Raw genomic sequence first — 56,310 nt, 5'->3', positions numbered from 1 at the left:
GCCGCATGGTGGATGGTTCGCTTCGCACCAAACTCAATTCGATCAAGCACGCGATGAAAGAGGCAGGCTGATGGACATCCGCGCCGCGGAAATTTCCGCGATCCTCAAGGACCAGATCAAGAATTTCGGCCAGGAAGCTGAAGTCTCCGAAGTCGGACAGGTGCTGTCCGTCGGCGACGGTATCGCCCGCGTCTACGGTCTGGACAACGTCCAGGCCGGTGAAATGGTCGAGTTCGAGAACGGCACCCGCGGCATGGCGCTGAACCTCGAAACCGACAACGTCGGCGTGGTTATTTTCGGTGCCGACCGCGAGATCAAGGAAGGCCAGACCGTCAAGCGCACCCGCGCCATCGTGGACGCGCCGGTCGGCAAGGGCCTGCTCGGCCGCGTGGTCGACGCGCTCGGCAACCCGATCGACGGCAAGGGTCCGATCCAGGCCGAGAAGCGCATGCGCGTCGACGTCAAGGCGCCCGGCATCATTCCGCGCAAGTCGGTGAGCGAGCCGATGGCGACCGGCCTCAAGGCGATCGACGCCCTGATCCCGATCGGCCGCGGCCAGCGCGAGCTGATCATCGGCGACCGCCAGACCGGCAAGACCGCGATCGCGCTCGACACCATCCTGAACCAGAAGCCGCTCAATGCGCAGCCCGACGAGAACATCAAGCTGTACTGCGTCTACGTCGCGGTCGGCCAGAAGCGTTCGACCGTCGCCCAGTTCGTGAAGGTGCTGGAGGAGCAGGGCGCGCTCGAATATTCGATCGTCGTCGCCGCCACCGCCTCGGATCCGGCGCCGATGCAGTACATCGCGCCCTTCACCGGCTGCACCATGGGCGAGTACTTCCGCGACAACGGCATGCACGCGGTCATCATCTATGACGACCTCTCCAAGCAGGCCGTCGCCTACCGCCAGATGTCGCTGCTGCTGCGCCGTCCGCCGGGCCGCGAAGCCTATCCCGGCGACGTGTTCTATCTGCACTCCCGCCTGCTCGAGCGCGCGGCGAAGCTGAACAAGGACCAGGGCTCGGGCTCGCTGACGGCGCTGCCGGTCATCGAAACCCAGGCCAACGACGTGTCGGCCTACATCCCGACCAACGTCATCTCGATCACGGACGGCCAGATCTTCCTTGAAACCGACCTGTTCTTCCAGGGCATCCGTCCTGCCGTGAACGTCGGTCTGTCGGTGTCGCGCGTCGGCTCGTCGGCGCAGACCAAGGCCACCAAGAAGGTCGCCGGCAAGATCAAGGGCGAGCTCGCGCAGTACCGCGAAATGGCGGCGTTCGCGCAGTTCGGCTCCGACCTCGACGCCTCGACCCAGCGCCTGCTCAACCGCGGCTCGCGCCTGACCGAGCTGCTGAAGCAGCCGCAGTTCTCGCCGCTGAAGATGGAAGAGCAGGTCTGCGTGATCTGGGCCGGCACCAACGGCTATCTCGATCCGCTCCCGCTCAACAAGGTGCGCGCCTTCGAGGACGGCCTGCTCTCGCTGCTGCGCGGCAAGCACGTCGACATCCTCAACGCGATCCGCGACAGCCGCGATCTCGCCGACGACACTGCTGCGAAGCTGAAGTCGGTGGTCGAAGGTTTCGCGAAGACCTTCGCGTAATCGAGAGCGTCATGGCCGGGCTTGTCCCGGCCATCCACGTGCTGACGCGTGGAGACGAAGACGTGGATGCCCGGGACGAGCCCGGGCACGACGACACTGGGATAGGCTAGTGGCTTGGCCCTAAGGGTCGAACCGCCGGGGTGAACGAAGAATGGCGTCACTGAAAGACATGCGCGTCCGCATCGCCTCCACCAAGGCGACGCAAAAGATCACCAAGGCCATGCAGATGGTCGCAGCCTCGAAGCTGCGCCGTGCGCAGACCGCCGCGGAAGCGGCGCGTCCCTATGCCGACAAGATGAGCGCGGTGATCTCCAACATCGCCAGCGCCGCCGCGGCCTCGCCCGGCGCGCCGGTTCTGCTGGCCGGCACCGGCAGGGATCAGGTGCATCTGCTGCTGGTCTGCACCGGCGAGCGCGGCCTGTCCGGCGCCTTCAATTCCTCGATCGTGCGCCTCGCCCGCGAGCGCGCCCTGGCGCTGATGGCGCAGGGCAAGGACGTGAAATTCTTCTGCGTCGGCCGCAAGGGCTACGAGCAGCTGCGCCGCCAGTTCGACAAGCAGATCGTCGAGCATCTCGATCTGCGCAGCGTCCGCCAGCTCGGCTTCGTCAATGCCGAGGATATCGCCAAGAAGGTGCTGGCCCGTTTCGACGCCGGCGAGTTCGACGTCTGCACGCTGTTCTATTCGCGCTTCAAGTCGGTGATCTCGCAGATCCCGACCGCCCAGCAGGTCATCCCGCTGGTCGTCGAGGAGAGCGCTGCCGCGAGCACCACCTCCTACGAATATGAGCCGGAAGAGGACGAGATCCTCACCCGCCTTCTGCCGCGCAACCTCGCCGTCCAGATCTTCCGCGCGCTGCTCGAGAACAACGCTTCGTTCTACGGCGCGCAGATGAGCGCGATGGACAACGCGACGCGCAACGCCGGTGAAATGATCCGCAAGCAGACGCTGGTCTACAACCGCACGCGTCAGGCGCAGATCACCAAGGAACTGATCGAAATCATCTCGGGCGCCGAGGCCGTCTGATCAAGGCGCATCGGTACCCATCATACGCAACATCCCGGTCAAGTTGACCGTGGTCTACCGAGCATGATCCGGAAAAGTGGAAACCGGTTTTCCGCGAAGATCATGCTCAAAAGTGAAACTAGCTCATGATCCGATCATGAGCTGAATTCGGATCGAAGGAGACATTCAATGGCAGCCCAGGTCGGTCGCGTCACCCAGGTCATCGGCGCCGTCGTCGACGTGCAGTTCGAAGGCCACCTCCCGGCCATTCTCAACTCGCTCGAAACCAAGAACGGCGGCAACCGCCTGGTGCTCGAAGTCGCCCAGCATCTCGGTGAATCCACGGTGCGCACGATCGCGATGGACACCACCGAAGGTCTGGTCCGCGGCCAGGAAGTGAGCGACACCGGCGCGCCGATCCGCGTTCCCGTCGGTGAAGGTACGCTCGGCCGCATCATCAACGTCATCGGCGAGCCGATCGACGAAGCCGGCCCGGTCAAGTCGGAAGGCCTGCGCGCCATCCACCAGGAGGCGCCGAGCTACACCGACCAGTCGACCGAAGCCGAAATTCTCGTCACCGGCATCAAGGTCGTCGACCTGCTCGCTCCCTACGCCAAGGGCGGCAAGATCGGCCTGTTCGGCGGCGCCGGCGTCGGCAAGACCGTGCTGATTCAGGAACTGATCAACAACGTCGCGAAGGCGCACGGCGGTTACTCCGTGTTCGCCGGTGTCGGCGAGCGCACCCGCGAGGGCAACGACCTCTATCACGAGTTCATCGAGTCCAAGGTCAACGCCGATCCGAAGAACCCGGATCCGAGCGTGAAGTCGAAGTGCGCGCTGGTGTTCGGCCAGATGAACGAGCCGCCGGGCGCCCGCGCCCGCGTCGCGCTCACCGGTCTGACCATCGCGGAAGACTTCCGCGACAAAGGCCAGGACGTGCTGTTCTTCGTCGACAACATCTTCCGCTTCACCCAGGCTGGCTCGGAAGTGTCGGCGCTGCTCGGCCGTATTCCGAGCGCCGTGGGTTATCAGCCGACGCTCGCCACCGACATGGGCGCACTGCAGGAGCGCATCACCACCACGCAGAAGGGCTCGATCACCTCGGTGCAGGCCATCTACGTTCCGGCCGACGACTTGACCGACCCGGCGCCTGCGACCTCGTTCGCGCATCTTGACGCGACCACCACGCTGTCGCGCTCGATCGCAGAAAAGGGCATCTACCCGGCGGTGGACCCGCTCGACTCGACCTCGCGCATGCTCTCCCCGCTGGTCGTCGGCGAGGAGCACTACGCGGTCGCCCGTCAGGTCCAGCAGGTGCTGCAGCGCTACAAGGCGCTCCAGGACATCATCGCCATTCTCGGCATGGACGAGCTCTCGGAAGAGGACAAGCTGACGGTGGCCCGCGCCCGCAAGGTCGAGCGCTTCATGTCGCAGCCGTTCCACGTCGCCGAAATCTTCACGGGATCGCCGGGCAAGTTCGTCGAGCTCGCTGACACCATCAAGGGCTTCAAGGGCCTGGTCGAAGGCAAGTACGATCACCTGCCCGAAGCCGCCTTCTACATGGTCGGGACCATTGAAGAAGCCGTCGAGAAGGGCAAGAAGCTGGCCGCTGAAGCGGCTTAAGAGGCGAATGGCGAATAGGGAGTAGCGAATAATACGCTGCTCCTGCTCGCCACTCGCTATTCGCCACTCGCTATTCGCAGGTTCTCCATGGCCACCTTTCACTTCGATCTCGTCTCTCCGGAAAAGCTCGCCTTCTCGGGCGAGGTCGATCAAGTCGACATCCCCGGCGTCGAGGGTGATTTCGGCGTGCTGGCCGGACATGCGCCGGTCGTGGCCGCGATCCGCCCCGGCATTCTCACCATCACCACCGGCGGCAGGCACGAGAAGGTCATCGTGCTCGGCGGCCTCGCCGAAGTCTCCGAAAAGGGCCTGACCGTGCTCGCCGACGTCGCGACGTCGCTGGCCGAGCTCGACCGTGCCCAGTTCGCCGAGACGATCGCGGAGATGGAAGAGAATCTGAAGGAGCACGAAGCCGGCGAGCTCGATCACGCCATCGAGCGGCTCGACCACTTCAAGAGCATCCAGCAGCAGCTCAGCTCCACGGCTATGCACTAAGCCCCGGGGCACCGCTCCGGGGCTCAAGCCTGGAATTCCTGAAAAGGTTCAGCGCTCGTCACGACCGTGCCGGGCGCTGAAACTTTATTGCACGATCGATGAAGCTGCCGTGTATTTTATCTCGAAGTGTCAAACACTTCGCTACTGTGCATGGGGTTGTTTTCGCGGTTTTCAGTTTCCGAACACCGCAAACTCTCGCGCTACTGCGCGGTACACATCGCGGCGGAACGGCACCACGAGATCGACGACGCGGTCGAGGTGCTCCCAGCGCCAGGCGTCGAACTCGGCGGGCTGGCCGTTGCGCGGTGTCAGCGGATCGATTTCGTCGTCGCGGCCGGTGAAGCGCAGCGCGAACCATTTCTGGCGCTGGCCTCGGAACTTCGCGAGCCGGTGCGTCGGCGGCCCGTCGTAAGGCGGGAATTCGTAGGTGAACCAGTCCGTCTCGCCGAGAAAGTCGGCGCTGACGACATTGGTCTCCTCCCAGAGCTCGCGCATCGCCGCATCGCGCAGATCCTCGCCCTCGTCGACGCCGCCCTGCGGCATCTGCCAATCGAGCCCCGGCAGGATGATCTCCGGCCCGTCGCCCTTGAAGCGGTGGCCGATCAGCACACGGCCGTCGGCATTGAACAGGGCAATGCCCACGTTGGGGCGGTAGGGCTTTTCATTGGTCATCTTTGTCATTCCGGGGCGCGCGGAGCGCGAGCTCCGATGCGCAATTGCGCATCTGAGAATCCATAACCACAGGCAGTCGACGGTTGGAAGCTCGTGGTGATATTCGGCCCACCACTCCCGCCTGGGGGGTTATGGATCCCCGCCTTCGCGGGGATGACGAGCGAGGGTGGAGCGACAGTGGATCATTCATCCGCCAGCGCAGAAAATTCCTTCACCACGCGCTCATAGACCGGGCGCTTGAAGGGGATGATCAACCCAGGGAGATTCTTCATCGATTCCCAGCGCCAGCTCACGAATTCCGCCTTGTGGCCGCCACCGCCGGGCTTCTCGACGTTGATCTCGCTGTCCTTGCCGGTGAAGCGTACCGCGTACCATTTCTGGCGCTGCCCGCGGTAGCGGCCCTTCCAGGCACGCCCCGCAACCGTGCGTGGAATGTCGTAAGTGAGCCAGTCCGGGACCTCCCCGAGCCGCTCGACCGAGCGCACGCTGGTCTCCTCGTAGAGCTCGCGCTTGGCGGCTTCCCAGGTGTCCTCGCCGGGGTCGACGCCGCCTTGCGGCATCTGCCAGACATGGGTGTCGTCGACATGCTCGATGCCGCCGGCGCGGCGGCCGATGAACACCAGTCCCTTTGGATTGATCAGCATCACACCGACGCAGGTCCGGTAGGGCAGATCCTCGTAACGCGCCATTCCGCCAGACCTCTCGCATGCCTCAGGTCCGGCTTGATGCGGCCCCGCGGGAGCCGTGCCGTACCAATTCGTTGATTTAGCTGGATTTTGATTTCAGCATCGCGGTTGTCAATGGCACCAAAAGGATACCTCGGTCGCCCAATGTCTTGGTCCAGGCGCCGATGCGTTCGATCGAGACGGGCAGGGCCGAGGCCGTGCCGACAGCGATGCCGCGTTCGCGTGCGGTCGATTCGAGCTTGTTGAGGGCGCGGTCGATCTCGGTCGGCGTCGGCACCACGTCGATGGCGATGTCGCCCTTGCCGAACGGCATGGCCTGGTTCGCCGCGGCCTGGGGCGCGATGCTGCGCGGCGAGGAGCCGTCGTCGAAGAAGCCGAGGCCGCGCTTGGCCGCCTCGCGGATGATCGGCTGCATCGCCGGCTCGGTCGCGATGAATCGCGCGCCCATGAAATTGGTGAGGCCGGCATAGCCCTGCATCCGGCTCAGGTGCCAATAGAGACGGTCCATGTTCTGGTCGGGGCTGAGCGAGGTCAGCAGCGTCTGCGGTCCCGGATCGTTGTCGGGGAAGTCATAGGGCTCCATCGGGATCTGGAGGAAGATCTCGTGGCGCTGCGCACGGGCCCGCTCGGCGAGCTTGCCGGGGTCGGCGCCATAGGGCGTGAAGGCCAGCGTCACTGCCGGCGGCAGCTTCATGATCGCGTCGGTGGTCTTGGCGGCGCCGACGCCGAGGCCGCCGATCACGATCGCCACCACGGGCATCTTGGCAGCCTTGGCGCGGTCGGCGTCCGCCGCATAGACGTTGAACGGCTTCAGCCCGTCAGCGACCACCGGGATCATGCCGTAGCGCGATTTCTCCAAGAGCTTCGGATTGATCCCGGCCATGACGGACGGCGCGGCGGATGCCGCCTCGCCCTTGTCGGCGGCATCGCCGCCACCGATCACCACGTCGTGGCGGGCGCCGGTCGAGCCGTCGATCATGGTGATGGTCTTCTGCTCGCCGGGGGCGGCCTGCTTCGGCGTCTCCTTGGTCTCGTGCTTGCCCTCTGGCTTGCTCTCTGAGCCGTGGCCGGAGGCCGCCGGCTTCTCGTCCGTGGCATCGGGAGCGCGGATCGCCAGCCGGGTCATCGGCTCGCCGCCGAGCGGATCCTTGTTGAAGATGGCGAAGCCGGCAAAGGTGAGGAGGAACAGGCCAAGCAGGACGGCAAGCAGCTGCATGGCCGTGAACGGCAGCCGCAGCCGCCGTTTCCGGCGCGGCTTGTCCTGTCCGAGCGGGGCGCTCAGATCATCGGCCGTTTCAGTCATGCAAGGTCCCGAATCACTCCAGCCGACGATACCACGCCGTGGTCAAGCGGCGGCAGGCCGGGATAGGCCGGGGACGTCGGGAGCTCCACGCAAAAAGGGCGGCTCCAGGAGCCGCCCTTTTCGTCAGATCTCAGAATGCGGGGACTTAGTTCGCCGCCTTGGGCTTGTCGGTCGTGGCCTTGCTGTCGCCGCCCGGCGTGGGTGCGGCGGAGGCGCTGTTCTTGATGCCGTGGAGCAGGTCGCCGGCGAGCTTGAGCGCCTTGTCGTCCTTGGCATCCGGCGGGACGTAGGACTGCGAACCGGTCTTCTCGTCGCCGTCGTTCTTCAGATGGCCACGCAGCGAAGCCTCGCCCTTGGTGTCGGTGCGTGACTTCAGCTCGTCCGGCACGTCCTGCAGCACCTCGATGTCGGGTACGATGCCCTTGGCCTGGATCGACTTGCCCGACGGCGTGTAGTAGCGGGCGGTGGTCAGCCGCAGCGCGCCGTTGCCGCTTCCGAGCGGAATGATGGTCTGCACCGAACCCTTGCCGAACGAGCGCGTGCCGACGATCGTCGCTCGCTTGTGGTCCTGCAGCGCGCCGGCGACGATTTCCGACGCCGAGGCCGAGCCGCCATTGACCAGCACGATGACCGGCTTGCCCTTGGTCAGGTCGCCCGCATGCGCGGTGCGGCGCTGGGTCTCCTCGGCGTTGCGGCCGCGGGTCGACACGATCTCGCCCTTCTCCAGGAACGAGTCGGAGACGGTGACCGCTTCCTCGAGCAGGCCGCCCGGATTGTTGCGGAGGTCGATGATGAAGCCCTTGAGCTTGTCGCCGATCTGGTTCGAGAGGCTGGAGACCTCGCGCTTCAGGCCTTCGGTGGTCTGCTCGTTGAAGGTGGTGATGCGGATATAGGCGATGTCGTCCTGCTCGACGCGCGCGCGCACGGAGCGGACGCGGATGTTGTCGCGCACCAGGGTGACGTCGATGGGATTGTCCTGGCCCTTGCGGATGATCTTGAGCTTGATCTTGGTGTTGACCGGGCCGCGCATCTTCTCGACCGCCTGGTTCAGGGTCAGGCCCTGCACCGCCTCGTCGTCGAGATTGGTGATGATGTCGTTGGCCATGACGCCTGCGCGCGAGGCCGGCGTGTCGTCGATCGGCGAGACCACCTTGATCAGGCCGTCCTCCATCGTGACCTCGATGCCGAGGCCGCCGAACTCACCGCGGGTCTGCACCTGCATGTCGCGGAAGCTCTTGGCGTCCATGTAGCTCGAATGCGGATCGAGGCCGGTGAGCATGCCGCTGATCGCGGATTCGATCAGCTTGGTGTCATCGGGCTTCTCGACATAGTCGGAGCGCACGCGCTCGAAGACGTCGCCGAACAGATTGAGCTGGCGATAGGTGTCCGCGGTGGCGGCTCGCGCGCTGGAGCCCATGAACACCGCGCGGGGCTGGGTCACGAACAGCGTCAGCGCTGCACCGGTGGCGGCGCTGAGGAGGATTACTGAAGTCTTGCGCATCATCCGCGAACCTTCTCGCCTTCATTTGCGGCCCACCATGGGCCTGGATCGATTGGAGTGCCGTCTTTACGGAACTCGACATACAGCACAGGTTGACTCGCGTTCGTGGCGAGAATGGAGGCGACTTGAGATGTCGACCCCATGGTCGCGACCGGCTCCCCCGTGAGCACAAACTGTCCGATGTTGACCGAAATGCGCTCCATCCCGGCGATCAGGACATGATACCCGCCCCCGGCGTTGAGGATCAAGAGTTGTCCATAGCTGCGGAACGGGCCGGCATAGACCACCCAGCCGTCACACGGCGTCGTGACCTGGGAGCCGGGCTTGGTGGCCAGCGAAATACCCTTCTGGACCCCGCCAACCCCGTCGGAACCGCCAAAATCCCTGATCTTGTTACCGTTAACAGGGAGAGGCAAAAGGCCCTTGGCCGAGGCGAAGGCCATCGCCGGGGTGGTGCGGGACTTGTCCTTGAAAGCGCCCGGGCCCGACTTGGCGCTGGCGGCCGCCTTCGCCTCGGCCTGCCTTGCGGCCTCCGCGGCCTTCTCGGCAGCCTTGGCGGCGCTTTGCAGGTCCTGCTCCATCTTGGCGATCAGCCCCTGGAGATCGCCGACCTGCTTTGAAAGCGCGATGGCGCGCGAACTCTCGGTGTCCAAGTCCTTCTCGCGTGCCGCCTGCTGGCGTTGCCGCTCGTCGACCAAAGCGGCGAGCCGGGTCTGATCGTTGCGGACCCTGTCGCGGTCGGAGGCGAGCTGGTCGCGCTCGGTGGCGATTGTCTTGCGCAAGGCCACGAGCTCGCCGAGCTCGGCCGCGATCTTCTCGGCGCGGCCGCGCAATTCCGGCACGACGGCGCCGAGCAGCATCGCCGTGCGCAGTGATTGCAGCGCATCTTCGGGCCGCACCAGCAGCGCCGGAGGCGTGCGCCGGCCGGCGCGCTGCAAGGCCGCGAGCACTTCGACGATGTCGGCACGGCGTGAATCGAGCGAAGCACGCATCTGCTGCTCGCGGCCGTTCAGCGCGCGCAGCCGCGCTTCGGCCTCGTCGATCTTGGTCTCCACAGTGCGCACATTGGCGGCGGTCTCGATCAGCTGCTGGTTGAGCTTGGTGCGGTCCTGGCCGAGCGCGGTGATCTCGGCCTTGAGCTTGGCCTGCGCTTCTTCCGCGCTCTTCTGCCTGGCGCGCGCGGCTTCCAGCTCCTGCTCGCGCTGCTTGATCGCGTCGGGCGAGATCGCTGCGGTCTGCGGCGCCGGTGTTGCGGTCTGGGCTTGCGCCAGGCTTGCGCCGGCGACGTTGGCGATCAGCAGCAGGTTGAGAATCGGCGCTCGCATCGCTTCTCGGCAAAAGTGCTCGTTGTGGCGCGCATCACGCGCGGTGATAGGGATGGCCGGCCAGAATGGTGGCGGCCCGATAAAGCTGTTCCAGAAGCATGACGCGGACCATTTGGTGCGGCCAGGTCGCAGAGCCGAACGCGATCGCGAGTTTGGCCTTACGGCGCAATTCGGGCGAAAGTCCGTCCGCGCCTCCGATCACGAAAATAGTATGTCCGGCGCCTTCGTCGCGCCAGCGTCCGAGATGCCGTGCGAATACGGTGGACTCGAGATTCTGGCCGCGTTCGTCCAGCGCCACCAGGACGGATCTTTCCGGGATATGCGCCGAGATCGCCGCGGCCTCTTCGGCCATCCGTGTCGCGGTATCGCGCGCGCGGCTCTCGGGAATTTCGTGGATGCTGAGCTCGCGGAATCCAAGCTTGCGGCCGGCCTCGTCGAACCGCTCGAAATAGCGGTCCGCAAGCTCCCGTTCGGGGCCCTGCTTCAGCCGGCCCACCGCAATGACGGCAACACGCATGATATCTTCAGGGTCGCGTTTTCAAGACCGCGCGCCATAAGCGCGCGCACACGATGCTAGCATGCGCGCCAGCCGATTCGAAATCGGCTCGATGAGCCTAGATCGCCTTCGCCGCCCCCGGGCCCTGCGTGTACAATCTCTCGAGATTGTAGAACTCGCGGACCTCGGGTCTGAACACGTGCACGATCACGTCGCCGGAATCGATCAGCACCCAGTCGCAATTGGGCAAGCCCTCGACATGGATGTTCTTGATGCCGTTTTCCTTGAGGCTCTTGGTGACGTTTTCCGCGATCGCGCCGACGTGCCGGTTCACCCGGCCGGTGGTAACGATCATGTAGTCGGAGTACGCCGATTTGCCGCGAAGGTCGATGGTGACCGTCTCTTCCGCCTTCATGTCCTCGAGGCGGGAGAGGATCAGGCTCAGCGTCTTGTCGGCGTCGGGTTGCGCCTTCAAGGCCGCAGCTTTGGTCGATGTTTTACGCGTAGGCTTGGCAACCTTGGGTAAAACAGGCTTGGACAATACAGATGTGGTCAGGGACCATTCCTTTCACTGTATCGCGAACGCCGAATCCGGCGCTCACTGGTTACACTACATCATGTGGGGTTAAGGGTTTCAATATGCCAGAGAGCCTCCAGCCCGCACACTTCGTCTCACTTCGTACCTTTCCAGCTCCCGTCCGGGTTCCGCAGGCCCGTCGAGGAGAGGTTCAGCTTCAATCCGGTCAGGAACACCCAGGCGGGCGCCGGCCGATCCGCAAGTTCTGCTGCCTTCGTCTCGGGCAGACGGTAGCGCGATAACGCCTTGGCGGCCGGCGAGGCGAGGGCACGAAAACTCTGCGGCGGGCGATCGATGACCGCGATCGGCACCTGGCCGGCGATGCGCCGCCAGTCCTGCCAGCGGTGGAATTGAGCGAGATTGTCGGCGCCCATGATCCAGACAAAGCGCAGGCCGCGAAGGCGGCGGCGCAACGTGTTGATCGTGTCGATAGTGTAGCGCGTGCGAATGACGGATTCGAGACAGCTCACCTCGATCCTGGGATCGTTGGCGACGTCGCGCGCGGCCTGCATGCGCTCGCCGAGCTCGTGCAGCGGGCCGTTCTCCTTCAGCGGATTGCCGGGCGTGACCAGCCACCAGACGCGATCGAGCTGCAATCGCTTCAGCGCGAATTGACTGATCGCGCGATGGGCCTGATGCGGCGGATTGAAGGAGCCGCCGAGCAGGCCGACACGCATGCCCGGTGTCGAGGGCGGGATCGCTTGCGCCACGAAACGCGGCACGACGAAATTGTTGCTCAATTGCCCGCGCCTCGCGACGTTACCTACGGCCGCGTCTGCCCGGTGCCGTGGACGCGATATTTGAAGCTCGTCAACTGCTCGGCGCCGACAGGGCCGCGGGCGTGGAACCGGCCGGTGGCAATTCCGATCTCGGCGCCGAAACCGAACTCGCCGCCGTCGGCGAACTGCGTCGAGGCGTTGTGCAGCACGATCGCGGAATCGACCTCGCTCAGGAATTTTTTCGCGGCAGCCTCGTCCGCGCTCACGATCGCGTCGGTGTGATGCGAGCCGTGGTTCTGGATGTGTGCGATCGCGCCGTCGACGCCGTCGACCACCTTCGCCGCGATGATCGCGTCGAGATATTCGGTGTCCCAATCGTCTGCGCCGGCAGGCTTGACCCGTGCATCGATCTTCTGCACGGCGTCGTCGCCGCGCACCTCGCAGCCGGCATCGAGCAGCATCTCGACCAGCGGCTTCAGATTTTTGCCGGCAGCGGCGCGATCGACCAGCAGCGTCTCGGCTGCGCCGCAGACGCCGGTGCGTCGCATCTTGGCATTGAGCACGATCGACTTCGCCATCGCGAGGTCGGCGCTGCCATCGACATAGACGTGGTTGACGCCTTCGAGATGCGCGAACACCGGCACGCGCGCCTCCTGCTCGACGCGCGCGACGAGGCTCTTGCCCCCGCGCGGCACGATCACGTCGATCGCACCGTTCAGGCCTGACAGCATCATGCCGACCGCGGCGCGGTCGCGCGTCGGCACCAGCGTGATCGCAGCTTCGGGAAGGCCCGCTTCGCGCAGGCCCTGCACCAGGCACTCATGAATGGCACGGCAGGAGCGAAAACTGTCGGAGCCGCCGCGCAAGATCACGGCATTGCCGGACTTCAGGCACAGCACGCCGGCGTCCGCCGCAACGTTCGGACGGCTCTCGAAGATCACGCCGACGACGCCGAGCGGCACGCGCACGCGCTCGATGGTCATGCCGTTCGGCCGCTGCCAGCTCTCAGTGACGACGCCGACGGGATCGGGAATGTTGCGCACGGTTGCGATACCGTCGGCCATCGCCTCGATACGCGCCTGCGTCAGCGCGAGACGATCGATGAAAGCACCGGTGGCCTCGCCGCTGGCGCGGGCCTCGGCGACGTCCTCGGCATTGGCGGCGAGAATGGCGGCCGCATGGTTGCGGATCGCCCTCTCCATCGCCTCCAGCGCGCGGTTCTTCTGCTCCGCCGGCGCCAGCGCCAGAACCCGCGCCGCAGCACGGGTGCGGCTGGCGAGATCGTTCATCAGCGCCTGAAGATCGGCGCCGCTATCGACGGCTTTCAGGGGGGCGGCCATGGCTGGTTCAACCTTCTGCTAAGGGCGTGTCCTAGCACGGAAATCGCGGGTTTGGCGAGGCTGGGAATTGGCATGACAGGGCGGCGAAGACGGGAGCGGGCGCGCTGAAATTCGCGCGACGTCGCCGGGAGAAAGCCCCTCTCTCAGTGTCGACCCAGCCGATGAAGCAGGTCGTCTGGTCCCGGCACCTCGCCGTGATCCCTGATCCAGGCCTCCGACATGTTCCTGATCTCGCCCGGGGTCAGGCCAAACTGTCGGCGAAAGGCGCGGACGAACGTGGAGTCGCTGCTGAACTGCAGATCGACGGCGAGATCAATCAGGCGCTTGTCCCGCGATGCCGGTGAGATCAGCAGCATCAAGCCGCGATTGAGCCTTTGCTCCTGCACGTAATGCGCAAGTCCTCCGTCCGCTTCGAACAGGCGATAAAGACTGGCACGGGAGATCTGAAAGCGGCGGCAAAGGTCCTGGACCGCGAGCGCGTCGGTATCGAGATTGGCTGCGATATGGCGCTTGATCATCGCGAGATACAGATGGCGCTCGGCCCGCTCGATGGCGCCGTCGACTTCGACGACGCTGCCGGCTGCGCCGGCGATGATATCGGCCATTGCCTCGATCGTGGCGGCGGGGCCGCCGGCCTCCGGCACGGTCGGCTGCCAAAGCGCGGCAAACTGGCTTGCCAGAAGACGCGCGTGGTGATGGCTGGCTGGCAAAGATGACGCCGTCGCCGAATCCGGATGCGCCAGCCGCGGCGCCAGCACCGGGCGCGACAGGATGAGTGCCATCAGGTGGGCGCGGTCGTCGCCCGCCCCCGTCAGCACGGTGTGGTTCGGTTGCGCCATGTCGATCAGGCAGATGTCGCCGGGCCGCAGCGTCACCTCGCGGCGGCCCGAGGCGAAGCGCATCTCCCCCCGCAGGCAAAGGGTGACTTGATAATGATCGAGGCCGCCACGTGCGACGTGCGCGGGTGTCCTGTCGTATTCCAGCGCGCTCGCGAAGGATTCGACCAGCAAGGCATTTCCACACGCCATTGTCGCGGTGGAGACATGGAAATCATCATCGGCGGTCAAGGGGATCACGTCGCAGATGCCCGCTGTTGCCGCACGCAACTGTGCGAGGGCATGAGCCCCGCGCCCGCCCTCGTCGGCCGACATATTCTCGCTCACTGGTGCCTCGCGGACATCGTGGGTTCGACAAAGACGAGGCCGCACACAGCGTAGACTGTTGGGAGCGCCAATATCGGCCACCGCTATGTAGCGATCCGAGAATCGCACCGCAAGCGACACATCTTTTACGAGCGTGTAGCGGTAGACACAATCAATAATTGTGGTGGCGTCCCCGCCAGACGATTCTGTGCCCTGCCTGCATCAGCATCCGATGAAATCGTCGTCTGAGACGCTCGGCACATCGCCCCCGCGGGCGACCTGTTACCGCTTGCCCCGCGCCCTACGACGTCGCGCGTGCCCAGCTTCGAGGCAATCGCGGCATGCTTTCGCCCGAGGTTTGCGACATTGAAGTCTCCCGGATTGCCGCTGCGCGTCGCGCTGCTCGCCACTATGCTCGGCCTCTCCTGGCACGCAAATGCAGCCACGCTGTTCGTGACGACCACGGCCGATGCCGGCGCCGGAAGCCTGCGGGCGGCGCTCACCAGCGCGGGCAATGGCGATACCATTGTTTTCCAGACTGGCGGCACCATCACGCTCGCGAGTGAACTGCCTGTCATCACCAAGAACCTGACCATCGACGGCAACGGCAATAACCCTGTCATCAGCGGCGCCGGGACCTATCGTCCGTTCTTCATCGGCGACGCCGGTACGACCGGTTCGACCTATTCGGTCACGATCGCGAACCTCTCCATCGCCAACGCGGCGGCGCAGGGCGGTAGCGGCATCGACGGCGGCGGCGGCGGTGCCGGTCTCGGCGGCGCGGTGTTCGTCTCGAGCAACGGAGCGCTGACGCTCAGCAATGTGAGCCTGAGCAACAACCATGCGAGCGGGGGCGCGGGCGGCGCCTTTACCAACAACCTGAGCGGCGGTGGTGGCGGCATGGGCGGAAATGGCGGAAGCAGCCCAAGCTCCGCAGGCAATGGCGGCGGCGGGCTGGCTGTCGGCAGCAACAGCGTGAGCGGTCTTGGGACCAGCGGTGGCGGCGCCAACGGTGGTACCGGCACAATGAACGCCGGCACCGGCGGTAGCGGAGGGTTCGGTGGCGGCGGCGGCGGGAGCAACGCGACTCTTACGTCTGGTGATTCGCAGGGCGGCAGCGGAGGGTTCGGCGGCGGGGGCGGCGGCGGCTTTACCATCACGGGTCAAGGCACCGGCGGCGCAGGCGGGTACGGCGGCGGCGGCGGCGGGGCATACAGCGGGGTTAGCGCCGTCGGGGGTGATGGCGGTTTCGGTGGCGGCGGCGCCGCCGTATACTCTGCTACGCGCACAGCCGGAACCGGCGGGTTCGGCGCGGGCGCTGCGGATGTCAGCCTGTCTGTCCCGCTTGCCGCGGGCGGCGGCGGCGGGCTCGGCGCTGGCGGCGCGGTCTATGTCCAGACTGGCGGTACCGTCACGGTCAGCGGCTCGTTGATCGTCAACGGCAACAGCGTTGCAGGCGGCAGCGGCGGCGGCGGCTACGGCGCTTCAGGCAGCGCTTACGGTTCCGGCATCTTCTTCCAGGGCACCAGCGGCACCACGACCACGCTCGCGTTCGGGGCCGGCAGCCAATCGATTGCCGACACGATCGCCGACTACATCGGCGCGGGGGGTACCAATCCCGGCGGCGGCACCAACGCCGCGGACCAGGGTGGCAGCGTCGCGCTCACGAAAAGCGGCGGCGGCACCCTCGCCCTTGCCGGCCCCAACACCTATAGCGGTGGCACCACCATCAACGAGGGCTCCACGCTCGTGATCGGCAATGGCAGCGCACTCGGCAGCGGCGCGCTGACGCTCAACGGCGGTGCAACCGGCGTTACCGTGAACTTCAACGGCAGCTTCAGTGTTGCCAACAACATCACGGCCACCGGCGATCCGACCTACAACGTTCTCACCGGCAACACGGTCAACCTGAGCGGCGTGCTGTCGGGTTCGGGCGATGTCGTCGTCAACAACCAGAGCGGCTATGCCGGAACGCTCGTTCTTTCGGGGGTGAATACCTATACCGGCCCGACCGTGGTCAATGCCGGCACGCTGCAGGCCGGATCGACCAGCGCTTTCGGCAACAATTCCGCGATGACGGTTGCCAGCGGTGCAATTCTCGACCTCGCCGGATTCTCCAACGCCGTGGGATCGCTGGCCGGTGCCGGCACCGTCACCAACAGCGGCGTCGCCGCCGTCCTGACTGCCGGCGGCAATAACGCCTCGACGGTGTTCTCCGGCACGATCGGGGACGGCACGGGGCCGATCGCGCTGACCAAGACTGGCAGCGGTCTGCTGGTGTTCGGCGGTGTCAATAGTTACAGCGGGGTGACGCTCGTTGGCGGCGGCGAGCTGCGGGTGAATGGCTCGATTGCTTCTTCCAGCTCGACCACGATTCTCAGCGGCGCCATCCTCAGCGGCAGCGGCACGCTCGGCAACACGTTGATCCAGAGCGGCGCGATATTCGCGCCCGGCTCGGGCACGCCGGGCAGTGCAATGACGATCGCCGGCAACCTCGCCTTCCAGTCGGGCGCGGTCTATCTGGTTCAACTCAATCCGACCGCAACGACCGGCGCCATCGTCAACGGCAGCGCGACGCTCGCGGGCAGCGTTATCGCCTCGTTTGCGTCAGGGACCTATCTGACCCGCAGCTATTCGATCCTGCATGCGACGTCGATCAGCGGCAGTTTTGCGGCCTTCTCTACCGTCGCCCTGCCGGCCGGCTTCAACGTCGACCTGCAAACCACGACAACCGACGTGCTGATCAATCTGACGGCCCAACTCGGCGCGCTCTCCTCCGGCGGGTTGAACCGCAACCAGCGCAACGTCGCCGATGCGCTCAACGGCTTCTTCAACGGCGGCGGCGCACTGCCGCCCGGCTTCGTCGCGGTGTTCGGGCTGACCGGTGCCCCGCTCGCGGGCGCACTGACCCAGCTCTCCGGCGAAACCGCGACCGGCGCGCAACAGACGACCTTCGACGCCATGGATCAGTTTCTCGGCGTGCTCACCGATTCGTTCGTCGATGGCCGCGGATCGCGCGGGGCGGACACGGATGGCGCGATGGGCTATGCCGCCGCGGCCGGCAAGCGCAGCGGCGCCGAGCGAGAGGCCTACGGCATGATGACCAAGACACCCTCGCGCACGGGCTTCGATCCGCGCTGGCGCGTTTGGGCCGCGGGTTTTGGTGGGACGCAGACGACCGACGGAAATGCAGCGATCGGCTCCAACACTGCCACCAGCCGCATTGCCGGCACCGCGGTCGGTGCGGATGTGTGGCTGTCTCCGCGCACGGTCGCGGGCGTCGCCCTGGCAGGCGGCGGAACGAGCTTCAACGTCGCCAATGGCGGTGGCGGCCGCTCCGATCTGTTCCAGGCCGGCGCCTTCATGCGGCATACCGCCGGGCCGGCCTTTGTCACCGCAGCACTCGCCTATGGCTGGCAGGAGGTCACCACCGATCGCACCATCAGCGTTGCCGGCAGCGACCGGCTGCAGGCGCGCTTCAATGCCAACGCCTTTTCCGGACGTGCCGAGGCCGGCTACCGTTTCGCGACGCCCTGGCTCGGCGTGACACCCTATGCCGCTGCGCAGGTCACCGCGTTCGACCTGCCGGCTTATGCCGAGCAGGTGCTGGCCGGCTCCGGCACCTTCGCATTGAGCTATGTGGCGAAGACCGCGACTGCGACGCGCAGCGAGATCGGGCTGCGCACGGACAGATCGTTCCTGATCGATGAGGCGGTGATGACCGTTCGCGGCCGCGCCGCGTGGGCGCACGAATACGGCATCGATCGCAACATCGTCGCCACCTTCCAGACCTTGCCCGGCGCAAGCTTGGTCGTGGGCGGTGCATCGCCGGGTCCGGACGCGGCGCTTGCAACCGCGTCCGCCGAGATCGCGTGGCGCAATGGCTTCTCGATCGCCGCGTCGTTCGAAGGGGCCTTCTCCCACGTTGTCAGGAGCTACGCCGGCAAAGGCGTCATCCGCTATGCCTGGTAGGACATGATGGTCAGGCGGGATCAGTCGGCTGCTACCCGCCCACCACCAGATCGTCGCGGTGGATCATCTCGGAGCGGCCGCTGATGCCGAGGATCATCATCACATCGGGCGAGGAGCGTCCCTTGATGCGGTCGGCATCCTCGGCGTCGTAGGCGACGAGACCGCGGCCGACCTCGCTGGTGTCGGGGCCGCGGACGATCACGGCATCGCCGCGGGCGAACTGGCCCTCCACCTTGATCACGCCGGCCGGCAACAGGCTGGCGCCGGCGCGCAGCGCCGTCACGGCGCCCGCATCGATCGTCAGCGTGCCCTTCGGCTCCAGCGTGCCTGCGATCCAGCGCTTTCGCGAGGTGATGGGGTTGGCCGGCGTCAGGAACCAGGTGCAGCGGCCGCCATTGGCGATCGCCTGCAGGGGATGCTCGATCTTGCCGGAGGTGATCAGCATGTGGGTGCCGCCCGTCGTGGCGATCTTGGCCGCCTCGACCTTGGTGCGCATGCCGCCGCGCGACAGTTCGGACTCGGCGTCTCCCGCCACCGCCTCGATCTCCGAGGAGATGCTCTCGACCACGGGAATGAGCTTTGCATCCGGGTTGTTCTTCGGCGGGGCGTCGTAGAGCCCGTCGATGTCGGACAGCAGTACGAGCAGGTCCGCGCTCGCCATGGTGGCGACGCGCGCGGCGAGGCGGTCATTGTCGCCGTAGCGGATTTCGTTGGTGGCGACCGTGTCGTTCTCGTTGATCACGGGGATCGCGCGCCATTCCAGCAGCTTGCCGATGGTGGAGCGGGCGTTGAGATAGCGGCGGCGCTCCTCGGTGTCCTGGAGCGTCACCAGGATCTGGCCGGCGTCGATGCCGTGCGCCCCCAACACCTCGGACCAGATACGCGCCAGCGCGATCTGGCCGACCGCGGCGGCGGCCTGGCTCTCTTCCAGCTTCAGCGGGCCGCGCGGCAGCTTGAGGCGGCTGCGGCCGAGCGCGATCGAGCCGGAGGAGACCACGAGGACATCGCGCCCTTCGTTGTGCAGCTTGGCCATGTCGTCGGCGAGCGCGGCGAGCCAGGACGCCCGTACCTCGCCCTTGTCGGAATCCACCAGCAGCGCGGAGCCGACCTTGACGACGATACGGCGGAATTGACTGAGTTCGGGGCTGGCCATGTCTGTATGTGCTGGCGCGTGTGGCGAATTGCTCTGCATCGGAAGCGGCGGAGCGAAAGAGCGGCGCCGGTGGGCCTGCTTTTGCAGCAGGACGATGGCCGGCGCAAGGCGGGCGAGATGGTAAACGGCCGACGGCGGCCTTGTCTTGGACGCCGTTCCGTTTCTAATGCCGGCAACCAAAAACGGAGCTGGAGAGGAAACGTATGGACCGCCGCAAATTCATGACCGGATGCCTCGGCCTGCCGCTCCTGGCGCAAGCGGGTGGGGCGCAAGCGCAGGCCGGGCTGAGCAAGATCATCTTCCCCTTCGCGGCCGGGGCCGGCGGCGACACGCTGTGCCGGCTGATCGCGCAGGAGATGGCCCCGGTGCTGCAACGGACCATCGTGGTCGAGAACCGCACCGGCGGCGACGGCCTGATCGGCATCAAGGCGGTGAAGGGCGCAAGCCCCGACGGCAGCATGGTGCTGGTGACGACCGGGCCCACCATGTACCTGCTGCCGATGGTGGAGACGACACCGAGCTTCGACACGGCCAGGGACTTCATGCCGGTGTCGCTGCTGGCGCGGTTCGAATTCGCCGTCGTGATCGGCCCGCGGGTCGACGCCTCGGATTTCAAGAGCTTTGTCGCCTGGCTGAAGGCGCATCCCGACAAGACGTCGTTTGGCGTGCCGAGCAACGGCACCATCCCTCATTTCACGGGCTCCAAGCTGGAGAAGGACCTCGGCATTGCCCTGACCCGCGTGCCCTATCGCGGCAGCGCGCCCATCCTCAACGACCTCGTCGGCGGCCATATCTCGTTTGGTATCACGACGTTGGCGGATGCTCTGCCGCAGCATCGCGCCAAGGGCGTGAAGATCATCGCGGTCTCGAGCGCCGAGCGCTCGCCGTTCGCGCCTGACGTTCCGACGTTGAAGGAGAGCGGCATCGATCTCGTCGCGGACGCCTGGTACGGCATGTGGCTTCCCGCCGGCAGCCCGCCGGAGTTTGCGAGCAGGCTCGGCGCGGCCGCAAGCGCGGCGCTGGCCAAGCCCGAGGTGAAGGAGAAGCTGACGGCGATCGGGATGATCCCGGTCGGCTCGACGCCGGACGGATTGAGCAAGGAGCTCGCCGCGAACACGTCGTTGTGGCAGCCGATCGTGAAGGCGACGGGCTACAAGATCGAGAATTAGATCTTCGCGGTCCCTCTATCCCCTCATCCTGAGGAGCTTGCGAAGCAAGCGTCTCGAAGGATGCAGGCCGAGGTGCGAGAGCCGGGCCTGCATGGTTCGAGACGGCGCTGTCGCGCCTCCTCACCATGAGGGTCTTAGAGCTTCGCGCGCTGTTCGATTCCGTCGCGAATGGTGGCGAGCTCTTTCTCGTCCCAGATGCCGATCAGGATGCCACCCTTCACCTGGAGCTGGTTATCCGCATAGGCTGCGATCTTCTCGCGCGGCGTCGTGATGTGGTCGTTGGGATGCAGCGCCCAGTCGAACAGCTCGGCCTGCAACCGAGCTACGATGCCTGCGCATTCCGGATCGTCGCCGCGATCCAGATATTCGTCCGGATCGGTTTCGAGATCGTACAGCATCGGGCGGAAGCCGGAGGCGTGGATGTACTTCCAGCGGCCGTCGAACACCATGAACAGGCGGCAGCGTTCGATCGGCTGGTTCAGCTTCAGCCGCACGTCCTGCATGGCGTAGTCATATTCGGAGAACGCAACCTTGCGCCAATCCGATGGCTTCGGGCCACGCAGCAGCGGCAGCAGCGAGCGCCCTTCGAGGATGTGGCCCGGCACCTTGCCGCCGAAATAGTCGACGAAGGTCGGTGCGAGATCGATCGCCTCCACCAGCGCATCGCTGCGCATGCCGCGCGTGGCGTCGGCCTCCTTCGAGGGGTCGATGACGATGAGCGGGATCTTCGCCGACTGTTCGTGGAACAGATCCTTCTCGCCCATCCAGTGATCGCCGAGATAATCGCCGTGATCGGAGGTGAACACGATCATCGTCGTCTCCAGCAGGCCACGGTCCTCCAGGAACTTCATCAGCACGCCCATCTGGTCGTCGATCTGGGTGATCAGGCCCATATAGGTCGGGATCACCTTTTCGCGCGCATCATCGCGCGCCATGTTGCGGGAGTAGCGCATGTCCATATAGGCGCCGAACACCGGATGCGGATTCTGGCGCTCGCGCTCGGAGCGGATCACCGGAATCATGTCGTCGGTCGAATACATGCTCGCATAGGGCTCTGGCGCGATGTAGGGCCAGTGCGGCTTGATGTAGGACAGATGCAGGCACCACGGCCGGCCGTCGGTCTCGGCTTCGGTGATGAAGTCCATCGCGCGCCGCGTCATGTAGGGCGTCTCGGAATGCTCGTCCGGCACGCGTGCGGCCTTGTCGGCATGCACCAGCAGCCAGCCGTTCTGCAAGGAGCCATCGTCGGCCGCGCCTGAATTGGCCCAATGCTCCCAGGGGTTGGTCGCTTCAAAGCCCTGCTGGCGCAGATAGTCATCGTATTTCGGCCGCGGCCGTCCGGTCGGATGCAGGCCGTCGTCGCGCTCATAGGGCTCGAAACCGCATTCGGCGACGTGCACGCCGATGATCGATTCCGGCGGGATGCCGAGCGCTTTCATGCCTTCGAGGTCGGGCGCCATGTGGGTCTTGCCGACCAGCACGTTGCGCACGCCGATCTTGCCCAGGTGATCGCCGAGCGTGGGCTCGCCGACGCGCAAGGGCCAGCCGTTCCAATGCGAGCCGTGCGAGCGCATGTAGCGCCCGGTGTAGAACGACATCCGCGAGGGCCCGCAGATCGGCGACTGCACATAGGCGTTGGTGAACAGCACGCCGCGCTTGGCCATGGCGCCGATGTTCGGCGTCTTCAGCGTGGGATGGCCGGTGCAGCCGAGATAATCATAGCGAAGCTGGTCGCACATGATCCAGAGAACGTTCTTCGCGCGCGCCATGCGTCTCGCTCCACCCTTCGTTCGCTTGATATAGCGCTATTGATGGTGCGAAGAAAACCTCTCCCACAGGGAGAGGTCGGCGCGTAGCGCCGGGTGAGGGGTTACGGTGTCTCGTGGGACCTGATCCCCTCACCCGATTTGCTAACGCAAATCGACCTCTCCCCGGTGGGGAGAGGTGTGGAGAGCGCTGCTTACTTCACGCCGACCATGGCTCCGCTTCGGCGGCGCTCTTGGCCTTGCTGGACACCGGGGCCTCGCCGATCACCTCGGCAAGCGCGCGCAATGCTTCCTTGACGCCCTGGCCGGTCGCGCCCGAGAGCAGCAGCGGCGTCTTCCTGGCGGCGCGCTTGAGGCGGTCCTTCTGCTTCTTGAGCTCGTCCGGCTCGACCGCGTCGATCTTGTTCAGCGCGACGATCTCGATCTTGTCGGTGAGCTGTCCGCCATAGGCATCGAGCTCCTTGCGCACGGTCTTGTAGGCCTTGCCAGCGTGCTCGCACGTTGCGTCGACGAGATGCAGCAGCACCCGGCAGCGTTCGACATGGCCGAGGAAGCGGTCGCCGAGGCCCGCGCCTTCATGCGCGCCCTCGATCAGACCGGGAATATCGGCCAGCACGAACTCACGGCCGTCGGCATTCACGACGCCGAGCTGCGGATGCAGCGTGGTGAAGGGATAGTCGGCGATCTTCGGCTTCGCCGCGCTGACCTTGGAGAGGAAGGTCGATTTGCCGGCATTGGGCAGGCCGACGAGGCCGGCATCGGCGATCAGCTTCAGCCGCAGCCAGATCCAGCGCTCCTCGCCGAGCTGGCCGGGATTGGCGTTGCGCGGCGCGCGGTTGGTCGACGACTTGAAATGCGCGTTGCCGAAGCCGCCATTGCCGCCCTCGGCCAGCACGAACTTCTCGCCCACCTTGGTGAAGTCGTGGATCAGCGTTTCGCGATCCTCGTCGAAGATCTGGGTGCCGACCGGCACCTTGAGCACGATGTTCTTGCCGTTGGCGCCGTGGCGGTCCGAGCCGGAGCCGTTCTCGCCCTTCTGGGCCTTGAAGTGCTGCTGGTAGCGGTAGTCGATCAGCGTGTTGAGGCCATCGGCGACCTCGATGATGACGTTGCCGCCGCGGCCGCCATTGCCGCCGGAGGGACCGCCGAATTCGATGAACTTCTCGCGGCGGAACGCCACGCAGCCGTTCCCGCCGTCACCGGAGCGGATATAGACCTTTGCTTCGTCGAGGAATTTCATGGGCCATAGGTAGGCCAGCCGGTGCCTTGCGGCAACCCGCATTGCCCCGCGGATTGGCCGAATTTCTCCCGAAGTCGCGCCTTGCTTAACCTGCCGGGCGGCGCCGGATCAGGAATTTCTGCATGCCTTCCAGCACCAGCTCCTTGCGCTGGTTGAAGATCGTGCTTCGAAGCGTCACCACGCCGGTCGTACGTCCCGGCACCAGCTCGATCACTTCGAGCGTGGGGTAGATCGTGTCGTCGGCGAACACCGGTTTGAGGAACCGGCTCGACTGCTCGAGGAAGCCGACGAGGGAGTCCTCGACCATGAACGGAAACAGGCCGGCACCGGGCGCGGTGTGGATCAAGGTCTGGAAGCCGTGGGCGAGCAGATGCGGCATGCCGCGGCTGCGGCAATATTCCACGTCGTAGTGCACCGGATGGGTGTCGCCGCTCGCGGTCTGGAATGCAGCGAACACCGCCGAGGTCTGGGTTCGGCTCGGCAGCACGAAACGTTCGCCGACGACGAAATCCTCAAACCAGCGTTGCGCGGGGATCATGCGATGCCGGGTGGGATCGAAGTCGGTCATGCGCTGCACCATCAGGATGAATTCGCTTGGCGATCCCTATCGCGCGACGCGCAGTGCGACAATGCGTTCAATTCGCCGGAGGTGGGCTTGTTCTGCCAGCCCGCGCGATTAAAACGACGGCAATGCCCCTGTTCAAGAACCTCTCCGCCTATGACGACCGCTCGGCGCGGCTGGCCGGCATCGCGCTGATGGTGCTGTCGATCTTCATGTTCTCGTTCGGCGACGCCATGGGCAAGTTTCTGGTCGGCACCTATTCGGTCGGGCAGCTCTTGTTCCTGCGTGCCTGCGCGGCGCTGCTCTTGCTGGCGCCGATGATCTGGACGCAGCGTCACCAGTTCCTGCATCTGGAGCGGCCGGGCTTGCAGCTGTTCCGTGTCGTGCTGTCGACGCTGGAGGTGGCTGCCTTCTTCCTCGCGACGGTCTATCTGCCGCTTGCCGATGTCATCACCTATTACCTGGCCGGTCCGATCTTCGTCACGGCGATGTCGGCGATCTTCCTGGGGGAAAAGGTCGGCTGGCGGCGCTGGACCGCCATCCTGGTCGGCTTCTGCGGCGTGCTGATCGCGCTGCGCCCCTCCGCGCAGACCGTCAGCCTGCCAGCGCTGATCGCGCTCGGCGGAAGTCTGTCGTTTGCGACCTTGATGCTGATCACGCGCAGCCTGCGCAAGACACCCGACATCGTGATGGCGTCCTCGCAATTCATCGGCACGTTTTCGCTGGGTGCCGTGCTGTCGGCGTTCCACTGGGTGCCGCCGACGCCAGGCAGCCTCGTGATCTTCGCGCTGGCCGGATGCATCTCGGTGACCGCGCTGTTCTGCGTCAACCGCTCGCTAAAGCTGGCGCCGGCGAGCGTCGTGGTGCCCTACCAATATTCGATGATCGTCTGGGCCGTGATCTTCGGCCTCGTCGTGTTCGGCGACGTGCCGTCGATCGCAACCCTCGTCGGCGCCGCCATCATCATCGGCGCCGGGTTCTACATCTACTTGCGCGAGCGAGATCTCGGGCGTGCGAGCGCAGACGTGAATCCGCCTGCGTGAACGCTCCCTCGTCGTCCCGGGCGCGCGGAGCGCGAGCCCGGGACCCATACCCAAAGGGAGTGGTTTGACGAAGACTCGGAGTGGGAGTTTCCTCCCTCACTCCTCCCTGGGATTATGGGTCCCGGGCTCGCGACTTCGTCGCGCCCCGGGACGACAGCGGAGAATGTGGTGCGCTCTTGCGCTATTTCATGCGCCGCGCGCTGCTCCAGCTCTTCAGCGATGCCCACACGCCGCGTGACAGGCGGAAGCAGTCGACGGGCGTCGAGGAGCCCAGCGCCAGGAAGCGGTGCAGCTGCACGCCGCTCCACTGGAAGCCGCACTTCTCCAGCACCTTGCGCGAGGCCGGATTGGTGACGCGCGCACCGGCATGGAGATGCTCGTCCTCGAACTCCTCGAAGAAGAAGTCGATCGCGCCGCGCGCGGCTTCGGTGGCAAAACCCTGGCCCCAGTGCTCGACGCCGAGCCAGTAGCCGAGCTCGGCGTTGCCGGGCGTGGAGCAGTCGATGCCGACCATGCCGACCGGCCCGGTGTCGTGCTCGATCAGGAACACGGTCTCGCTGCCGAGCGCGGCGGTGGCGCGGATGAATGCGACGGCGTCGTCCTGCGAATAGGGGTGCGGAAGGCGCCGCGTGTTCTCGGCGACACGGCGGTCATTGGCGAGCCGGGCGATGGTCCTGACGTCGGCGAGGGTCGGCCGCCGCAAGGTCAGCCGCTCGGTGGCGACGACGCTGGGTCTCGCCTCCTGCAAGGTCACGCTCGAGAAATCCTGCAACATGTCCGGCTCCGTGAAAGTCACTAATTCGAAGTGAGCAAGTCAAAGAAAAGGGGAGGCCGGTTTCCCGCCTCCCCTGGAGCCTGCTTGTGGACTCCGCCGGTTCAGTCAGGACCCGGCGGACTCCAAATTTGATCCACCGTCTATTCAGCCGCCTCGGCGATCGGGAGTACCGATACGAAGGTGCGGCCGTTGGCTTTAGCCTGGAACGCAACGCGGCCCTCGATCTTGGCGAACAGGGTGTGGTCCGTGCCCATGCCGACATTAAGGCCCGGGTGCCAGGTCGTGCCGCGCTGACGCGCAATGATGTTGCCGGGAGTGACGATCTCCCCGCCGAACGCCTTGATACCGAGGCGTTTGCCTTTGGAATCGCGTCCGTTACGCGATGAACCGCCTGCTTTTTTGTGAGCCATGGCTCGTCTCCGAAATCCTGCGTATGTCTAGGTCAATTCCTTGACGGAATCATTTCAAAAGGTCTCACGCATCAATTCGTGAACTGGCGTGATCGATTCTCGTTACTCGGCGGCTTCGGCTGCCGGCTCCTTGGCTACCTTCTCCCGCTTCGGGCGCGGGCCCTTGGTGGGCTTGGCGCCGTCCGTCAGAATCTCGCTGACGCGGAGCACGGTGATCTCGTCGCGGTAGCCGCGCTTGCGGCGCGAATTCTTGCGGCGGCGCTTCTTGAACGCGATGACCTTGGGGCCGCGCTTGTGGTCGAGCACCTCGACCGCAACGGACGCACCCGCCACCGTCGGGACGCCCAGCACCGGCGTGTCGCCGCCGACCACCAGAACTTCATTCAACTGCACGATCGAGCCGACTTCGCCTTCGATCTTGCCTACTTCCAGGACATCATCCGGCACGACGCGGTATTGCTTGCCGCCGGTTTTGATGACTGCGAACATCGTTTTTTTCCTTCGTGTTCAATCCCGGCCTCGCGACTGATATCGTCGGGGCCGGCTTTTTGTCAGTCGCTAAGGGTTCATGCGCGTTTGTGCGGGCGGGACTTATCCCCTTGAAAACCCACGCAAAAGCAAGCGGCGCGAGAAACGCCCCGCGCCGACTGTGGGACTTATAGCCGCTGGATGCCGCGAGTCAAGGAAAACCGCGGGAAAAGGCCCGAGATTTGAAGGATTTGGAGCGTTTGCAAGGGCCGCGGGGAATCTCGGCCCGGGCTGCAACCAACGGGTTCCCTCGCCGTTGTCCTCGCAAATCTCTCGCGGGCAAGGGCTATCATGGCAACGGACGAGCTGGTCAAGACAACGGGCATCGCCCAGCACGGCGCGAGCCGCCTGCCGTCGGTCGATGTCGACAGCTTCAACATCGAGATCAAGGACGACAGCGGCTTTCTCGGTGACCGCGCCAGCAAGGGCGCGTTTCGCGACATTCTCGACCACTGGCGCAAGCCGCTGCGCAAGACGGGGGAGGACCCGTTCGGTAAGGTGCCGACGGAGGAGATCAACAAGAAGACGCTGGACGCCATCCTGGTCGGCGACGACACCGAGGCCTCGGCCGTGGTGCACAGCGCGATCGAGGATTTCGCCCAGGAGCTCGCCTATGTCACGCGCCGCTTCCTCAAGACCAAGGCCTGGGCCAAGACCGAGCGCATCGTCGTCGGCGGCGGCTTTCGCGATTCCCGGCTCGGCGAGCTCGTGATCGCCCGCGCCGAGATCATCCTGAAGTCGGACGACTTCAAGATCGACCTGCAGCCGATCCGCCATCATCCCGACGAAGCCGGCCTCATCGGCGCGCTGCATCTGGCGCCGTCCTGGATCTTCGAAGCCCATGACAGCATCCTCGCCGTCGACATCGGCGGCACCAACATCCGCTGCGGCCTGGTGGAAACCGGCTGGAAGAAGGCCAAGGATCTGTCGAAGGCCAAGGTGGTGCATTCCGAGCTGTGGCGCCACGCCGACGACGAGCCGACGCGCGAAGCCGCGGTGAAGCGGCTTACCAAGATGCTGAAGGGGTTGATCACGGAAGCCGAGAACGAAGGCTACAAGCTCGCGCCTTTCATCGGCATCGCATGCCCCGGGGTGATCAACCCGGACGGCTCGATCGAGAAGGGCGCGCAGAACCTGCCGGGCAATTGGGAGAGCAGCAAGTTCAACCTGCCGGCGAGCCTCATCGAGGCGATCCCCGTCATCGGCGAGCACGACACGGCGATCCTGATGCACAATGACGGCGTCGTTCAGGGTCTGTCGGAAGTGCCGTTCATGCAGGATGTCGAGCGCTGGGGCGTGCTCACCATCGGCACCGGGCTCGGCAACGCGCGCTTCACCAACCGCCGCAAGGAGAACGGCAACGGCAAAGACCGCGATTCCACGGAGAACGGGAAGAAAAAGGGCAAGAACGACAAGGAGTAACCTTGACTGGTTAGGTTAAGGGGCGGATTGCGTTGCGCCATGCGGACTACACGCTACGGTCGAAATCGCCGCTTTCACTCGGCCGGCGAAGCCGCCCTTCCTGGCCAGTATTTCAATGAGCGGCACGGGACCGCCAGTGTTTACCGCGTCTGGCGGTCCCACCCCGTCTGTTTTCCTTCGAGCCGTGATTCGCGTCTGCGGCCTCGGCCCCCGCGCCGGGCGAAGCGCGAAAACTCCGGGCCGAAAGGCTCGAACGCGCGCCAAAATCCGCAATCGGCGCCGTCAGCACCGTGACCGTCGCGGGTTCGGCGAAAACCATTCCGATTTTCGTCTCCCGCGCCTTGTCTGGCCCGCCATCCTCGCCTATTAACGCCCCCAACCACAGGGGCCGCAGCTCCTAACTTGGCGCCTTCAGGAGAGGTGGCAGAGTGGTTGAATGCACCGCACTCGAAATGCGGCATAGGTGCAAGCCTATCGGGGGTTCGAATCCCTCCCTCTCCGCCATTCTGTGATACGCCGCCATATGCCGACGCTTCGGTCGCTTGAGCCGTCGCCTATGCGCTCAGTTCTTGAATGCCGGCATCTGAGACGAAGCCGACATTTCCGAGCTAAGCCTTCGACGTCGGCTACCGACACTTGCCATTTCTAACCTGGAGCCGCTTCCCGGCGCCCGCCGCGGAGGGCGAACGTCGGGGCCGGACTTCAGACGGTCCGAACCGTGCCGCCGTCGATGACGAACTCGGCGCCGTGGATCGCTGCGGCGCGATCGGAGGCCAGGTAGGCGATGAGGTCGGCGACCTCATAGGGCTCGGCCGCACGCCCGATCGGGATCCCGCCCAGACCGTCGAGGACGACTTGCCGCGCTTCCTCGATCGAGCCGCCATTTGCGGCCTGCAGACGCTTCAGCATGTCGACGGACGACTCGGTCATGATCCAGCCGGGGGAGACGGCGTTGACCCGCACGCCCTTCGGCCCCAGTTCTTTGGAGAGCGACTTGCTGTAGGTTCTGAGCGCAGCCTTGGCGGCGGCGTAGCCGGTGGTCGACTCGGGAAGAGGCAGAACTGACTGGATGGAGGTGACGCGCACCACCGTGCCGGCGCCCCGTTCGATCATCTGCGGAACGAGAAGACGATCAAGGCGGACTGTGGCTAGAAGGTTCAGGTTCAGCTCGGCGAGCCAATGATCGTCCGTCAGGGCAACAAAGCCGCCGCCCGGCGAGGACGAGCCACCAATCACATGGGCCAGGATGTCGACGCCGCCCATATGCTCAAGCGCGGCTTTGGCCAGGATTTCCCCTCCCTCGGCCGTCGTCAGGTCCGCTTGGACGAACGCGACGCCGTCGACGGGCTCCATGGTTCCGCGGGCAGCGGTGATCACCCGGGCGCCGCCGACCAGGAAGCGGTCGACGGTGGCGCGGCCCAGACCCTTGCTGCCGCCGCTGATCAGCACGCGCTTTCCCGCGAACTCGGTCGGATCAGCCTTGATGGTCATAGCGTGATCTCCAAGGCTTTGATGGCATTGTTTTCGAGCGTGAAACCATAGGTGAAGCGGATGGGGCTGCCTTTGAAGTCGCCATGGGCAAGGCCTTCGACCACGACCTGACCGTTCTCGTGGCGAACGGTATCCGGCACAAATATCGCCTTCGCGCCGATCACCGCCTCTTCGAGCAAGGTCCGCACTTCGGCGTGGCCCTCATGACGGTGTCCGTTGTCCAGGATGACCGCATCGGCGGCGAACGGCTTCAGCATGCCGTCCACGTCGAGCTGTGCGTTGGCCTCGACATAGTCGGCTATGGGTTTGGGTAGTTCGATCGACATCGCTCGGCTCCTTGACGTGACACGGTTGATTTAGAGATAGACATCACTCACGATAATCGGGGCAAACCGGCATGGGGTGTTGCGAAAAGTGGGACAATGCCGAAACACGGCCTGATCGAATTTGATGCTGTCCTCGCCATCGCGCGGCGCGGATCGTTCCGGGCAGCGGCGCTGGAACTTGGCCTGTCGACCACCGCACTGAGCAACGTCATCGGGAAACTGGAGCGCCAACTCGGCGTCCGACTATTCAATCGGACGACGCGCAGTGTGTCCCTGACGGATGCCGGACGGAACTTCGTCGATCAGGTCGGGCCTGCCGTAAAGACGCTTCACGATGCGATGGGGGCTGCCCGTTCGCAGCAGGAAATCCCGTCCGGAACGCTTCGGATCAATGCGTTCGCAACAGGAGCGCGGGAGGTTCTTGGTCCGCTCCTGTTGAAGTTCCTGCGACGCTATCCCCACGTTCACATCGATCTCGTCACCGAGGGCCGGATCGTCGACATCGTTGCCGAAGGGTTCGATCTCGGCCTGAGGAGCGCCGACCTGGTGCCGAGCGACATGATTGCCATTCCCGTCGGTCCTCCCCGTAGCTTTGCCGTGGTCGCATCGCCCGAATATTTCAGAGCCAACGGTAAGCCCCGCGTGCCTCCCGACCTGCTGCGCCATTCATGCCTGCGCATCCGGCTGCCGAATGGCGCGCTGCATCGCTGGCAATTCGAAAAGGAGGGTCAGTCCGTCCAGATCGACGTTCAAGGGCCTGTCACGCTGGACGAGGCCAGCCTCTCGCGCATCACGGTGCTCGACCATGTCGGCATCGGCTACTTCATGGAGTCCGATGTGCGCGAAGACATCGAGGCGGGGCGTCTCGTTCGGGTCCTGGAGGACTGGACGCCGCTACTGGCACCTCTGTGTCTCTACTATCCTAGCAGGCGCAATCCCTCGGCCGCGTTCAAGGCGTTGATCGACATGGCGCGTGGCCCTGCCAGCTGACGGTTTGCTGGATGACTGGTTTTGTCGAGAGCGCGAGTTGGCGATCGCGGTGCATCTTGTTCGGGCGTGGCCCGCCAGCAGTTTCTAACTCTTTCTGGCCGGCCGATAACGCACGTGATCGATGAGGCTACGCAGCTTCGGCGGAAGATTCCGCCGGTCCGGAAAGTAGAGGAAAAAGCCTGGGAAGAACGGACAGTACTCCTCCAGCACGGGCACCAGCTCACCTCGCTCGATATAGGGCCGGAAGGTCTCTTCCATGCCGAAGGTCAGGCCGCCTCCCGCGCAGGCGGTCCGCACCATGACCCACATGTCGTTCGTCGTGATCCTCGGGTTCACCGCGACGTCGAACTCGCGCCCCGCCTCGGTAAATTCCCAGCGGTAGGGAGCCACGTGCGGCGCCGGCCGCCACCCGATGCAGCAATGCTGCGAAAGTTCGCGCGGGTGAGAGGGGGCGCCGAACCGCTCCAGATAGGCCGGAGCGGCCACGACGAGCTGACGCTGATCGCCTGAGACCGGCACGGCGATCATGTCCTGCTCGATCACCTCGCCGAGCCGGACGCCTGCATCGTAGCCCCCGGCCACGATGTCGAATTCCTCATCGGTCACGGTCACGTCGACCTGCACGCCGGGATTGGCGTGCGCGAACTCGGCCAGCAGCGGCCCGCGAATGAATCGCTCGGCGATCGACGAAACAGCCAGTCGCAGCTGCCCCGTCGGCTGCGCGTCACGATCGCGCGCACCATCGATCGCCTGTTCGACCTCGGCGACCGCCGGCGCCACGCGCTGGTGCAGGCGCATGCCCGCTTCGGTAAGACTGACGCTCCGGGTCGTTCGCTGGACCAGAGCCACGCCCAACCGGTCTTCCATGCGTCGGATGGCCTGGCTCACGGCGGACCGGGTCACGCCGAGCCGCTCGGCGGCGCCACGGAAGCTATTCGCTTCCGCAACGCGATGAAGACGGCGACGAGGTTCAGGTCGGTGTTCATTGGTTAGCTGAGCTTACCACCCCGGTCATCATTGGCCAACTTGTCTCAACTTTCGTTGGAAATTACGTCTCCGCCATACGATGGAGGCTCTGATGACATCACTTGATCACTACCGCCTGCTCGGTCGTTCCGGCTTGCGGGTATCTCCCCTCGCACTGGGCACGATGACCTTCGGGACCGAGTGGGGATGGGGCGCCGACGCCGGCGAGGCACGTCGGATATTCGACCTGTACGTCGATCGCGGCGGCAATTTCATCGACACGGCAGTGAACTATACCAATGGTGCTTCGGAGCGCCTGGTTGGCCAGTTCGCCCGGGACAAGCGCGACCGCCTCGTGCTCGCAACCAAATTCACCATGGCGCGCGACCCCGGCAATCCCAATTCCGGCGGCAACCACCGGCTCAACATGGTTCGTTCGGTGGAGCAGAGCCTGCGGCAGCTCGACACCGACCGCATCGACCTGCTTTACCTCCACGGCTGGGATGCGACGACGCAGCCGGATGAAGTGATGCGCGCTCTGGACGATCTCGTGCGCAGCGGCAAGGTCCAGTACGTCGGCATCTGCAACACGCCGGCCTGGCGCATTTCGCAGCTGCAGACGATCGCAGATCTGCGCGGCTGGTCGCCCTTCGTTGCCCTGCAGATCGAATATAATCTGGTCGAGCGCACGGTCGAGCATGAGCTCATTCCGCTGGCGGCGAGCCTCGGATTGGGCGTGCTGCCCTGGTCGCCTCTCGGCGGCGGCGTGCTCACCGGCAAGTACACAAGGGCCGATCTCAGGGATTCCCAGGAGCGCGCCGTCGGAACGACGCGCGCCTCGATCATCGCATCATCCGGCCTACTCACCGCGCGATCGCTGGATGCGGCCGAGACGGTGCGAGCCATCGCCTGGGAGCTCGGCGCGACATCCTCGCAGGTCGCCATCGCATGGACGCTGGCCAATCCCGCAGTCATCGCACCGGTGATCGGAGCCCGCACGCTGGAGCAGGCGCAAGACAATTTCAGTGCGGTCGGGATAACGCTGTCTCCTGACCAGCTGGCGCGCCTCGACCAGGCGACCGCGCCAGATCCCATTTTTCCAGGCCGCTTCCTGCGCCGCCCGATGGTCGAGCAGCTCATCTTTGGCGGCGCCACCGTCGCGCGGCGCGGGTAGATCGAGCAACAACGCGACCGGCCGCGCGTGCATCACTTCGGGGCAGGACGGCATTTTGCACCAGAATGGGAGACACAATGGTTGCCATGGTCAATCGCGCACTCGCGTGGTGCGTCTACGCGGTCATCTTCACGGCATCAAGCCTGACGACGGCCGCGCCTTGCGGGCAGGCCAGCTCGGTGCAGGACGACAACAAGCGGATCGTCACCGATGCGTTCGATCGCTGGGCGGCGGGAGGGACCACCTTCTTCAATGATCTGCTGCATGACAACGTGGTGTGGCGCATCAAGGGATCCGGTCCAAGCGCCGGCGAGTTCCGAGGGCGCGATGCGTTCCTGGATCGAGCGGTCCGCCCGTTCGCGACCCGGTTGTCGACACCGGTCCGTCCGACAGCCGTGAGGATTCTTGCCGACGGTGACCACGTCATCGCGCATTGGGAAGGTGGCGGCGTGGCGCGCGACGGCAAGTCCTACGCGAACAGCTATGCGTGGATCCTGCGCATGCAGGACGGCAAGGCCGCGGAGGTGACGGCCTATCTCGACCTCGCGCCCTATGACGACGTCCTGCGTCGTATTCCTTCGCCGGCTCAATAGGCCGGCTGCGAGGAGCAGGGTAATCGCACATGAGAGTGATATCGCTTGTGGCCATCCTTCGAGACGCCCGCCGTTGGCGGGCCCTCAGGATGAGGACCGAGTGCGTGGCGCTGGTTTCAGCGGGCTCCGATGCCGCTTAGCCTCATCCTGAGGAGACAGCGAAGCTGTCGTCTCGAAGGACGAGGCGCGCGCTCAGCTCGCGCAAAGAGCCATATGCGATAACCTTGCTGCGAGGAGGAGGTTGAACCCACCGCCTGGACGATCCGACCTAGCAAGGTCTCGCCGTCCGGCGGACGCTAGGTGATCCCCAACGATGTTCGACAAATCCTACCGGCAGCGCCTCGAAGCCGATCTTGCGCAATGGGAAGCCGATGGCGTGCTCGCGCCGGCGGCGGCCTCCTGATCGCGGCCGCGTTCCTCGCCTTCGTGGCGGCGCACTGGACGGAGATCGCGCGGCTGTTGCGGTTCGCGATCCTGCTCGCCGGCATGATTGTCACCTGCGCGCTCGGCGCCTGGTTCGCTGCGACCGGCCGCAACGTTCTCGCCGATCTCTGCGCCAGCATCGGGGCGATCATCTTCGGTGCGGGCATCGCGCTGGTCGGCCAGATGTATCATCTCGGCGAGGATTTTGCCGGCGGCATGCTGCTGTAGGCCCGGCGAACGTCGGTCAATCGCTTCGAGCAGACTTGCCGCGCGCCAGCGCTAGCCGGCACATGGTTGCGGAGAAGTTGCCTATTGATCGGGGCCCGATCGAGGACCGAATCCGCCAACAACCGGCGCGCAACGTCGCCCCCTCCTGCGCATTTATGCGGCTCCGCGTCGCCGGGGATAGCCCGAAGGCAATTTCGCCAGCTCCCCCGCTACGGCGAATCCATCTTCCCCGCGGGCGAGGGCCATCGCGGGATTTTCCTCGCATTTTCAATGACCGCGCGGCTGGCACACGCCTTGCGAAACGGAGAGGGACGATGAGCGTCGCGCGGTTGCGATTGCCTGGCCCCGGGAATTCGGAATGCCCAGCCCACTCACCGAATACAGTCCCGAATGGGAAACTTTCGAGGCCGAGGCGTCGGAGCTGGCGGATTCGGATCGCCGCGAGATCATCGACGAATCGACTGAGCTCGACCTCGCCAGCGAATTGCTGGCGGTCAGCAACGAGCTGGAGCTCGACCAGTTCCTCGGCGATCTCATTCGCAAGGTCGGCCGCGCGGCCGGCTCGATCGTGCACTCGCCGCTCGGCAAGGCGATCGGCCCCCGGCTGAAAAGTGTGATCAAAACGGCGTTGCCGCTCGCAGGCGGCGCGCTTGGGACTTTCGCGGGCGGACCCCTCGGCGCTTCGATAGGCAGCGGACTAGCCTCCATGGCCGGGCGAGCATTCGGCCTCGAGCTCGAGGGACTGGGCCCGGAGGACCGCGAGCTTGCAGCGGCAAAACGCTTCGTGCGCTTCGCCAGCGAGGCGGTGGGCGACGCGATCGGGGCACCGCGATCGCAGGAGCCGGCGACAACCGCTCGACTCGCGATCGCGGCTGCGGCGCGGCGCAACGCGCCGGGATTGTGGCGCTACACGATCCCGCGCGGCCGCAAACGTCGGCGGCAGTCGCAACGCGACCGTTCGGGCGGACCCATCCACATTCGATCTGCGGAGGACAGCATGCACAACATTGGCCGCATTCAGCTCGAGACCGATCCCGAGTTGGAGAACTACGAAGCCGGTCAGCTCGAATGGCTCGGCGAAACCGTATTCAACGAAGCCGAGGAGATGGAGCTCGCCGCGCAACTGATGGAAGTCAACAGCGAGGAGGAGCTCGATCAGTTTCTCGGCGACCTGATCCGCAAGGCCGGGCGTGCGCTCGGCAGCTTCGTGAGCTCCCCGTCCGGCCAGGCGATCGGCGGGATCCTGAAAGGCGCGGTCCGGCAGATCCTGCCGCACGCTGCGGGTGCGCTCGGCACGTTCGTCGGTGGGCCGCTCGGTGCGCAGATCGGCAACGGCCTCGCGGCGATGGCGGGCAACGAGATGGAAGCGGAAAGTTTCGAACAGGAGGATCGCGAATTCGCCGGCGCGCGGCAGTTCGTGCGTGTCGGCGCCGACGCCGTCAGGAACACGGTCGCGGCGGGGCCGCATGTCGAGGCGATGGAGGCGGCCCAAGCCGGTATTGCCCAGGCGGCGAATGCGCTGGCTCCGGCGTTGCTGCGGCCGCCCGCTCCCGACCTCGGACCATGTCGCTGCGGTCAGCGCGGCCGCTGGCGGCGTCGCGGCAACAAGATCGTACTTTACGGCGTCTAGGGCAGGGTATCGTGATCGGCTCCTTCGCAAAATCGATGCTGCTGCACGAGACGCGCGCCCTGCTGGCGCGGCTGGCGCTGGTCAAGCCGTTTGCGCTGCAGGAGCCGATGCTGCCCGCAGCGGCGTTGCTCCCGGCCGCGGAGGTCGCGATCGACCGCTTCCTGCTCGCCGGGCGCCGCGAGCTGAGGCTCATGGTCGGCCGCTACCTGGCCTGGCTGAATGCGGCTGGCGACGAGGTCAGCGCCGAGGAGGCGCAGCGCCGTTTCGCGGTGCTGCGTCTCAAGTTCAACGCGGTGCTGACCCAGTTCGACACCTTCGCAGATGTGATCACGCAGCGTAGCGAGAACGAGTCGGGCGTTTGGCTGTCCGGGCTCGACGTGGTGGCGGCCGAGGCCCTCGCGCTGCCCGGCTATTACGATCCGCCGCCGGTCATCTGCTATCTCGATCGCGACATCGGCGCAGCGATACGGCGCGCGCGCACGCGCATGCCCGGCGGCGGCGAGAGTCCGGTGGCCATCATCCGCGTTCCGCGCGAGCGCATGGTCGGCACCAGCATCGCGTCGTCGCTGGTGCACGAGGTCGGGCATCAGGCGGCAGCCTTGCTGGATCTGGTCAATTCGCTCCGGCCGGCGCTGTGGCGGCTGCAGCGTGGAGCCGGAGCCGCCCGCCGCGCCTGGCAATTGTGGGAACGCTGGATCTCCGAGATCGTCGCCGATTTCTGGTCGGTCGCGCGGGTCGGAATCGCGTCCACCCTCGGGCTCATCGGTGTCGTCAGCCTGCCGCGCGCCTTCGTGTTTCGCCTCAACGCCGATGACCCGCATCCGATGCCGTGGATCCGCGTCAAGCTCAGCGCGGCGATCGGAGATGCGCTCTATCCGCACCCGCAATGGCAGCGGCTGAGCGCGACATGGGAGTCGTTCTACCCACCGGACGGCGTGGCGGCGGAGATGCAGGCGCTGCTGCAGGAGTTGCAGGCGACCATGCCCGCTTTTGCGGCCGCGCTGATCAACCACCGGCCGCCGGCGTTGCGCGGCCGGTCGCTCGCCGAAGTGATGGACACCGGGGCGCGGCAGCCCGCGCGGCTCGCTGCGCTGTTCCGGTCCTGGCAGGCGCAGCCATCGGAAATGTATCGCGCGAAGCCGACGCTGGTCTTTGCCGTGATGGGACAAGCGCGCTCGGACGGCAAGCTCAGTCCCGAGGACGAGAGCCTGCTGCTCTGCAAGCTGCTCGCCTTCTGGGCGCTGCGCGCCACGTTGGACATGTCGGAAATCTGTGCGGCCGCGCCGGTTGCGCGCGCCCGCGCTGCATGAAGGCTCAAAGGAGGATCAGATGATCAAGAAGATTCAGACGGTCGAGCTCCAGGCGAGTGCCAACCTGGTTCTGCGGAGTAGTGACACGGTGACCCTCACGGTCAATCTCTCGGATCTGGAGCTGGAGAGGATCACGGCGGAGCACGGCCCCCCGGTGTTCGCAATCGACGGCGTGGATATCGAGCTCGATGCGCACAATCCGCGAATGGCACGATGGACGCCGCAAAAGATGTCAACGGCCGTCTACCACGCGACCGTCGCAGTGGCCGCCAGGAATGAGAAGCCGCACGTGATCGGTGAGACGTGGATCCACACCGTAGCCACCCGGGCCGAGGGCGGGCCGGAGTGGCATCTGGAGGTCAATGACGGCGAAAGGGGCGTTGAAGAGGGCGAGCCGATCGACCTCGAAGTGGCAGGCCCCCCCGTAGAGCGCGCCAAGCTGCACTGGCGGTTTGACGCCGGCAACAAGGGGACGATCCGCCGCGACAACACCTCAGTCACGAAGGCGTTCTGGGATACGAGCGGGATGCTCGCCGGCACGCACACCGTCAGCGCCTGGCTGGTGGACGAACGGGGATCCGCCGTGACGTCCGGGCACGATCCCGTGGTGCTGACCGGCACGGGACGCGTCAGGGCGCAGCCGCTCGGCCGCGGCGACACGTTGCGCGTGTCGCTGCAGCGTCCGGCCGCACTACGCACCCGTGACCAGGCGTTCTGGTCGCTGATCCGCAGTTGCACGGGGCAGATCAGCGGCGCCCGCTATGCCGAGTTCATCGAAGGCGTGCTCTGCAAGCAGAAAACCGACCTCCTCGGCCGCGGTTCGATGCTCGCGAGCCGGCTGGTGCGCGACGCGCGCGATCTGCAGCCGTTCAGCTACGGTGTCGGAGCCTACGAGCTCTTGAAGACCGCTACGCAGGTGTTCCTGCTGCTGGAATGCGGCGGCTGTCATGCGGAGATCAAGAATCTCGATCCGGACGACGAGTCGCTGCGCTTCGGCGAGCAGGTGACGCTGGAGGATCTGCGCGCGCGGCTCTGCGCCTACATCCCGCACGGACAGCTGCCTTACATCAAGCGTGTACTCGATAGCGCTTTCCAGGGCGAAACGGAGATCGCCAGCCTGCACTGCTATGGCGTGCTCAGCTCGCGGATCCAGGTGCCGTGCCTGCTCGAGCTGATCTGGTCGTACTGGCACGAGGAAGGCATGCTGGTGCAGAGCATCGGCGCCATCGCGCGGCGCTTCCAGAACGTGCGGGCGCGGGGAGACCGCGATCCGCTCGCCCATCTCGAGATCGATCCGCTGCGTCCGCTCGGCAACCTGTTGTGGGGCTACATTCAGGACGAGCCGAACCTGCTGTCCGTGAAGCGCCGCGCCTATGAATACGACCATCAGTATGGCCTGCAGCTTTACGGCAAGGCGGTGCCGCCGCTGCGGTCGGCGGACAGCCGGTCGAAATTCCTCGAGGCATTCCACCATCTGCTGCACCGCTGCTCGATCTTCTACAAGGAGGACAACGACACGACGGTAATCGCCGACGGCTTCGCGCTGCTCAACGCGCTGCAGGAGGTGCACATCCTGCTGGCCGAAGGCGCGAACAACCAGTTCGGCGATCTGCCGTGGACGGCGCGCGCCGAGATGCTGATGCAGCAATGGCTGCTGTCGCGGCCGGAGATGCGCGACTTCCTGCAGGGCCGCCGCATGGTGCCCTACAAGGAGCCGTGGATGGCGACGGTCGACACCATGAAGGCGCTGCAGGGATGGACCGACATTCCGGTCACCTACTTCCGCGACCTCGGTGTCTATGGCGAGCAGATCCTGCTGACGATCCGCTACGGCGACTGGATCGACGTCAACAACGAGGAGGCGGCGAAGAACTGGGCCCGCTCCTGGCGACCCGAGGTCCAGGGATACCTGCACGCCTACCGTGCCGTCACCGGCATGGATCTCACCAACGCCGAGATGGTCGACCACACCATGCCGGCGATCCACCTTCAGAACCGGTTGGCGATGCAGCGGTCCCGGTGAAGGGCCGGCCGCGGCAGCATCACTGGGATCTCGTCTCCGGTCGCGCAACCAAACTGTCAGTGAGGACATCATGAACAGGGCATTCGAGAGCGAACGCAGCGATTTCGAGTTCAATTCCGAGATGGACGAATTCGGCGAGGCAGAATTCGGCGAAGCGGAGTCCGATGAAGCCGAATTCGGCGAAGCGGAGATCCGCGATCACCGGCGACGGTTGTCGCGTCTGCCGCCGCGCGCTTACCCGCAACGGCCATACACATCGCGCGTCAGCGCACCGTCGTTCCGTTACTCGCCGTCCGGCCAGGCTTCGCGCTACTACGCGGCGCGTCCCTATCGTTCGACTGTCTATGGCTCGCGTCCCTTTGGAGCCAGTCGGTGGTGGTCGGCGCGGCCAGTCTATGGATCGCAGGTTTACGGGATGCAGCAGCCGGTACGTTATGGCTACTGGCAGCAGCCCTATACGGCCGGCATAGCCCCGCGCTGGCGCCGCTGGCGTCGCTGGTATGGCGGTGGCTGGCCATACGGCCAAATGCGGTACCCGCAGCCTTACGACGAACCGCAATACCCCGAGCCGGCTTATGTCGAGCCGCCGCCACCGCCTCCGGTTGTTGCGCCGATGGTACAGATGGCGCCGCCGCCTGACGCTGAGCCGCCAAGTCCCGCGCCGGCCGAGCCTCCAGCGCCGCCACCCACCGGCCAGTCAGGCGAGTTCTTTATCGAGCCGGAGGCCTTCGAGTTCGAGTCGGAATACGGCTACGAGGGCGAACAGGACGAGTTCGAGGACGAATACGAACAGGGCTGGTATACGCCGAGGCGGCTCACGGGTCCGTGTCCTGCCTACGCGCCCGGCGAGGTCGCGAAGTCGAGGACCGAGGCGGGTCACCTTCCTGCCGATGTCTTCCCGCAGCCAAGCCAGGCGCTGGTCGCGGACTTCGGCGTCGATTGGCGCCATACCAAGCCGAGCCTCGCCCATGACGCCACGCTGCAGGCCTGGCTTGCGAGCGCAATCGCCGAGATGCGGGCCAATCCCGCGGTCGGTCTCTCGGTCGTTGGCTTCAGCGATTGCGTGGGGCGTGAGAACAACAACAGCTTCCTGCGCCGCGGCCGGGCCGAACGCGTGAAGGAACTGCTGCTGCGGCTCGCGGGTCCTGACCGCGCATTCCTCAGCTCGAGGCTCGACGCCTGGGCGGCACCGAGGGACGAATTCATCGCCGACAATGGCACGGTTGCCGGGCGCGCGCAGAACCGCGGGGTGCTGATCATGAAGTCGGAGATCATCCGCGTCACCGGGGCCGCGCCCGGTCGTGGCCGGCGATCAGGCCCGTAACGTACTGACGACAACGGGAGGGTGACATGACGAGCCCATTCAATATCTCCAAGCCGTTCCGCACCCGCAACCTGTGGCCGGCGCAGGGCCAGGCGACGCCCGAGGAGTTCTATATCGAACCCGAGGCGTTCGAATTCGAGCCGGAGTTTGACGAGTACGAAACCGGATGGGCCGAGTCCGAAGGCGCCTTCGCTGAATATGAAGCGCCGACGCCCCGGGCAGTGTGTCCGCCGTATCAGCGGGGCGACGTGGAGAGGTCCCGAACCGCGCAAGGGCATCTGCCATCCGACGTCACCAGGCCCAGCAGCGGCGGCTTGCTGGTCATGGATTTCGGCGTCGATCAGCCCGCTCCGAAAGCGTCCCTGAGAAGAGACGCCGCGCTGAGGAGCTGGCTCAAGGAGATCATCCAGGTCGCTCGCGCCAATCCCAGCACCACCATCTCGATCACCGGTTACAGCGATTGCGTCGGCCGGGAGAAAGACAACCGAGCCCTTCGTCTCGGCCGCGCTCGACAGATGGCGCAATTGCTCCAGCAGCTTGCCGGCTCCGACTGGAGGTATCTGAGAGGAAAGGTCGGAGTTGCCGCGGCATCGCCCGGTTCCTACATTGCCGACAACAGCGCGGTGCAGGGACGCGCGCAAAACCGTGGCGTGCTCATTGAGAGCAAGCGCGAAATTTCATTTGCTCAGGAGCCTGTCAGAGCGCGCTTCCCGGCCCCCACGCCCAACATCGAGGAAGACCCCGAATATATCGGGCGGGTCATCCTGAGAGCCCGCGAGCTGTTTGGGCGCACCGGCAAGTGGGACCAGTTCGGCATGCCCGTCAACGAGGCGAAGCGACGGCGAATCCTGTGTCTTGTTGACCAGATTGCACGGCCTGGAAACGACATGCGGTATCTGACGGCTGACGCCGTGGACCGGTACGATCGGTACGTCGACATGACAGAACCGGAATTCAGCGACGCGATCGAGTTCCTGATCCCGTCCGTTCGGGCCTGGGGCCAGGCCCCTCACCTCGCCAAACCAGGTCCGAAAAAGACCGACAAGGAGATCTGGCGCGACATGACCATCCTCGAGGAGAGGATCCGTGGCGGCATACGCATGATCAATCAGATGTTCGAGCTGCGACAAAGCGCAGTGTCGCAGCGTGTCCGGCGGTTGAGAGATTGGGTGGCAAAGCAGCAGATCAATCCTCTCAGCCTCTACCCTTGCTTCAAGTGATGATGCTCATCGAAACGATCGCGCGTCGCAACAAGCCGGTCGACCCGCGGAGAAACGAGGGGAACTGTGGCAAGCAACTTCCGGATCCCACCGGACACGTTCGAATTCGAAGCCGGATTGCCGGCGGTCATCGCGCTACGGCAAAACGCTTCGACCGATCCTCTCGACTAAGTGCCCGAATTGCCGTTGTGAGCGCGCCGCGCGGCGCGTCGCATCTGTAGCGCACGGTCTGTCACGCCAAGGCGCTGCGCGGCGAGCTGCAGGCTCCCGTCCTCGCTGTCGATGGCGATGCGTATGGCGGTTTCGGCGGCGGCCTGGCTGATTTCCTTCAATCCGGCTCCAATGTCGACCGCATGGCGGATCGCCTGCTCGAAATCCGCGTTGAGCCACTGGCCATCTCCGGCGCCGATTACGGGATATTCGTCGACAGGCACATCGCCGACGGTGATCGGGCCCGGTCCGACATGGCGGCTCGCGATGCGCGCCACAAGATGTCGCAAATCCCGGACGTTGCCCGGATACACCCGCGCGAGCAGCAAACTGCGCACCGCGGGCTCGAAGTCGAGGTCCGGAATGTCGGGGCGGAACACGCGCAGAAAATGCCGCGCCAGCGGCAGGATGTCCTCGTGTCGTTCCTGCAGGCTGGGCACCCGGACCACCCAGCTGGCGATGCGATAGTACAGGTCGTTGCGGAAACAGCCGTCCGCGATCGCCTCGATCAGGTTCTTGTTGGTTGCACTGACGAGGCGAAACGCGGCGTGCCGCCAGACGTTGCCGCCGACGCGCTTGTAGGTGCCCTCCTGGATGACGCGCAGCAGCTGCGCCTGCAGCGGCATCGGGAGTTCGCCAACCTCGTCGAGAAACAACACACCGCCGTCGGCCGCTGCGAAAGCGCCGTCGCGCATCGCCACGGCCCCGGTGAAGGCGCCGCGTTCGTGTCCGAAGAACTCACTGCCGGATAGTTCCGGCACGATCGTCGTGCAGTCGACGACGACCAGCTCGCTTTCGGCCGCGTTCGAATCCAGCTGATGGACGAGACGCGCGAGCAACTCCTTGCCGGTGCCGCTCTCGCCGGTCAGCAGGACAAAGGCGGACGTGAAGCGGGCAATCTCGATGACTTGGCGCAGCGTCGCGCGCCACGCTGCGGTCACGCCGACCAGCCGGTCCATTACCGCTGCGGATTGCATGAGCGCGTCGACGGCCTGCCAGCGCGCGAACCGCGCCTTGATGCGTTCGGCGACGCCGGCTGCCGACGACCATGTCAACAGGTCTGATGCGCCGGCGTGCAACAGCTGCCAGGCCTGCGCACCGTCTGCGGCCGCGCCAGCGGTCTCCAGCACCAGGACCCGCCCGTGATTGCGCGTGTGCTCGCGAACGAATTCGCAAATGTCCTCGTTCAACCGCGCGATGCACAGAATTCCGTCGCCCTCCGAACTGGAATCGAACGGGCGTGGGCGAATGCCCGCGCCGGCGAGCGACTCGAGCAACGTCTTTCGGTCGCAGGACTCGTTCTTGTCCCATACATGCAACCACGGCTCACGATGCATGGCCTGCTCCGGACAGGAAATACAGGACCTCGCGATCCTGCCCTCAGGTGCGAACGGCTATTACGTGATCGTCAGTGCCGTGCCGGAATTCCCGGCACTGGCTCTCGCGAGCCGGGCAGTGCGAAGGCTGCCTACTCGATAGCAACGGCATTGAAGCAAAGACGGGGTGGCTCGATGGAGCTCCGGCAATCGAAGGATATGATCCAGCACCAAACACGGGGCGACTCCAGAACGCAGAATCGACGCGGCAAGGGGGCAGAACTTCATGCTTGCTCAGCTTGGCGGGAGTTTCTCATGCTGGTTGAAATCGGGAAAGACCCGAATCTGTGCCGCTGGAAAAATTCCCTCGATGGAGCAGGATGGCGCTTGCGTCAATGTAATCGTCGCTTCAACCGACAGTTGTAAATTCTGATTCCCCGGCTGATGATTTCAAATGGATTGATTCAATTTAAGCGGGAATTACTTCCTTTTCGCCAATCGATCGGCATCGAGGGGGATCGCTGTGATTGGCAGACGGCTTCGGCCTTGCGTAAGTCCTTGATCTTGCAGCCGCCGTCTACTGTGCATGGGGTTGTTTTCGTGCTTTTTGTGGCTGCTGCCGGAAAGACCCTCAGCCCGCCGCCCGCTTGAACCCACTCCTCGCGCGATCCGACCTAGCAACGTGCCGCCATCCGGCGGGACCCTGGTGATCCCCAACGATGTTCGACAAATCCTACCGGCAGCGCCTCGAAGCCGATCTTGCGCAATGGGAAGCTGATGGCGTGATCGCGCCGGCGGCGGCCGCCTCCATCCGCAATGCGCTGCCGCCGCTTCCGGCCGCCATCAACATCGCCGTGGTCGTCGCCATCGTCGGCGGCCTCCTGATCGCGGCCGCGTTCCTCGCCTTCGTGGCGGCGCACTGGACCGAGATCGCGCGGCTGTTGCGGTTCGCGATCCTGCTCGCCGGCATGGTCGTCACCGGCGCGCTCGGCGCCTGGTTCGCTGCGACCGGCCGCAACGGTCTCGCCGATCTCTGCGCGAGCATCGGGGCGATCATCTTCGGTGCGGGCATCGCGCTGGTCGGCCAGATGTATCATCTCGGCGAGGATTTTGCCGGCGGCATGCTGCTGTGGTCGATCGGCGCGTTTGCCGCCGCGTTCTTGACCGGCTCGCGCGGTGCGCTCGCGGTCAGTCTCGTCGCCGCCAGCATCTGGACGTGCATGCGGATCTACGATGCGCCCGACGTCCTGCATCTTCCGTTCGTGGCGGCCTGGCTGGTCGCAGCAGGCCTCGCCTTCGCCTGGAATTCGCGCGCTGCGGCTCATCTCGTCGCGCTCGCAGTGCTGCCGTGGTGGATTGCGACGTCGCTCCGCTTCGAATTCGATGGAGCCCAGCCGTCATTCGTGCTCGCGAACGGTGCGGCCCTGTTGTTCGGCGCCGGGCTCGCGATCGCCGCAGCACCCTCGCCGCGGGCGCTCTGCCTCGGAACAGTTCTGTCGATCTACGGAGCGTTGTCGCTGGCCGGCGTTGCCGTCCTGGAAGTGACGACCGTCGACGACATCATCCGCCTCCGGACTGCCACGGTGCCATCCCAGCCGCTTTGGGCGATCCTGTGCGGCGTTGCCGGCGTGATCCTTGCGCTTGTGTCTGCCGCGATCACCAGGCGCCCGGGTGAAGTCCTGGCAGGATGCGCGATCGGGCTCGTGCTGGTCGCGGCGCCGCTCTGGCCGGCATCCGCGGCCGGCGAGCCCTGGTTCGCCTATGCCGCGCTGCTCTGCGCCATGCTGTGCCTCGTCGTGTCCGGCATGCTCGATGCAGCGCGTCCGCGCATCGTTGCCGGCTGGCTCGGGATCGCCGGCGTCATTGCGGGCATCACCTGGGCCGTGAAGGGCTCGCTGCTGCGCCGATCGGCTTTCCTTGCCGCCGCGGGCGTGGTGGCCGTCCTATTCGCAACCGCGCTCAACCGCATGCTGCCGAGGGCCGAGCGATGAACGAGATGATCGCGTCCGTCGCCGGGTTCTGGCAGCGCATCCCGAAAGCGGCGCTGTTCGTCGCCGCCATCCTCGTTCAATGTGCGCTGCTGGTCCTGATGGTTGCCGACCGTATGCAGATCCTGCGCGAAGGCACCGAGGTGACCTTGCAGACTCAGCCGGTCGATCCCCGCGATCTCCTGCGCGGCGACTATGTCGTGCTCCGCTACGACATCTCGCAACTGCCGGCCGGCGCGCTCGCCGGCCAGCCGGCCGACGCACGCAATCCGGTCGTGTTCGTCAAGCTTGCACCCGACGCTAACGGCCTCTACGCGGCGGTCTCGGTGCATGCCGAGCCCGTCACGGTCACGGCGCGCGAAGTGCTGATCCGCGGTCGCGTCGCCAATTACGGCGGGTCCTGTGGATCCGGCCGACGCACCTTCTGTGACAAGCTGATGATCAAATATGGTCTGGAAAGCTACTTCGTGCCCGAGGGCGAGGGCCGGAAGCTCGAGCAGGCCCGCAACCAGCAGAAGTTGCGGGTCGTCGCCGCCGTGCTGCCCTCCGGCCGCGCCGCCATCAAGCGTCTGCTGCTCGACGGCGAGCCGGTGTATGAGGAGCCGTTGTATTAGCTGCCGGTGATTCCGGGTGCCGACTTCAAAGCCCGCCGCAGCACGTCCCACATTCGCGGCTCGCTCATCTGTGCCACGTTGAAGCGCATGAAGTGCGACGCCGACTGCGATACGCTGAACACGTTGCCCGGCGCGAGCACGACGTCCTCCTCGAGCGCGGCACGCGCAACAGCCGTGGCATCCAACCCGTCGGCAAGGCGGCACCACAGGAAGAAGCCGCCGCGCGGCATCAGCCACGGCTCGATCCCCAGGGCCTGAAGTTTTCGCGCGACGTCGCGACGCGTGCGCGTGAGCCTCTGCCTGAGCTCGTCCATGTGCTTGCGATAGCTGCCGCCGACCAGGACTTTCGCGATGATCTCGGTCGCGACCGGGCTCGGCCCGCCGAAGCTGGTTGCGACCTGGAGGTCGACGAGATGCTCGATCCAGTCGGCGCGGGCCGCGATGTAGCCGCAGCGCACCGAAGCCGACAGCGTCTTGGAGAAGCTGCCGATGCGGATCACGCGCGTGAGACCGTCCAGCGCGGCAAGGCGCGGCGAGCGCTCCGGCTCGAAGTCGCCAAAAATGTCGTCCTCGATGATGGTGAGGTCGTGCGCGGCAGCCGCGGTCAGAAGCCGGTGCGCGGTCGCAAGAGACAGCGTCGCGCCGGTCGGATTGTGCAGAGCTGAGTTGGTGATGTAGAGCCGCGGCCGTTCGCTGCCGAGGATCTGCTCGAAGCGGGCGACGTCCGGGCCCGACGGCGTGGTGGGCACGCCGACGATCCTTGCCTGATGTGCGCGCAGCAATGCTCGGAAATTGAAGTAGCAGGGATCGTCGACCAGCACGGTGTCGCCGGGACGGAGCAGGAAGCGGCAGACGAGGTCGGTGGCCTGCGTCCCCGAGCCCGTCAGCATGAGCTGGTCGACTGACGCCTCAACTGCATCGTCGGCCAGCCGCGTGATCAGCAGCCGGCGCAGCGCCAGTGCGCCGCGCGTGCTGCCATAGTCGGTCAGCAGGCTCTCGTCGGCCCGCGCCAGCGCACGGACGCCCCGCCGCAAGCCGGCCTCCGGCATCCAGTCTGCCGGCAACCAGCCACAACCGGGCTTGAGCACGGCCGCATCGGCGTCGAGCGACTGCCTGGACACCCAGAACGGATCGACCTCGCGATCGCGCCGCGGCTCGACTTCGGCCAGCGCGAGCGGCGGCGTTGCCGTCGGGGAGACATAGAAGCCCGAGCCGCGGCGCGCGCGGATCAGGCCTTCGGCCGCGAGCCGGTCATAGGCCTCGACCACCGTGGAGGGTGAAACGTCCATGGTCGCGGCAAGGCTGCGGATCGAGGGAAGGCGGTCGCCGGCACCGAGCACGCGGCCCGCGACCTTGGCGCGCACCGCGCTCATCACGTCCGCGGTCCGCGTGCCGTTACGGCCCTTCATGCGCGTGTCGGCGCCCAATGTGTATCGCCTTCCATACCAATACAGTTTCGTCAGATTGTATGGGATTGTCGCTGGCTTCGCCACGGTCGAAGCGGATAGATGGCCGCGCCAGGGAATGAGGTGACATGCAATCTGCGGGCAGCGGCTGGGGCAACGGTCTCCTGGGCGTCATCATCTTCAGCGGGTCGTTGCCGGCGACGCGGGTTGCGGTCGGCGGCTTCTCGGCGCTGTTCCTGACGTCCGCGCGCGCAGTGATCGCCGCGCTGCTGGGGGCTGCGCTGCTCGGCCTGCTCCGTCAGGCGCGGCCGGCACGGAAGGATCTCGCCTCGCTCGCGATCGTCGCCGTCGGCGTCGTGGTCGGCTTCCCCCTGCTGACGGCGCTCGCGCTTCAGCACATCACCTCCGCGCATTCGATCATCTTCATCGGCCTCTTGCCCCTGTCGACGGCGATCTTCGGTGTGCTGCGCGGCGGTGAGCGGCCGCAGCCGCTGTTCTGGCTGTTCGCCGTGCTCGGCAGCGCAACGGTGGCCGGCTTCGCCCTCGCTGGCGACGGCTCGGCGTCGCTCGCCGGCGATCTCCTGATGGTGGCCGCGATCGTGCTGTGCGGCCTCGGCTATGCCGAAGGCGCCGCGCTGTCGCGCCGCCTCGGCGGCTGGCAGGTGATCTCCTGGGCGCTGTTGCTCGCGCTGCCGTTGATGGTGGCGCTCGCGATTCTGACATGGCCGTCGACCTGGAGCGGCGTCACTGTGCCCGCCTGGATCGGGCTCGCCTACGTCTCCGTCTTCAGCATGTTCGTCGGCTTCATTTTCTGGTACCGCGGGCTCGCCGTCGGCGGCATTGCCCGTGTCGGCCAGTTGCAGCAGCTGCAGCCGTTCTTCGGTCTCGCGCTCGCGGGCTTCCTGCTGCGCGAGCCCGTCGCCTGGAGCATGATCGCCGCGACCGCGCTCGTGGTCGTCTGCGTCTTCTTCGCGCGGCGGTTTGCGTGAGGCTGTGCCTTACGCCTCCCCCATCACCGTCCGCGTCAGCGCGCTCCTTGCAAACTTCTTCAGCGGCATCGGCTTGCCGAACAGAAAGCCCTGCACGAGGTCGAAGCCGAGCTCGTTCGCCGCGACGAGGTCGGCGCGGCTCTCGACCCCTTGAGCCACGGTGCGCGCGCCAAAGCTCTGCGCCAGCTCGACGATGTGGCGGCACACCGTGCGCTTCAGCCGGTCACCGCCGCTGCCGGTGACGAATTGCCGATCGGCCTTCAGCTTGACGAAGGGAATTCTGTCGAGCTCCATCAGCGACGGCCAGTTGGTGCCGAGATTGTCGATCGACAGGCCGATATTGTGCAGGCCCACCTCGCGCGCGACCTCGGTCAGGAGATCGAGCTCGCGGATCGCCTCGTCGCTGTCGATCTCGACCGTCAGGCCGCCGAAGGCCGGATGCGTCGGCACGCGCCGGCAGAGATCGCGCACCGCGTGCGGCTCCCTCAGATAGGAGGCGGGAAGATTGATCGACAGATCGACCGGGCTTTGTTGTTCCAGAAGATAGTGCCAGTCTTGCACGGCGCGATCGATCACGAACTCCGACAGACCGCGGAAATGCGGATCGTGCGGCTCCGGGATGAAATAGGCCGGTGGCACCACGCCCCAGGTCGGATGCCGCATCCGCACCAGCGCCTCGGCGCCGCTGCGGACGAGCGTGCGCGCGTCGATCTTGGGCTGGTACCAGAGCTCGAGCCAGCCGGCGTGCAGGGCCTCGCCGACATGCACCGCCGGACTCGGCGCCGGCTCCTCCGGCAGCAGCATCGCAACACGCTCGCGCAGCGTCTCCGCGGCAAAGGGCGTGGTCAGCGGCGGCAGCATCGCAAGGCCGTATTCCTCACCGACCTGCCGCACGGCTTTGACGATGATCGACTCGCGGGCACCGACGGCGAGGACCCTGCCGGCAAATGCCTCGCGCACCAGGATCTCGAGGAATCGTCCCGGTTCGATGCCATCGGCTGCGACGCCGAGCAGGATCAGGTCCGGCAACTCGGTGGCGAGCACGGTTTGCAGCTCGTCTGCGCTGGCGCATTCGCAGGTGACGAAGCCGAGATCCTCGAGCACCTCGCTGAGAAAGGCGCGCAGGTGACGCTTGCTGTCGGCCACGCAGGCGCGCGGCGTCACCTTTCGTCGTCCGAAGGTCACAGGCCTCCGTCCGACGAGTTCAGTCATCCCATCGTTCATCGTCCACCACTCCCGTTCCGTGACGGTTTTTTAAACGGCGAGCGTGGGTTCAAATAAGGAGAGCTTCACATCGTTCTTGAATAATTTGGGTAACGTTAAGCTCTGCAATTCGAGCTAATATTTCGACAGAATCTTCGAAAAGAATCCGCATCCCCAGGCATCGCACGCACAACGACGGTCGACGCACGTGAAATGCCTGCCGCGCGCAATGGGCGTGCAGTTTGCCGCTCGACTGCGTCGCGCAATGCGGTCGCCGACGCAGCGATGAGGCCGGCGGAGGATTGATTGCCGGCGACTTTCTCGTGTCACGCCAGCCCGCCTGCTCGCTCGAGGGGCGCGGCTGGTGGTGCTTGTCGTTGGTCGGTGTGCAATTGCCTTGCGGGGGTGACGTCTGCGCCATTGTCGTCGACGTGAGCGTCAGCGCGCGCACTGGCAACGCCCACCATCCTCCATCTCGTCGAGCCGGGCTCATCGGCAATTCCACTTCGGCAGCTCTTGCCGCGCATCGGAGCGACGGCTGCACCGGAAGAGCTCGTCTTCCCGCCATGCGCGCATACTGCGCTTTCGCGCGCGGTGGTTCTGCGACAACGCGACCGGTCCGGTGGCCGAGAATGTGAAGCACATCACACGCACATTGCTGCACCTGCGCTATTGCTCCGCGCAGCCGGTGGTGGGCTGTCGAGGACTACAGCAATGACGATGCGGCGAATGATGTATTGGTGGTTCAGATTCGTGCTGTCCGGGCGGTTTTTCGACCGTTTCCTGAGCCTGCCGCGCGCGCCGCGCGCCTAGTTTTGCCCGATCAACTTGCGGAACGCCGCCGCACCGTCCTGCATCGCGTCGCGTCCCTTCCAGGCCAGATAAGTCAGCTTGCCGCCGAGAGTGTCGTGGCTGCGCAGCCGCCGCGATCCGAGAATGTGGCCCACATTGGCGGGGAAGCGGCTCACCTCGGCGGACACCAGCTTCGCGATCGCGTCCATCAATTGCTGGAGACGGACGCCCCAGTCGCAATGTTCGATGCCGTCGATGCGGACCTTGAGCGCATATTCGGTGTCGTAGATTTCGGCGAGCAGGTCGCGGGCGACCAGCACCCGGTTGTTTCGGAGCGCGATACGAAGCGCGAGGCGCTTGTCGTCGAGCCGGTCGAGGACCATGTGAACGACGCAGGCATAGGGCGTGGCGGCAATGTCCGCGGCGGCCTTGCTCGGAGCAGCCTTGGTGGCAAGCCGCACCAATTGCCAGGACGTCTTCAGACGCCGCGCCACCAGCGCCAGCGCGAAGGGCAGCGCCTCGGGATGGGCTTTCTTGAAGGCGTCGAGCTGCGCGGTGGTCTGGGCGACCTGGCCGTCGTCGAATTTCGCGATCCTCTCGGGCAGCTTCTCGTTGAACTTCGGTAGCGCATCGCCGGCGCGCAAGACATGCAGCATCTTCACGACGTCGTCGAAGGCAGTGCGCGAGGCCGTGTATTGCGCGAGCTTGGCTCGCGCCAGTTCGGTGCTCTCGGACGAGGTGAGGGTGCTCTCGAGGACCTTGACGACCTTGGTCTGGAAGGTCGACGCGATCTTCTGCACCTCCTTCGGGTCGTTCGCCGCGATCTGGTCGTTGACTGCCTTGATGTAGTCGCGCGCCATGGTCGGCAGCAGGTCGCGGCAGATCCACTCCCAGATCGGGGTGAGGGTGTTGCGCGAGATCCGGCCCAGATTGGCATGCTCGGGCGCGCCGTCGATCAGCAGCAGCTGCAGCGGCGCGAAGAAATAGCGCGACGGGTTGGTGGCGCGTGCCTGGGTCGATCCGTCCTTGCGGAACTCGGCGCGCAAGCGGGACTGGATGTCGGCCGAACCCGGCATGTCGATGCCGCACAGCTCGAGCCGCTCGAGCTCGCTGAGCAGACAGCTGCGCGACAGCGGCGTCAGCCTCTGCAGGAATTCCGACAGTCGATCGATCTCGTTCATGGCACGCATCTTTCGCAGCGTGTCCCGCTGGCTTGCGGGCCCAATGCGTGGAGGCATTTGCGCGCTCAACCTCCCTAGAGAAGCAAGTCGCCGTTAATTAATCCGTAAAAGCCGGGGGACGGGCATCGGTCGGAGGCGGCCATCAAGGGAGTTTTCCGTCTGACCGCCTAAGATGTCGGCCGGAACTCAACCGCTGCACGATCGCGGGCGGCCGCACGCAAGCACAAATTGTGCCGAAGCCGCCTTTTTAGCGCAAAAGAGCCCAAATCACCGTAGTCTTACGGAGAAAAAAGTTAAGCACAGACCGGCCTCGGTTCCGCTAAACGAGTGATATGGGGTCACCGAATAATACGGCCACTGATTCGCGGCCGTCGGAATGGGACGAAGTCGGCGCTGCGCCGGCTGAAGAGCCCGATTTCGTCCGCCTGAGCGCCGCCCGTGCCAAGGCGGCCGACGAAATGGCCGCGGCCATCGCCCGCGAGCTCAACGGCCCCCTGACTGCGCTCCTGCTCTACATGGGCGAGATCAAGCACCACAGCGATCAGCTCGTGCCTGCTACGGGCGATCGTGCCTATTTGCAGCGGGTGGTGGAGAACGCGCTGGTACAGACCGAGCGCGTTTGCGGTCTGGTCAAGCAGCTTGCCGGCCCTCACAAGGGCGGCTTGCCGATCCCGTCCAGCACCGAGGAGGCGCAATCGAAGGCCGCCCGCGCGCTGCAGCCGCAGCGCGTGCCCAGCGCCGAGCCAGTCGGTCCGTCGGGCCAGAAGCGGCTGACCAAGCGCGAGCGCGAGGTGCTGAGGCTGATCAGCGAAGGCTATTCGAACAAGCAGGGCGCGCTTCGCATGCAGATCAGCCCGCGCACTTTCGAGAGCCATCGCGCCGAGGCGATGCGCAAGCTCGGTGCGCGCAACACCGCGGATCTCGTCCGTGCGGCGCTACTGCATTCGATCGACTGAGGCGGGCGTGCTGCGTCGCCGGCAGGCGATGCGCCCGCGACATCTCTCGAGACGTTCGGAAACCCGTCCTGCTCAGAAATAATCTTCGGCGAACGGACGCGCGGGGGAGACGCGACGCAGCGGCTTGATCTCTTCCTTCGGCGCGTTCGGAATGATCGTGATGGTCCAGCGGGGAGGCACGCTCGATTCCTGCTCAAGCACCGAACGCACGAAACCGGTCACGGTGGACTCGCCGGCCTTCACTGTCGCCATCCGGCCGTTGAACTGTGCGATGCGGAAGCGACGAACCTCTTTCTGGTCTGCCGTCTCGTACTTGAACATTGGAAACCCTCCTGGTTTTCCCCGGGACTATCACCTCCTATGATTAGCCATCTATGAACATCCCAAACCGTAGAAGTACGGCGGGCTTCGCGCGGTCCGCGCCGGAGCGTCTTCGAGCGGAGTGGATACCGGTTCGCGCAAGAAAAACGCGTCAATGCGAGATGCTGCGCGATTCCCGTCCGACTTCGATCGGAAGGAAGATGGCTCTAGCTAGACCTGCGGCTCTTGCGCGCGCGCGGCGGCGTAGGCGGCATCCATCCGGTCCAGGAGAGCGCGGAATTCGGCCTCGCCGAGGCCCTCCGCGGTCTTTTCCAGCCGCAACGCCAGCGCTGCGAGCCTGACATAGCCGAACGTCCCGGCTGCGCTCTTGAGCGAATGCGCCTCGCGCGCGATCCGGGCGTGGTGCTGCGCAAGCGAGAGCGTGCGGAACAGTTGCAGGCGCGCACGGGTCTCGCTCCAGAACACATCGCGCACTTCACAGGCGGCATCCTCGCCGATCTCGCGCACCAGCGCTTCGTACGCGCGCGGCTCGCGCGCGGGCTCGGCATCAAGCGCGTTCTGCGCAGGCGCGACGGATGCGTCAAACATGGGCTTGCTTGCCTTGATCATCGTTCGTTGTCGCGCGGCACGTGGCGGCGCGAGGTACGTCCCGTGTCTACGGCATCGGAATTTCAGTTCCGGTAGCAGGATGGCCGGTGTTTGAAGACCGGCATTAGCCGGCGGTTTACCAATCGCACGCGGCGTTCAGCGTATGCCGAGCAGCCGGTCGTACTGGGCCTTCACCGTGGCGTAGCATGCGCACGCCGTCTGGCGCAGGCCTTCGATGTCGATGATCTGGATGTGTCCGCGGCTGTAGTGGATGAAATTGGCCTGTTGCAAGGCGTGGGCGACCAGCGACACGCTGTTGCGCCGCGCCCCGATCATCCGTGCCATGGTCTCCTGGGTCAGCAGCAGCCGGGAGTCGCCCGACAGATCATGAGTGTGCAACAGGCACCGCGACAGCCGCGACTCCACCGGATGGGCGGCGTTGCAGCCGGCGGTCTGCTGCACCTGGACGTAGACCGCAAGCCCGTGACGCGTGAGCAACGTGCGCAGGGTGCTGCTCTGGTCGGCGGCGATCCGCAGCGGGTCCAGATCCACCACCGAGGCGACGCCGGGAACCAGCACAAGGGCGGTGTTCAATGCAGACGCCTCGCCCATGATCGAGAGCGTCCCGAGCAGGCTGTCGCGGCCGATCATGGCGACCTGCACATGCTCGTCCCCGGCCAGCTCCACCACCAGCGAGATGACGCCGCGGTGCGGAAAATAGGCGCGCTTGAGCGTCTCGCCGGTCTCGGCCAGCACTGCGTCATGGGGCAGATCAACCGTTCGCAGGTGCGGACGGATCAATTCATAATCGTCCGCCGACAGTGCGGACAGGAATCCGTTCGGTGGACGCGCCATCGTTGCCAAAGCTGCCTCCCCTGTTCCTGCACCGTCGAATCGCGACATGCGAAATCACGGCCCTGCGCGGTAAGTTCAATCATGTACAGGCCGGGATATATTGGCAATTGAGACAGGTTGTCCGGCCGCGGCAATCGCTTCCTGCGGCGCTTCGTGCTTGCAAAACGGCGCGCTTGCGGCAGCGACTGGAAGGAAAGCTCCGATTTCAAGCATGGAAGCAGTTCCGGGAAACAGCACGACGCGTCCATCGGATCCGTCGGCAGTGCCCGTTCGTCGCTCAGTTGTAATTCTAGCAGATATTAACCTAAAGGTTGTGGCGTAGTCCAACAATTTTCGGGTGACGATGGTCGAGGCTGGTGAAGCCGGGCTGCGCTCGCTCGAACACGACCCAGCTCGATCTGATGATCATCGGCATCGTCATGCCGCATTGCCTGCCAGAGCATCGTGGCGGCGGCATTGCCTCGGCTGCGGCCAGGTTAGCGCGGCACGAGCCGCTATGGCTGCAGGGTAAGAGTTCGTTTACCTCATGCGCGGACCGCGCACGTCGCGGCAATACCGCGAAGCGCAGGTCACGAGAACACCGCCGGCTGCGGGCGGTTCGGTTCAACCTCCCGCAGGCCGTCTCCAATGCTCTTCGCGAGCAGGACTTTCCCGCGCGCCTCGTCGGGCTGTTATCGGCCCGTTTACCTCGCACGCCGACTCCTCGGCGGCGTCGAGCCGGTTTTGCCGAAAAGCGCTGGGGCACGCGATCGAACCGCAAACTTCGCTTCAATATCCGTAGTAGGACGGAGGATGAAATTAACGGGACTGTGAAAGGGGATGTCTAACGATCGAGGATAGGCGTCCGTCCGTGCCAAGGGTGGCTCAGGCGTCGAGTTCAAATCCAGGTCAGTAAGGCGTAGCTCATGGATGATCTGTTGCGGGAGTTTCTGACGGAGACCAGCGAGAGCCTGGACACCGTGGACAATCAGCTGGTGAAGTTCGAGCAGGAGCCGAACAACGCCAAGATCCTGGATAACATCTTCCGCCTGGTCCACACCATCAAGGGCACGTGCGGCTTCCTCGGACTGCCGCGGCTGGAAGCGCTGGCGCATGCCGGCGAGACCTTGATGGGCAAATTCCGTGACGGCATGCCGGTGACCGGGCAGGCGGTGACGGTGATCCTGTCCTCGATCGACCGCATCAAGGAGATCCTGGCCGGCCTGGAGGCGACCGAAGCCGAGCCTGAAGGCAACGACCGCGACCTCATCGACAAGCTGGAAGCGATGGTCGAGCAGGGCATGGCGGCAATGGCGGCCGGCACTGCTAGCGCTCCCGTCGCCGAATCCCCGCCGCTGGCGCCGGAGGCGCCGGTTGCCGAGGCAAAGCCTGCACCCGCCAAGGAGCTGACCTCGGGCTCGCTGATCGAGCAGACGCTGGAGCGCCCATTGCGTCCCGGCGAGGTCTCGCTCGACGAGCTCGAGCGCGCCTTCCGCGAGACCGCGATCGAGGCGCCGGTGCCCGCGCCCGTTGCCAAGGCTGAAGTCAAGGCCGAGCCCGCGCCGGCTGCCGAAGTCCCGGCTCCTGCTGCGAAGGAAGCCGCCAAGGAGAAGGCGCCCAAGGAGAAGGCCGCGCCGAAGAAGTCGATGGCCGATGAGGGCGCCGGCGAGGGAGCCAGCATCGCCAACCAGT

50 protein-coding genes, 1 tRNA gene and 1 pseudogene (1 of these 52 only partly in view) are annotated in these 56,310 nt (G+C 65.4%); 25 read left to right on the top strand and 27 right to left on the bottom strand.

The window, feature by feature from the left end; translation table 11 throughout:
• The 5 genes from ACM42_RS10385 to ACM42_RS10365 all read left to right on the top strand — a co-directional run.
• Positions 1 to 71: the end of a F0F1 ATP synthase subunit delta gene (locus ACM42_RS10385; RefSeq protein ID WP_131874110.1), read on the top strand. It extends 490 nt beyond the left edge of the window; only the last 71 of its 561 coding nucleotides appear in the window; its start codon lies off the left edge, out of view; its stop codon occupies positions 69 to 71.
• Entirely contained in the window at positions 71 to 1,600 is a 1,530-nt protein-coding gene (gene atpA / locus ACM42_RS10380; protein ID WP_271527830.1) for a F0F1 ATP synthase subunit alpha, read from the top strand. The genes ACM42_RS10385 and atpA overlap by 1 nt, the downstream gene beginning before the upstream one ends.
• Positions 1,601 to 1,751: 151 nt before the next feature.
• Positions 1,752 to 2,624, top strand: coding sequence for a F0F1 ATP synthase subunit gamma (locus ACM42_RS10375; protein WP_271527829.1), 873 nt, complete (start codon positions 1,752 to 1,754; stop codon positions 2,622 to 2,624).
• A 168-nt stretch (positions 2,625 to 2,792) separates the two neighbouring features.
• Positions 2,793 to 4,226, top strand: coding sequence for a F0F1 ATP synthase subunit beta (atpD, locus tag ACM42_RS10370; protein WP_028177717.1), 1,434 nt, complete (start codon positions 2,793 to 2,795; stop codon positions 4,224 to 4,226).
• Between the two features lie 87 nt (positions 4,227 to 4,313).
• Entirely contained in the window at positions 4,314 to 4,721 is a 408-nt protein-coding gene (locus tag ACM42_RS10365; RefSeq protein ID WP_271527828.1) for a F0F1 ATP synthase subunit epsilon, read from the top strand.
• 171 nt (positions 4,722 to 4,892) lie between these two features.
• On the opposite strand, the gene ACM42_RS10360 is transcribed toward ACM42_RS10365, so the two are convergent.
• The 10 genes from ACM42_RS10360 to ACM42_RS10315 form a co-directional block, all read right to left on the bottom strand.
• Complete coding sequence (locus tag ACM42_RS10360; protein ID WP_271527827.1) at positions 4,893 to 5,393, bottom strand: RNA pyrophosphohydrolase; 501 nt, start codon at positions 5,391 to 5,393, stop codon at positions 4,893 to 4,895.
• A gap of 182 nt (positions 5,394 to 5,575) precedes the next feature.
• Positions 5,576 to 6,082 carry an RNA pyrophosphohydrolase gene (locus ACM42_RS10355; RefSeq protein WP_271527826.1) on the bottom strand — a complete coding sequence of 169 codons (507 nt, stop codon included), beginning with the start codon at positions 6,080 to 6,082 and terminating at the stop codon, positions 5,576 to 5,578.
• A 76-nt stretch (positions 6,083 to 6,158) separates the two neighbouring features.
• Positions 6,159 to 7,382, bottom strand: a complete 1,224-nt coding sequence (locus ACM42_RS10350) for a divergent polysaccharide deacetylase family protein (RefSeq protein WP_271527825.1) — start codon at positions 7,380 to 7,382, stop codon at positions 6,159 to 6,161.
• A 145-nt stretch (positions 7,383 to 7,527) separates the two neighbouring features.
• On the bottom strand, positions 7,528 to 8,886 hold the full coding sequence (locus ACM42_RS10345) for a S41 family peptidase (protein ID WP_271527824.1): 1,359 nt from the start codon (positions 8,884 to 8,886) through the stop codon (positions 7,528 to 7,530).
• Positions 8,883 to 10,208: a murein hydrolase activator EnvC family protein gene (locus ACM42_RS10340; RefSeq protein ID WP_271527823.1), complete on the bottom strand. Its 1,326-nt coding sequence runs from the start codon at positions 10,206 to 10,208 to the stop codon at positions 8,883 to 8,885. Before ACM42_RS10340 ends, ACM42_RS10345 begins: the two co-directional genes overlap by 4 nt.
• A gap of 34 nt (positions 10,209 to 10,242) precedes the next feature.
• On the bottom strand, positions 10,243 to 10,725 hold the full coding sequence (rlmH, locus tag ACM42_RS10335; protein ID WP_271527822.1) for a 23S rRNA (pseudouridine(1915)-N(3))-methyltransferase RlmH: 483 nt from the start codon (positions 10,723 to 10,725) through the stop codon (positions 10,243 to 10,245).
• Positions 10,726 to 10,822: 97 nt separating this feature from the next.
• Positions 10,823 to 11,179, bottom strand: coding sequence for a ribosome silencing factor (gene rsfS / locus ACM42_RS10330; RefSeq protein ID WP_024338888.1), 357 nt, complete (start codon positions 11,177 to 11,179; stop codon positions 10,823 to 10,825).
• 197 nt (positions 11,180 to 11,376) lie between these two features.
• On the bottom strand, positions 11,377 to 12,021 hold the full coding sequence (locus tag ACM42_RS10325; protein ID WP_271527821.1) for a nicotinate-nucleotide adenylyltransferase: 645 nt from the start codon (positions 12,019 to 12,021) through the stop codon (positions 11,377 to 11,379).
• Positions 12,022 to 12,044: 23 nt separating this feature from the next.
• Positions 12,045 to 13,340, bottom strand: coding sequence for a glutamate-5-semialdehyde dehydrogenase (locus tag ACM42_RS10320; RefSeq protein ID WP_271527820.1), 1,296 nt, complete (start codon positions 13,338 to 13,340; stop codon positions 12,045 to 12,047).
• Between the two features lie 143 nt (positions 13,341 to 13,483).
• Positions 13,484 to 14,491, bottom strand: a complete 1,008-nt coding sequence (locus tag ACM42_RS10315; protein ID WP_271527819.1) for a helix-turn-helix domain-containing protein — start codon at positions 14,489 to 14,491, stop codon at positions 13,484 to 13,486.
• A 357-nt stretch (positions 14,492 to 14,848) separates the two neighbouring features.
• Between ACM42_RS10315 and ACM42_RS10310 the strand changes: the two genes are divergently transcribed.
• The gene (locus ACM42_RS10310; RefSeq protein ID WP_271527818.1) at positions 14,849 to 18,454 is read left to right on the top strand and encodes an autotransporter domain-containing protein; all 3,606 of its coding nucleotides are present in this window, start codon (positions 14,849 to 14,851) and stop codon (positions 18,452 to 18,454) included.
• Between the two features lie 31 nt (positions 18,455 to 18,485).
• Here the strand turns inward: ACM42_RS10310 and proB are convergent, their stop codons facing one another.
• Positions 18,486 to 19,607, bottom strand: coding sequence for a glutamate 5-kinase (gene proB / locus ACM42_RS10305; RefSeq protein ID WP_271527817.1), 1,122 nt, complete (start codon positions 19,605 to 19,607; stop codon positions 18,486 to 18,488).
• A gap of 203 nt (positions 19,608 to 19,810) precedes the next feature.
• On the opposite strand from proB, the gene ACM42_RS10300 reads away from it, so the two are divergent.
• Positions 19,811 to 20,776: a Bug family tripartite tricarboxylate transporter substrate binding protein gene (locus ACM42_RS10300; protein WP_271527816.1), complete on the top strand. Its 966-nt coding sequence runs from the start codon at positions 19,811 to 19,813 to the stop codon at positions 20,774 to 20,776.
• A 134-nt stretch (positions 20,777 to 20,910) separates the two neighbouring features.
• Here ACM42_RS10300 and ACM42_RS10295 read toward each other — a convergent pair whose 3' ends face one another.
• From ACM42_RS10295 to ACM42_RS10285, 3 genes are all read right to left on the bottom strand, one after another.
• Positions 20,911 to 22,545 (bottom strand): alkaline phosphatase family protein, encoded by a 1,635-nt coding sequence (locus ACM42_RS10295; protein WP_271527815.1) that lies wholly within the window; start codon positions 22,543 to 22,545, stop codon positions 20,911 to 20,913.
• 196 nt (positions 22,546 to 22,741) lie between these two features.
• Positions 22,742 to 23,782: a GTPase ObgE gene (obgE, locus tag ACM42_RS10290; protein ID WP_271527814.1), complete on the bottom strand. Its 1,041-nt coding sequence runs from the start codon at positions 23,780 to 23,782 to the stop codon at positions 22,742 to 22,744.
• A gap of 85 nt (positions 23,783 to 23,867) precedes the next feature.
• Entirely contained in the window at positions 23,868 to 24,350 is a 483-nt protein-coding gene (locus ACM42_RS10285) for a MaoC family dehydratase (protein ID WP_271527813.1), read from the bottom strand.
• Positions 24,351 to 24,472: 122 nt separating this feature from the next.
• On the opposite strand from ACM42_RS10285, the gene ACM42_RS10280 reads away from it, so the two are divergent.
• Positions 24,473 to 25,387 (top strand): DMT family transporter, encoded by a 915-nt coding sequence (locus ACM42_RS10280; RefSeq protein WP_271527812.1) that lies wholly within the window; start codon positions 24,473 to 24,475, stop codon positions 25,385 to 25,387.
• A gap of 181 nt (positions 25,388 to 25,568) precedes the next feature.
• Here ACM42_RS10280 and ACM42_RS10275 read toward each other — a convergent pair whose 3' ends face one another.
• The 3 genes from ACM42_RS10275 to rplU form a co-directional block, all read right to left on the bottom strand.
• A complete protein-coding gene (locus ACM42_RS10275) occupies positions 25,569 to 26,162 on the bottom strand; it encodes a GNAT family N-acetyltransferase (protein ID WP_271527811.1) in 594 nt (197 codons plus the stop codon).
• Positions 26,163 to 26,302: 140 nt separating this feature from the next.
• Complete coding sequence (gene rpmA / locus ACM42_RS10270; protein WP_008538809.1) at positions 26,303 to 26,572, bottom strand: 50S ribosomal protein L27; 270 nt, start codon at positions 26,570 to 26,572, stop codon at positions 26,303 to 26,305.
• Between the two features lie 102 nt (positions 26,573 to 26,674).
• The gene (gene rplU, locus ACM42_RS10265; protein WP_124163569.1) at positions 26,675 to 27,061 is read right to left on the bottom strand and encodes a 50S ribosomal protein L21; all 387 of its coding nucleotides are present in this window, start codon (positions 27,059 to 27,061) and stop codon (positions 26,675 to 26,677) included.
• 330 nt (positions 27,062 to 27,391) lie between these two features.
• Between rplU and ACM42_RS10260 the strand changes: the two genes are divergently transcribed.
• Entirely contained in the window at positions 27,392 to 28,522 is a 1,131-nt protein-coding gene (locus tag ACM42_RS10260) for an ROK family protein (protein ID WP_271527810.1), read from the top strand.
• A gap of 414 nt (positions 28,523 to 28,936) precedes the next feature.
• Positions 28,937 to 29,026: transfer RNA gene (locus ACM42_RS10255), tRNA-Ser, on the top strand.
• 198 nt (positions 29,027 to 29,224) lie between these two features.
• On the opposite strand, the gene ACM42_RS10250 is transcribed toward ACM42_RS10255, so the two are convergent.
• The gene (locus ACM42_RS10250; protein WP_271527809.1) at positions 29,225 to 30,013 is read right to left on the bottom strand and encodes an SDR family oxidoreductase; all 789 of its coding nucleotides are present in this window, start codon (positions 30,011 to 30,013) and stop codon (positions 29,225 to 29,227) included.
• Entirely contained in the window at positions 30,010 to 30,339 is a 330-nt protein-coding gene (locus ACM42_RS10245) for a nuclear transport factor 2 family protein (RefSeq protein WP_271527808.1), read from the bottom strand. Before ACM42_RS10245 ends, ACM42_RS10250 begins: the two co-directional genes overlap by 4 nt.
• A 96-nt stretch (positions 30,340 to 30,435) precedes the next feature.
• On the opposite strand from ACM42_RS10245, the gene ACM42_RS10240 reads away from it, so the two are divergent.
• On the top strand, positions 30,436 to 31,329 hold the full coding sequence (locus tag ACM42_RS10240) for a LysR family transcriptional regulator (RefSeq protein ID WP_271527807.1): 894 nt from the start codon (positions 30,436 to 30,438) through the stop codon (positions 31,327 to 31,329).
• Between the two features lie 84 nt (positions 31,330 to 31,413).
• Here ACM42_RS10240 and ACM42_RS10235 read toward each other — a convergent pair.
• Positions 31,414 to 32,315: pseudogene (locus ACM42_RS10235) on the bottom strand (LysR family transcriptional regulator).
• Between the two features lie 92 nt (positions 32,316 to 32,407).
• Between ACM42_RS10235 and ACM42_RS10230 the strand changes: the two are divergent.
• The 8 genes from ACM42_RS10230 (at position 32,408) to ACM42_RS10195 (ending at position 42,220) form a co-directional block, all read left to right on the top strand.
• Complete coding sequence (locus ACM42_RS10230; RefSeq protein WP_271527806.1) at positions 32,408 to 33,469, top strand: aldo/keto reductase; 1,062 nt, start codon at positions 32,408 to 32,410, stop codon at positions 33,467 to 33,469.
• A gap of 77 nt (positions 33,470 to 33,546) precedes the next feature.
• Positions 33,547 to 34,062 (top strand): nuclear transport factor 2 family protein, encoded by a 516-nt coding sequence (locus ACM42_RS10225; protein ID WP_271527805.1) that lies wholly within the window; start codon positions 33,547 to 33,549, stop codon positions 34,060 to 34,062.
• Between the two features lie 426 nt (positions 34,063 to 34,488).
• Complete coding sequence (locus ACM42_RS10220; RefSeq protein WP_271527899.1) at positions 34,489 to 34,713, top strand: DUF2157 domain-containing protein; 225 nt, start codon at positions 34,489 to 34,491, stop codon at positions 34,711 to 34,713.
• A 358-nt stretch (positions 34,714 to 35,071) separates the two neighbouring features.
• A complete protein-coding gene (locus tag ACM42_RS10215; RefSeq protein ID WP_271527804.1) occupies positions 35,072 to 36,343 on the top strand; it encodes a hypothetical protein in 1,272 nt (423 codons plus the stop codon).
• Positions 36,344 to 36,378: 35 nt separating this feature from the next.
• Positions 36,379 to 37,653 (top strand): hypothetical protein, encoded by a 1,275-nt coding sequence (locus ACM42_RS10210; protein ID WP_271527803.1) that lies wholly within the window; start codon positions 36,379 to 36,381, stop codon positions 37,651 to 37,653.
• Between the two features lie 19 nt (positions 37,654 to 37,672).
• A complete protein-coding gene (locus ACM42_RS10205; protein WP_271527802.1) occupies positions 37,673 to 39,676 on the top strand; it encodes a hypothetical protein in 2,004 nt (667 codons plus the stop codon).
• Between the two features lie 70 nt (positions 39,677 to 39,746).
• Positions 39,747 to 41,000, top strand: coding sequence for a hypothetical protein (locus ACM42_RS10200; RefSeq protein ID WP_271527801.1), 1,254 nt, complete (start codon positions 39,747 to 39,749; stop codon positions 40,998 to 41,000).
• A 26-nt stretch (positions 41,001 to 41,026) separates the two neighbouring features.
• Complete coding sequence (locus ACM42_RS10195; RefSeq protein WP_271527800.1) at positions 41,027 to 42,220, top strand: hypothetical protein; 1,194 nt, start codon at positions 41,027 to 41,029, stop codon at positions 42,218 to 42,220.
• A 167-nt stretch (positions 42,221 to 42,387) separates the two neighbouring features.
• Here the strand turns inward: ACM42_RS10195 and ACM42_RS10190 are convergent, their stop codons facing one another.
• The gene (locus tag ACM42_RS10190; RefSeq protein ID WP_271527799.1) at positions 42,388 to 43,767 is read right to left on the bottom strand and encodes a sigma 54-interacting transcriptional regulator; all 1,380 of its coding nucleotides are present in this window, start codon (positions 43,765 to 43,767) and stop codon (positions 42,388 to 42,390) included.
• Between the two features lie 698 nt (positions 43,768 to 44,465).
• Between ACM42_RS10190 and ACM42_RS10185 the strand changes: the two genes are divergently transcribed.
• Together ACM42_RS10185 and ACM42_RS10180 are read left to right on the top strand one after the other, a co-directional pair.
• Positions 44,466 to 45,737: a DUF2157 domain-containing protein gene (locus ACM42_RS10185; RefSeq protein ID WP_271527798.1), complete on the top strand. Its 1,272-nt coding sequence runs from the start codon at positions 44,466 to 44,468 to the stop codon at positions 45,735 to 45,737.
• Entirely contained in the window at positions 45,734 to 46,348 is a 615-nt protein-coding gene (locus ACM42_RS10180; RefSeq protein ID WP_271527797.1) for a GDYXXLXY domain-containing protein, read from the top strand. Before ACM42_RS10185 ends, ACM42_RS10180 begins: the two co-directional genes overlap by 4 nt.
• Here the strand turns inward: ACM42_RS10180 and ACM42_RS10175 are convergent.
• Entirely contained in the window at positions 46,345 to 47,757 is a 1,413-nt protein-coding gene (locus ACM42_RS10175) for an aminotransferase-like domain-containing protein (protein WP_271527796.1), read from the bottom strand. The two genes, ACM42_RS10180 and ACM42_RS10175, sit on opposite strands and share 4 nt — an antisense overlap.
• Before the next feature lie 125 nt (positions 47,758 to 47,882).
• Between ACM42_RS10175 and ACM42_RS10170 the strand changes: the two genes are divergently transcribed.
• Positions 47,883 to 48,743: a DMT family transporter gene (locus ACM42_RS10170; protein ID WP_271527795.1), complete on the top strand. Its 861-nt coding sequence runs from the start codon at positions 47,883 to 47,885 to the stop codon at positions 48,741 to 48,743.
• Between the two features lie 9 nt (positions 48,744 to 48,752).
• On the opposite strand, the gene ACM42_RS10165 is transcribed toward ACM42_RS10170, so the two are convergent.
• A complete protein-coding gene (locus tag ACM42_RS10165; protein WP_271527794.1) occupies positions 48,753 to 49,967 on the bottom strand; it encodes an EAL domain-containing response regulator in 1,215 nt (404 codons plus the stop codon).
• Between the two features lie 788 nt (positions 49,968 to 50,755).
• Complete coding sequence (locus tag ACM42_RS10160; protein WP_271527793.1) at positions 50,756 to 51,919, bottom strand: hypothetical protein; 1,164 nt, start codon at positions 51,917 to 51,919, stop codon at positions 50,756 to 50,758.
• A gap of 332 nt (positions 51,920 to 52,251) precedes the next feature.
• On the opposite strand from ACM42_RS10160, the gene ACM42_RS10155 reads away from it, so the two are divergent.
• The gene (locus ACM42_RS10155) at positions 52,252 to 52,875 is read left to right on the top strand and encodes a LuxR family transcriptional regulator (protein ID WP_271527792.1); all 624 of its coding nucleotides are present in this window, start codon (positions 52,252 to 52,254) and stop codon (positions 52,873 to 52,875) included.
• Positions 52,876 to 52,947: 72 nt separating this feature from the next.
• Here the strand turns inward: ACM42_RS10155 and ACM42_RS10150 are convergent, their stop codons facing one another.
• From ACM42_RS10150 to ACM42_RS10140, 3 genes are all read right to left on the bottom strand, one after another.
• A complete protein-coding gene (locus ACM42_RS10150; RefSeq protein ID WP_271527791.1) occupies positions 52,948 to 53,196 on the bottom strand; it encodes a hypothetical protein in 249 nt (82 codons plus the stop codon).
• A 210-nt stretch (positions 53,197 to 53,406) separates the two neighbouring features.
• Positions 53,407 to 53,784: an Hpt domain-containing protein gene (locus ACM42_RS10145; protein ID WP_271527790.1), complete on the bottom strand. Its 378-nt coding sequence runs from the start codon at positions 53,782 to 53,784 to the stop codon at positions 53,407 to 53,409.
• Positions 53,785 to 53,940: 156 nt separating this feature from the next.
• Entirely contained in the window at positions 53,941 to 54,639 is a 699-nt protein-coding gene (locus tag ACM42_RS10140; RefSeq protein ID WP_271527898.1) for a Crp/Fnr family transcriptional regulator, read from the bottom strand.
• Positions 54,640 to 55,040: 401 nt separating this feature from the next.
• On the opposite strand from ACM42_RS10140, the gene ACM42_RS10135 reads away from it, so the two are divergent.
• Positions 55,041 to 55,466 (top strand): hypothetical protein, encoded by a 426-nt coding sequence (locus tag ACM42_RS10135; protein WP_271527789.1) that lies wholly within the window; start codon positions 55,041 to 55,043, stop codon positions 55,464 to 55,466.
• A gap of 78 nt (positions 55,467 to 55,544) precedes the next feature.
• The coding region (locus tag ACM42_RS10130) for an Hpt domain-containing protein (protein ID WP_271527788.1) at positions 55,545 to 56,310 on the top strand (766 nt) is incomplete at its 3' end.

Origin of the sequence: Bradyrhizobium sp. CCBAU 25338, assembly GCF_028128965.1 — a bacterium.
In the GTDB taxonomy this organism is placed as follows: Bacteria; Pseudomonadota; Alphaproteobacteria; order Rhizobiales; family Xanthobacteraceae; genus Bradyrhizobium; species Bradyrhizobium liaoningense.
The sequence above is the reverse complement of the archived record's forward strand: the minus strand, read 5'-3'. Positions and strand labels throughout refer to the sequence as shown.

Bases quoted from the DNA above. Each gene is read 5' to 3' on its own strand.
- atpD (WP_028177717.1), top strand. From the start codon at position 2,793: ATGGCAGCCCAGGTCGGTCGCGTCACCCAGGTCATCGGCGCCGTCGTC.
- ACM42_RS10140 (WP_271527898.1), bottom strand. From the start codon at position 54,639: ATGGCGCGTCCACCGAACGGATTCCTGTCCGCACTGTCGGCGGACGAT.
- ACM42_RS10230 (WP_271527806.1), top strand. From the start codon at position 32,408: ATGACATCACTTGATCACTACCGCCTGCTCGGTCGTTCCGGCTTGCGG.
- ACM42_RS10145 (WP_271527790.1), bottom strand. From the start codon at position 53,784: ATGTTTGACGCATCCGTCGCGCCTGCGCAGAACGCGCTTGATGCCGAG.
- rlmH (WP_271527822.1), bottom strand. From the start codon at position 10,725: ATGCGTGTTGCCGTCATTGCGGTGGGCCGGCTGAAGCAGGGCCCCGAA.
- ACM42_RS10155 (WP_271527792.1), top strand. From the start codon at position 52,252: ATGGGGTCACCGAATAATACGGCCACTGATTCGCGGCCGTCGGAATGG.
- ACM42_RS10260 (WP_271527810.1), top strand. From the start codon at position 27,392: ATGGCAACGGACGAGCTGGTCAAGACAACGGGCATCGCCCAGCACGGC.
- ACM42_RS10165 (WP_271527794.1), bottom strand. From the start codon at position 49,967: ATGAACGATGGGATGACTGAACTCGTCGGACGGAGGCCTGTGACCTTC.
- ACM42_RS10375 (WP_271527829.1), top strand. From the start codon at position 1,752: ATGGCGTCACTGAAAGACATGCGCGTCCGCATCGCCTCCACCAAGGCG.
- ACM42_RS10350 (WP_271527825.1), bottom strand. From the start codon at position 7,382: ATGACTGAAACGGCCGATGATCTGAGCGCCCCGCTCGGACAGGACAAG.
- obgE (WP_271527814.1), bottom strand. From the start codon at position 23,782: ATGAAATTCCTCGACGAAGCAAAGGTCTATATCCGCTCCGGTGACGGC.
- ACM42_RS10360 (WP_271527827.1), bottom strand. From the start codon at position 5,393: ATGACCAATGAAAAGCCCTACCGCCCCAACGTGGGCATTGCCCTGTTC.
- ACM42_RS10225 (WP_271527805.1), top strand. From the start codon at position 33,547: ATGGTTGCCATGGTCAATCGCGCACTCGCGTGGTGCGTCTACGCGGTC.
- ACM42_RS10245 (WP_271527808.1), bottom strand. From the start codon at position 30,339: ATGTCGATCGAACTACCCAAACCCATAGCCGACTATGTCGAGGCCAAC.
- ACM42_RS10215 (WP_271527804.1), top strand. From the start codon at position 35,072: ATGCCCAGCCCACTCACCGAATACAGTCCCGAATGGGAAACTTTCGAG.
- ACM42_RS10190 (WP_271527799.1), bottom strand. From the start codon at position 43,767: ATGCATCGTGAGCCGTGGTTGCATGTATGGGACAAGAACGAGTCCTGC.
- ACM42_RS10295 (WP_271527815.1), bottom strand. From the start codon at position 22,545: ATGGCGCGCGCGAAGAACGTTCTCTGGATCATGTGCGACCAGCTTCGC.
- ACM42_RS10150 (WP_271527791.1), bottom strand. From the start codon at position 53,196: ATGTTCAAGTACGAGACGGCAGACCAGAAAGAGGTTCGTCGCTTCCGC.
- proB (WP_271527817.1), bottom strand. From the start codon at position 19,607: ATGGCCAGCCCCGAACTCAGTCAATTCCGCCGTATCGTCGTCAAGGTC.
- ACM42_RS10240 (WP_271527807.1), top strand. From the start codon at position 30,436: ATGCCGAAACACGGCCTGATCGAATTTGATGCTGTCCTCGCCATCGCG.
- ACM42_RS10205 (WP_271527802.1), top strand. From the start codon at position 37,673: ATGATCAAGAAGATTCAGACGGTCGAGCTCCAGGCGAGTGCCAACCTG.
- ACM42_RS10210 (WP_271527803.1), top strand. From the start codon at position 36,379: ATGCTGCTGCACGAGACGCGCGCCCTGCTGGCGCGGCTGGCGCTGGTC.
- ACM42_RS10365 (WP_271527828.1), top strand. From the start codon at position 4,314: ATGGCCACCTTTCACTTCGATCTCGTCTCTCCGGAAAAGCTCGCCTTC.
- ACM42_RS10160 (WP_271527793.1), bottom strand. From the start codon at position 51,919: ATGAACGAGATCGATCGACTGTCGGAATTCCTGCAGAGGCTGACGCCG.
- ACM42_RS10175 (WP_271527796.1), bottom strand. From the start codon at position 47,757: ATGAAGGGCCGTAACGGCACGCGGACCGCGGACGTGATGAGCGCGGTG.
- ACM42_RS10200 (WP_271527801.1), top strand. From the start codon at position 39,747: ATGAACAGGGCATTCGAGAGCGAACGCAGCGATTTCGAGTTCAATTCC.
- ACM42_RS10135 (WP_271527789.1), top strand. From the start codon at position 55,041: ATGATCATCGGCATCGTCATGCCGCATTGCCTGCCAGAGCATCGTGGC.
- ACM42_RS10280 (WP_271527812.1), top strand. From the start codon at position 24,473: ATGCCCCTGTTCAAGAACCTCTCCGCCTATGACGACCGCTCGGCGCGG.
- ACM42_RS10345 (WP_271527824.1), bottom strand. From the start codon at position 8,886: ATGATGCGCAAGACTTCAGTAATCCTCCTCAGCGCCGCCACCGGTGCA.
- ACM42_RS10285 (WP_271527813.1), bottom strand. From the start codon at position 24,350: ATGACCGACTTCGATCCCACCCGGCATCGCATGATCCCCGCGCAACGC.
- ACM42_RS10180 (WP_271527797.1), top strand. From the start codon at position 45,734: ATGAACGAGATGATCGCGTCCGTCGCCGGGTTCTGGCAGCGCATCCCG.
- ACM42_RS10170 (WP_271527795.1), top strand. From the start codon at position 47,883: ATGCAATCTGCGGGCAGCGGCTGGGGCAACGGTCTCCTGGGCGTCATC.
- ACM42_RS10340 (WP_271527823.1), bottom strand. From the start codon at position 10,208: ATGCGAGCGCCGATTCTCAACCTGCTGCTGATCGCCAACGTCGCCGGC.
- ACM42_RS10275 (WP_271527811.1), bottom strand. From the start codon at position 26,162: ATGTTGCAGGATTTCTCGAGCGTGACCTTGCAGGAGGCGAGACCCAGC.
- ACM42_RS10195 (WP_271527800.1), top strand. From the start codon at position 41,027: ATGACGAGCCCATTCAATATCTCCAAGCCGTTCCGCACCCGCAACCTG.
- rpmA (WP_008538809.1), bottom strand. From the start codon at position 26,572: ATGGCTCACAAAAAAGCAGGCGGTTCATCGCGTAACGGACGCGATTCC.
- ACM42_RS10300 (WP_271527816.1), top strand. From the start codon at position 19,811: ATGGACCGCCGCAAATTCATGACCGGATGCCTCGGCCTGCCGCTCCTG.
- ACM42_RS10320 (WP_271527820.1), bottom strand. From the start codon at position 13,340: ATGGCCGCCCCCCTGAAAGCCGTCGATAGCGGCGCCGATCTTCAGGCG.
- ACM42_RS10250 (WP_271527809.1), bottom strand. From the start codon at position 30,013: ATGACCATCAAGGCTGATCCGACCGAGTTCGCGGGAAAGCGCGTGCTG.
- ACM42_RS10315 (WP_271527819.1), bottom strand. From the start codon at position 14,491: ATGTCGGCCGACGAGGGCGGGCGCGGGGCTCATGCCCTCGCACAGTTG.
- ACM42_RS10185 (WP_271527798.1), top strand. From the start codon at position 44,466: ATGTTCGACAAATCCTACCGGCAGCGCCTCGAAGCCGATCTTGCGCAA.
- atpA (WP_271527830.1), top strand. From the start codon at position 71: ATGGACATCCGCGCCGCGGAAATTTCCGCGATCCTCAAGGACCAGATC.
- ACM42_RS10355 (WP_271527826.1), bottom strand. From the start codon at position 6,082: ATGGCGCGTTACGAGGATCTGCCCTACCGGACCTGCGTCGGTGTGATG.
- rplU (WP_124163569.1), bottom strand. From the start codon at position 27,061: ATGTTCGCAGTCATCAAAACCGGCGGCAAGCAATACCGCGTCGTGCCG.